Annotated in this window: 37 protein-coding genes, 2 tRNA genes and 3 rRNA genes (2 of these 42 running past the window's edge); 25 read left to right on the forward strand and 17 right to left on the reverse strand. The window is 37.7% G+C overall.

Going from position 1 to position 57,671, the window contains the following annotated elements; genetic code table 11:
- The 6 genes from GS03_RS07745 to rrf form a co-directional block, all read left to right on the forward strand.
- On the forward strand, positions 1 to 1,525 hold the 3' portion of the coding sequence (locus GS03_RS07745) for a T9SS type A sorting domain-containing protein (protein WP_136151971.1). Its footprint begins 962 nt before the window's first position; the window shows 1,525 of its 2,487 coding nt (coding positions 963-2,487); its start codon lies beyond the left edge, outside the window; it ends in the stop codon at positions 1,523 to 1,525.
- 745 nt (positions 1,526 to 2,270) lie between these two features.
- Positions 2,271 to 3,782: ribosomal RNA gene (locus tag GS03_RS07750) — 16S ribosomal RNA — on the forward strand.
- A gap of 88 nt (positions 3,783 to 3,870) precedes the next feature.
- Positions 3,871 to 3,944 (forward strand) — tRNA-Ile (locus GS03_RS07755).
- 89 nt (positions 3,945 to 4,033) lie between these two features.
- Positions 4,034 to 4,107, forward strand: a tRNA-Ala gene (locus GS03_RS07760).
- 130 nt (positions 4,108 to 4,237) lie between these two features.
- Positions 4,238 to 7,120 (forward strand): 23S ribosomal RNA (locus GS03_RS07765).
- A 117-nt stretch (positions 7,121 to 7,237) separates the two neighbouring features.
- Positions 7,238 to 7,347: ribosomal RNA gene (rrf, locus tag GS03_RS07770) — 5S ribosomal RNA — on the forward strand.
- Together the 16S, 23S and 5S rRNA genes with 2 tRNA genes alongside form the textbook arrangement of a ribosomal RNA operon.
- A gap of 135 nt (positions 7,348 to 7,482) precedes the next feature.
- Here the strand turns inward: rrf and GS03_RS07775 are convergent.
- The 3 genes from GS03_RS07775 to GS03_RS07785 form a co-directional block, all read right to left on the reverse strand.
- Complete coding sequence (locus GS03_RS07775) at positions 7,483 to 8,007, reverse strand: 2'-5' RNA ligase family protein (protein WP_136151972.1); 525 nt, start codon at positions 8,005 to 8,007, stop codon at positions 7,483 to 7,485.
- Between the two features lie 117 nt (positions 8,008 to 8,124).
- Positions 8,125 to 8,769: an endonuclease III domain-containing protein gene (locus GS03_RS07780; RefSeq protein ID WP_136151973.1), complete on the reverse strand. Its 645-nt coding sequence runs from the start codon at positions 8,767 to 8,769 to the stop codon at positions 8,125 to 8,127.
- A gap of 6 nt (positions 8,770 to 8,775) precedes the next feature.
- Complete coding sequence (locus GS03_RS07785; protein ID WP_136151974.1) at positions 8,776 to 9,639, reverse strand: alpha/beta fold hydrolase; 864 nt, start codon at positions 9,637 to 9,639, stop codon at positions 8,776 to 8,778.
- A gap of 76 nt (positions 9,640 to 9,715) precedes the next feature.
- On the opposite strand from GS03_RS07785, the gene GS03_RS07790 reads away from it, so the two are divergent.
- The 12 genes from GS03_RS07790 (at position 9,716) to GS03_RS07845 (ending at position 28,996) form a co-directional block, all read left to right on the forward strand.
- Positions 9,716 to 11,656, forward strand: coding sequence for an alpha-1,4-glucan--maltose-1-phosphate maltosyltransferase (locus GS03_RS07790; protein WP_136151975.1), 1,941 nt, complete (start codon positions 9,716 to 9,718; stop codon positions 11,654 to 11,656).
- 21 nt (positions 11,657 to 11,677) lie between these two features.
- Complete coding sequence (locus tag GS03_RS07795) at positions 11,678 to 13,300, forward strand: trehalose synthase (RefSeq protein WP_136151976.1); 1,623 nt, start codon at positions 11,678 to 11,680, stop codon at positions 13,298 to 13,300.
- A gap of 32 nt (positions 13,301 to 13,332) precedes the next feature.
- Complete coding sequence (gene glgB / locus GS03_RS07800) at positions 13,333 to 15,237, forward strand: 1,4-alpha-glucan branching protein GlgB (RefSeq protein WP_136151977.1); 1,905 nt, start codon at positions 13,333 to 13,335, stop codon at positions 15,235 to 15,237.
- Between the two features lie 152 nt (positions 15,238 to 15,389).
- Positions 15,390 to 17,789 (forward strand): glycoside hydrolase family 31 protein, encoded by a 2,400-nt coding sequence (locus tag GS03_RS07805; protein WP_136151978.1) that lies wholly within the window; start codon positions 15,390 to 15,392, stop codon positions 17,787 to 17,789.
- Between the two features lie 38 nt (positions 17,790 to 17,827).
- The gene (locus GS03_RS07810; RefSeq protein WP_136151979.1) at positions 17,828 to 18,646 is read left to right on the forward strand and encodes a M48 family metallopeptidase; all 819 of its coding nucleotides are present in this window, start codon (positions 17,828 to 17,830) and stop codon (positions 18,644 to 18,646) included.
- Between the two features lie 82 nt (positions 18,647 to 18,728).
- A complete protein-coding gene (locus GS03_RS07815; RefSeq protein ID WP_136151980.1) occupies positions 18,729 to 20,051 on the forward strand; it encodes an MFS transporter in 1,323 nt (440 codons plus the stop codon).
- 42 nt (positions 20,052 to 20,093) lie between these two features.
- Complete coding sequence (locus tag GS03_RS07820) at positions 20,094 to 20,882, forward strand: hypothetical protein (RefSeq protein WP_136151981.1); 789 nt, start codon at positions 20,094 to 20,096, stop codon at positions 20,880 to 20,882.
- A gap of 228 nt (positions 20,883 to 21,110) precedes the next feature.
- The gene (gene lon / locus GS03_RS07825; protein WP_136151982.1) at positions 21,111 to 23,561 is read left to right on the forward strand and encodes an endopeptidase La; all 2,451 of its coding nucleotides are present in this window, start codon (positions 21,111 to 21,113) and stop codon (positions 23,559 to 23,561) included.
- Positions 23,562 to 23,693: 132 nt separating this feature from the next.
- On the forward strand, positions 23,694 to 24,725 hold the full coding sequence (gene porQ / locus GS03_RS07830) for a type IX secretion system protein PorQ (RefSeq protein ID WP_136151983.1): 1,032 nt from the start codon (positions 23,694 to 23,696) through the stop codon (positions 24,723 to 24,725).
- Between the two features lie 17 nt (positions 24,726 to 24,742).
- Positions 24,743 to 25,435, forward strand: a complete 693-nt coding sequence (cmk, locus tag GS03_RS07835) for a (d)CMP kinase (protein WP_136151984.1) — start codon at positions 24,743 to 24,745, stop codon at positions 25,433 to 25,435.
- A gap of 66 nt (positions 25,436 to 25,501) precedes the next feature.
- Positions 25,502 to 26,755, forward strand: coding sequence for a nucleoside permease (locus GS03_RS07840; protein WP_136151985.1), 1,254 nt, complete (start codon positions 25,502 to 25,504; stop codon positions 26,753 to 26,755).
- A 78-nt stretch (positions 26,756 to 26,833) separates the two neighbouring features.
- Positions 26,834 to 28,996, forward strand: a complete 2,163-nt coding sequence (locus GS03_RS07845; RefSeq protein WP_136151986.1) for a DUF7619 domain-containing protein — start codon at positions 26,834 to 26,836, stop codon at positions 28,994 to 28,996.
- A 6-nt stretch (positions 28,997 to 29,002) separates the two neighbouring features.
- Here the strand turns inward: GS03_RS07845 and GS03_RS07850 are convergent, their stop codons facing one another.
- Entirely contained in the window at positions 29,003 to 30,223 is a 1,221-nt protein-coding gene (locus tag GS03_RS07850; RefSeq protein WP_136151987.1) for a cation:dicarboxylate symporter family transporter, read from the reverse strand.
- A 473-nt stretch (positions 30,224 to 30,696) separates the two neighbouring features.
- Here GS03_RS07850 and rpsA point away from each other — a divergent pair, with 473 nt between their 5' ends.
- The gene (gene rpsA, locus GS03_RS07855) at positions 30,697 to 32,472 is read left to right on the forward strand and encodes a 30S ribosomal protein S1 (RefSeq protein WP_136151988.1); all 1,776 of its coding nucleotides are present in this window, start codon (positions 30,697 to 30,699) and stop codon (positions 32,470 to 32,472) included.
- 52 nt (positions 32,473 to 32,524) lie between these two features.
- Here rpsA and GS03_RS07860 read toward each other — a convergent pair whose 3' ends face one another.
- A complete protein-coding gene (locus GS03_RS07860) occupies positions 32,525 to 33,241 on the reverse strand; it encodes a hypothetical protein (protein WP_136151989.1) in 717 nt (238 codons plus the stop codon).
- A gap of 197 nt (positions 33,242 to 33,438) precedes the next feature.
- Here GS03_RS07860 and GS03_RS07865 point away from each other — a divergent pair, with 197 nt between their 5' ends.
- Positions 33,439 to 34,005: a fasciclin domain-containing protein gene (locus GS03_RS07865; protein ID WP_136151990.1), complete on the forward strand. Its 567-nt coding sequence runs from the start codon at positions 33,439 to 33,441 to the stop codon at positions 34,003 to 34,005.
- Between the two features lie 109 nt (positions 34,006 to 34,114).
- Here the strand turns inward: GS03_RS07865 and GS03_RS07870 are convergent, their stop codons facing one another.
- Positions 34,115 to 34,705, reverse strand: a complete 591-nt coding sequence (locus tag GS03_RS07870; RefSeq protein ID WP_136151991.1) for an acetate uptake transporter — start codon at positions 34,703 to 34,705, stop codon at positions 34,115 to 34,117.
- A 313-nt stretch (positions 34,706 to 35,018) separates the two neighbouring features.
- Between GS03_RS07870 and GS03_RS07875 the strand changes: the two genes are divergently transcribed.
- Positions 35,019 to 37,574: a T9SS sorting signal type C domain-containing protein gene (locus GS03_RS07875; RefSeq protein ID WP_136151992.1), complete on the forward strand. Its 2,556-nt coding sequence runs from the start codon at positions 35,019 to 35,021 to the stop codon at positions 37,572 to 37,574.
- 127 nt (positions 37,575 to 37,701) lie between these two features.
- Entirely contained in the window at positions 37,702 to 38,154 is a 453-nt protein-coding gene (locus tag GS03_RS07880) for a hypothetical protein (protein WP_136151993.1), read from the forward strand.
- A 55-nt stretch (positions 38,155 to 38,209) separates the two neighbouring features.
- Here the strand turns inward: GS03_RS07880 and pheT are convergent, their stop codons facing one another.
- From pheT to recG, 6 genes are all read right to left on the reverse strand, one after another.
- Complete coding sequence (pheT, locus tag GS03_RS07885) at positions 38,210 to 40,633, reverse strand: phenylalanine--tRNA ligase subunit beta (RefSeq protein WP_136151994.1); 2,424 nt, start codon at positions 40,631 to 40,633, stop codon at positions 38,210 to 38,212.
- 101 nt (positions 40,634 to 40,734) lie between these two features.
- Positions 40,735 to 41,598 (reverse strand): bestrophin family protein, encoded by an 864-nt coding sequence (locus GS03_RS07890; RefSeq protein ID WP_136151995.1) that lies wholly within the window; start codon positions 41,596 to 41,598, stop codon positions 40,735 to 40,737.
- 29 nt (positions 41,599 to 41,627) lie between these two features.
- Entirely contained in the window at positions 41,628 to 42,935 is a 1,308-nt protein-coding gene (locus tag GS03_RS07895) for a TolC family protein (protein WP_136151996.1), read from the reverse strand.
- Position 42,936: 1 nt separating this feature from the next.
- A complete protein-coding gene (locus GS03_RS07900; protein WP_136151997.1) occupies positions 42,937 to 46,023 on the reverse strand; it encodes an efflux RND transporter permease subunit in 3,087 nt (1,028 codons plus the stop codon).
- Positions 46,024 to 46,025: 2 nt separating this feature from the next.
- The gene (locus GS03_RS07905; RefSeq protein ID WP_136151998.1) at positions 46,026 to 47,084 is read right to left on the reverse strand and encodes an efflux RND transporter periplasmic adaptor subunit; all 1,059 of its coding nucleotides are present in this window, start codon (positions 47,082 to 47,084) and stop codon (positions 46,026 to 46,028) included.
- 112 nt (positions 47,085 to 47,196) lie between these two features.
- The gene (recG, locus tag GS03_RS07910; RefSeq protein WP_136151999.1) at positions 47,197 to 49,305 is read right to left on the reverse strand and encodes an ATP-dependent DNA helicase RecG; all 2,109 of its coding nucleotides are present in this window, start codon (positions 49,303 to 49,305) and stop codon (positions 47,197 to 47,199) included.
- 185 nt (positions 49,306 to 49,490) lie between these two features.
- On the opposite strand from recG, the gene GS03_RS07915 reads away from it, so the two are divergent.
- Positions 49,491 to 51,563 (forward strand): M1 family metallopeptidase, encoded by a 2,073-nt coding sequence (locus GS03_RS07915; protein WP_136152000.1) that lies wholly within the window; start codon positions 49,491 to 49,493, stop codon positions 51,561 to 51,563.
- Positions 51,560 to 52,462, forward strand: coding sequence for a patatin-like phospholipase family protein (locus GS03_RS07920; protein ID WP_136152001.1), 903 nt, complete (start codon positions 51,560 to 51,562; stop codon positions 52,460 to 52,462). Before GS03_RS07915 ends, GS03_RS07920 begins: the two co-directional genes overlap by 4 nt.
- A 3-nt stretch (positions 52,463 to 52,465) precedes the next feature.
- Here the strand turns inward: GS03_RS07920 and GS03_RS07925 are convergent, their stop codons facing one another.
- From GS03_RS07925 to GS03_RS07935, 3 genes are all read right to left on the reverse strand, one after another.
- A complete protein-coding gene (locus GS03_RS07925) occupies positions 52,466 to 53,662 on the reverse strand; it encodes a sensor histidine kinase (RefSeq protein ID WP_136152002.1) in 1,197 nt (398 codons plus the stop codon).
- Between the two features lie 85 nt (positions 53,663 to 53,747).
- Positions 53,748 to 53,948, reverse strand: coding sequence for a helix-turn-helix transcriptional regulator (locus GS03_RS07930; protein WP_136152003.1), 201 nt, complete (start codon positions 53,946 to 53,948; stop codon positions 53,748 to 53,750).
- Positions 53,938 to 54,417 (reverse strand): hypothetical protein, encoded by a 480-nt coding sequence (locus GS03_RS07935; protein WP_136152004.1) that lies wholly within the window; start codon positions 54,415 to 54,417, stop codon positions 53,938 to 53,940. The genes GS03_RS07930 and GS03_RS07935 overlap by 11 nt, the downstream gene beginning before the upstream one ends.
- Positions 54,418 to 54,580: 163 nt before the next feature.
- Between GS03_RS07935 and GS03_RS07940 the strand changes: the two genes are divergently transcribed.
- Entirely contained in the window at positions 54,581 to 56,116 is a 1,536-nt protein-coding gene (locus tag GS03_RS07940) for a YifB family Mg chelatase-like AAA ATPase (RefSeq protein WP_136152005.1), read from the forward strand.
- On the opposite strand, the gene GS03_RS07945 is transcribed toward GS03_RS07940, so the two are convergent.
- On the reverse strand, positions 56,113 to 57,465 hold the full coding sequence (locus GS03_RS07945; protein ID WP_136152006.1) for a hydroxymethylglutaryl-CoA synthase family protein: 1,353 nt from the start codon (positions 57,463 to 57,465) through the stop codon (positions 56,113 to 56,115). The two genes, GS03_RS07940 and GS03_RS07945, sit on opposite strands and share 4 nt — an antisense overlap.
- A 157-nt stretch (positions 57,466 to 57,622) precedes the next feature.
- A protein-coding gene (gene ypfJ, locus GS03_RS07950) for a KPN_02809 family neutral zinc metallopeptidase (protein ID WP_136152007.1) crosses the window boundary here: on the reverse strand, positions 57,623 to 57,671 show its 3' end. It continues 806 nt past the right edge of the window; 49 of the gene's 855 nt are visible here — the last part of the coding sequence; the start codon falls outside the window, past its right edge — the gene reads right to left on this strand; it ends in the stop codon at positions 57,623 to 57,625.

Here is a 57,671-nt window from a genome sequence, read left to right on the forward strand (position 1 = left end):
AAAATTGGTGCGTCTGAATTCTGACGGTTCTTCAGACAATTCTTTTTATATTGGGTCGGGTACAACAACTTACGATTTGGATAAATATGCAGTGCAGTCCGACGGTCGCTTATTAGTGAGTGGTTTCTTTGTTAATTACAATGACAAGATAGTGAAGGGCGTAATGAGGTTGAATACTGACGGCACCTACGATCCTAGTTTTAATGGTGGTACAAATGGGTCAAATGGCGAAGTGACGGATATCATGATGCTGCCCAATGGTAAGATGATCATACAAGGACCTTTTTCCGAATACAATGACGTCCGTACAAGGGTGGCGAAGTTAAACACAGATGGTACCGTAGATACTTCTTTTACGTGCAATATTTCTACTAATGATACACCACAACCCATAAATGCCATAGCCCTGCAGGCTGATGGAAAAATCCTTGTAGGAGGAATTTTTACTTTTAGAGGGAGTACCGTCAGTAATATCTTTAAGAGGCTTAATAGTGACGGAAGTATTGATTCTTCCTTTAATTATACCATCATAACAGAAACCATTAATGCCATTGCGGTTCAGCCAGACGGCAAAATTCTTATTTCAGGAAAGTTTCCAACCTTCTTTCCGTTTCCATCAGCATATAGAGTATTCCGATTGAATGCCGATGGTACGGTTGATTCTACGTTTGATGCCAATTCAAAAGGGAATTCATCAATTAACAATATTACGATACAGCCTGACGGAAAGATTGTGTTGTCGGGCGAATTTACGACTTATAACGATACAGCCGCAGTCCGCATGGTCCGGCTTGAGGCAAATGGTGCAATTGATGCCTCTTTTAATGTTGGTTTAGGTTTTAACAGCACACCTAATTCAATCGTATTGCAGACAGATGGTAAAATTGTAGCAAGTGGTTTTTTTTCAAGTTTTAATAATACGTCAGTCAATCAATTGGTTCGGTTAAATTCAAATGGAACGATTGATACGACTTTTAACATTGGGTCAGGCCCTTCATCCAGTATCTATACTTTAGCGTTACAACCAGATGGAAAGATATTAGTAGGAGGCCTCTTTACAACCTTTAACGCACAAACCAAATATTTTATTGTCCGACTCAATGGTAATGGCTCGATAGACAATTCGTTCAATACAGTTGGTGGTGGACCTAATTACAGTGTTCGTAAAATTGCATTGCAGGCCGATGGTAAACCTGTTATTGGTGGTTTGTTTGTCAATTACAATGGAATTGGACGAAACCGATTAGCCAGACTCAATCCAGTAGTTTTAGGTATTGAAGAATTTCCTGAATCAAGTAAAAAAGTTAGTGTTTATCCAAATCCTGTAAAGAATATACTCCATATAGAATATCATACCTCAATCCAAAGTATAGCGGTATTTGATTTTCTTGGGAAAATGGTAATAAATAAAAGTGTCAATGCAAATCAATTAGAACTTGACATGTCAGGACTTGACAGTGCACTTTATTTTATAAAAGTAATAACTTCCGATGGAATCCAAAATTTTAAGATTTTTAAGGAATAATGTTTTGCTGGTAATATTTAAAAAATCCGCATTTAGCGGATTTTTTTATGTTGTACATGGTCTCAGAGTTTTGACGGGTAAGCAGTCTCACACGAACGTAGTGGCTACTATAGGAAAGGAGATGCACTTGAAGCACAACATTTGCTTTTCTTCAGGATGTGTTGTCCCGCTGTCCGCACTACACGGTAGTTTGCTTCCATCGGGGCTAAAAAGAACATTTTGCTTCTTAAACATAAATAAAAAAAAACATCTATAAGAATCGTAGAACCAACAGCTTACAAAAAACTTCCAAAAAAGAGTTGTAAAAGGTTTGCAAAAGCAAAAATCTATACTATTTTTGCACCCGCAATTAAGCAACGTTCTTTTTTATAGTTTTTCTTTAAACTTTATTTGAAAAATATTTGGCGGTTTAGATAAAACCTTTTAAATTTATTGTCCCGAATTTTTCCCCTGAAAGTTTAAAATCAAGCAAATAAAAAATAATCTAAAATTATTTTATAAAAAGTTTGTTGGTTAAAAAAGAATAGTTACTTTTGCACCCGCTAAACGAGAGAATAGCGATTTAATCTGAACTAGTTTCAGATTCTAAATACAAGAATACGTTCATAGACATATTGAATTGACAGCCGTTTTAGACAGTGATGTTTAAAACAACAAAAAGAGAGTAAGAGAATCGAAAGATTTGAAAAAAGACTAGCCTTTGTCTAAATTACGAATGCAGAACGCGAGTTCAGCATAACAATATACGATGAAGAGTTTGATCCTGGCTCAGGATGAACGCTAGCGGCAGGCTTAACACATGCAAGTCGAGGGGTAGGGTAGCAATACCTGAGACCGGCGCACGGGTGCGTAACGCGTATGCAATCTACCTTTTACAGAGGGATAGCCCAGAGAAATTTGGATTAATACCTCATAGCATTGCGAAATGGCATCATTTTGCAATTAAAGTTCCAACGGTAAAAGATGAGCATGCGTCCCATTAGCTAGATGGTAAGGTAACGGCTTACCATGGCTACGATGGGTAGGGGTCCTGAGAGGGAGATCCCCCACACTGGTACTGAGACACGGACCAGACTCCTACGGGAGGCAGCAGTGAGGAATATTGGACAATGGGCGCAAGCCTGATCCAGCCATGCCGCGTGCAGGAAGACGGTCCTATGGATTGTAAACTGCTTTTGTACGGGAAGAAACACTCCCTCGTGAGGGAGCTTGACGGTACCGTAAGAATAAGGATCGGCTAACTCCGTGCCAGCAGCCGCGGTAATACGGAGGATCCAAGCGTTATCCGGAATCATTGGGTTTAAAGGGTCCGTAGGCGGTTTGGTAAGTCAGTGGTGAAAGCCCTTCGCTCAACGGAGGAACGGCCATTGATACTGCCAGACTTGAATTACTGGGAAGTAACTAGAATATGTAGTGTAGCGGTGAAATGCTTAGATATTACATGGAATACCAATTGCGAAGGCAGGTTACTACCAGTGGATTGACGCTGATGGACGAAAGCGTGGGGAGCGAACAGGATTAGATACCCTGGTAGTCCACGCCGTAAACGATGGATACTAGCTGTTGGGATTTATCTCAGTGGCTAAGCGAAAGTGATAAGTATCCCACCTGGGGAGTACGTTCGCAAGAATGAAACTCAAAGGAATTGACGGGGGCCCGCACAAGCGGTGGAGCATGTGGTTTAATTCGATGATACGCGAGGAACCTTACCAAGGCTTAAATGTAGTTTGACAGGTTTGGAAACAGATCTTTCTTCGGACAAATTACAAGGTGCTGCATGGTTGTCGTCAGCTCGTGCCGTGAGGTGTCAGGTTAAGTCCTATAACGAGCGCAACCCCTGTTGTTAGTTGCCAGCGAGTCAAGTCGGGAACTCTAACAAGACTGCCAGTGTAAACTGTGAGGAAGGTGGGGATGACGTCAAATCATCACGGCCCTTACGCCTTGGGCTACACACGTGCTACAATGGACGGTACAGAGAGCAGCCACTACGCGAGTAGGAGCGAATCTATAAAACCGTTCTCAGTTCGGATCGGAGTCTGCAACTCGACTCCGTGAAGCTGGAATCGCTAGTAATCGGATATCAGCCATGATCCGGTGAATACGTTCCCGGGCCTTGTACACACCGCCCGTCAAGCCATGGAAGCTGGGGGTACCTGAAGTCGGTGACCGTAAGGAGCTGCCTAGGGTAAAACTGGTAACTAGGGCTAAGTCGTAACAAGGTAGCCGTACCGGAAGGTGCGGCTGGAACACCTCCTTTCTAGAGACGATAAAAAGGACTAGACCTTAAATCATTTAATTCAATTACTCTCGCTGTTAGTTCAAATATTATAATAAGCAAAAAACAGAGTCTCGTAGCTCAGCTGGTTAGAGTACTACACTGATAATGTAGGGGTCCCCAGTTCGAGTCTGGGCGGGACTACTTTGTTTTGTTTATAAAGGAAATTCTGGAGGTTGAGTAACCGTTTGAAGTACTGTTAACTTAGAACTGTTAACTGACCACTAAGAAACGGGGGATTAGCTCAGCTGGCTAGAGCGCCTGCCTTGCACGCAGGAGGTCATCGGTTCGACTCCGATATTCTCCACAGCTTCGAAAGAAGAAAAGTTCATTGACATATTGAGATAAGAAAAAATTTAAAAAGTAGAAAGCGTTTGTTGCTATTTATAGTAATGAACAAAAAAAAACGGTCTCGTTGTTTACAACGAGATTGGGTACAATAAGCAAAATAAGGGCGTATGGGGGATGCCTAGGCTCTCAGAGGCGAAGAAGGACGTGATAAGCTGCGAAAAGCTACGGGGATTGGCACACACGAATTGATCCGTAGATATCCGAATGGGGCAACCCGGCATGTTGAAGACATGTCACACCGATAGGTGGGCAAACCCGCTGAACTGAAACATCTAAGTAGGCGGAGGAGAAGAAAACAAAAGTGATTCCGTAAGTAGTGGCGAGCGAACGCGGATTAGCCCAAACCAGTGTTGTTACGGCAATGCTGGGGTTGTAGGACCACGACATTCTATGCGGATTGAACTGGAATTACCTGGAAAGGTAAGCGATACAGGGTGATAGCCCCGTACAGGTAAGAGAAGATATAGATAGTGGTATCCTGAGTAGGGCGGGGCACGTGAAACCCTGTCTGAATTTGGCGGGACCATCCGCTAAGGCTAAATACTCCTGAGAGACCGATAGTGAACCAGTACCGTGAGGGAAAGGTGAAAAGAACCGTGAATAACGGAGTGAAATAGATCCTGAAACCATACGCTTACAAGCGGTCGGAGCCCTTTCGTGGGGTGACGGCGTGCCTTTTGCATAATGAGCCTACGAGTTAACGTTGCTGGCGAGGTTAAGTATTTAAGATACGGATCCGTAGCGAAAGCGAGTCTGAATAGGGCGCTTTAGTCAGTAGTGTTAGACGCGAAACCGTGTGATCTACCCATGGGCAGGATGAAGCTGTGGTAACACATAGTGGAGGTCCGAACCGGTTGACGTTGAAAAGTCTTCGGATGACCTGTGGGTAGGGGTGAAAGGCCAATCAAACTCGGAAATAGCTCGTACTCCCCGAAATGCATTTAGGTGCAGCGTTAGTTATAAAGTTATATAGAGGTAGAGCTACTGATTGGATGCGGGGGCTTCACCGCCTACCAATTCCTGACAAACTCCGAATGCTATATAATGTTCACTAACAGTGAGGGCTTGGGTGCTAAGGTCCAAGTCCGAGAGGGAAAGAACCCAGACCATCAGCTAAGGTCCCAAAATCTATACTAAGTTGAAATAACGAGGTTTGTCTGCCCAGACAGCTAGGATGTTGGCTTGGAAGCAGCCATTCATTTAAAGAGTGCGTAACAGCTCACTAGTCGAGCGGACGAGCATGGATAATAATCGGGCATAAGTATAGTACCGAAGCTATGGATTTACAGTAATGTAAGTGGTAGGGGAGCATTCTGACATCAGCGAAGGTGTATCGTAAGGTATGCTGGAGAGGTCAGAAAAGAAAATGTAGGCATAAGTAACGATAATGCGGGCGAGAAACCCGCACACCGAAAGACTAAGGTTTCCTCAGCTATGCTAATCAGCTGAGGGTTAGTCGGGTCCTAAGGCGAACCCGAAAGGGACAGTCGATGGCCAACGGGTTAATATTCCCGTACTACTGTTAATTGTGATGGAGTGACGGAGTGATGAAAGTACCGCGAACTGACGGAATAGTTCGTTAAAGCACCTACCTATAGGTCTTGTAGTTAAATGCGCAGGAACTGGGGAAATGCGATAGTACTCGGAGTCTTCGGACAAAGAGATAGTGTACCTAAGGGCTTCCAAGAAAAACTTCTAAACTTAGATTAACAGTACCCGTACCGTAAACCGACACAGGTAGTCGAGGAGAGAATCCTAAGGTGCTCGAGAGATTCATGGCTAAGGAATTAGGCAAAATAGACCTGTAACTTCGGGAGAAAGGTCGCCCCCAGCAATGGGGGCCGCAGTGAAGAGGTCCAGGCGACTGTTTATCAAAAACACAGGGCTCTGCAAAATCGTAAGATGAAGTATAGGGCCTGACACCTGCCCGGTGCTGGAAGGTTAAGAGGAGATGTTATGAGTAATCAGAAGCATTGAATTGAAGCCCCAGTAAACGGCGGCCGTAACTATAACGGTCCTAAGGTAGCGAAATTCCTTGTCGGGTAAGTTCCGACCTGCACGAATGGTGTAACGATCTGGACACTGTCTCAGCCATGAGCTCGGTGAAATTGTAGTAGCGGTGAAGATGCCGCTTACCCGCAGTGGGACGAAAAGACCCTGTGCACCTTTACTATAGCTTAGTATTGGTCTTGGATAAGTGATGTGTAGGATAGGTGGGAGACTATGAAGTGGCGTCGCCAGGCGTTGTGGAGTCATTGTTGAAATACCACCCTTTGCTTATCTGAGGTCTAACCCCGTATTTCGGGGGACATTGCTTGGTGGGTAGTTTGACTGGGGTGGTCGCCTCCAAAAGAGTAACGGAGGCTTCTAAAGGTTCCCTCAGCACGCTTGGTAACCGTGCGTAGAGTGCAATGGCATAAGGGAGCTTGACTGAGAGACATACAGGTCGATCAGGTACGAAAGTAGAGCATAGTGATCCGGTGGTTCCGCATGGAAGGGCCATCGCTCAAAGGATAAAAGGTACGCCGGGGATAACAGGCTGATCTCCCCCAAGAGCTCATATCGACGGGGGGGTTTGGCACCTCGATGTCGGCTCGTCACATCCTGGGGCTGGAGAAGGTCCCAAGGGTTGGGCTGTTCGCCCATTAAAGTGGCACGCGAGCTGGGTTCAGAACGTCGTGAGACAGTTCGGTCTCTATCTACTGTGGGCGCAAGAAATTTGAGTGGATCTGATTCTAGTACGAGAGGACCGAATTGGACAAACCTCTGGTGTATCTGTTGTTCCGCCAGGAGCACCGCAGAGTAGCTACGTTTGGAAGGGATAAGCGCTGAAAGCATATAAGCGCGAAACCCACCACAAGATGAGATTTCTTTTAAGGGTCGTGGAAGATGACCACGTTGATAGGCTATAGATGTAAAGGCAGTAATGTCATAGTCGAGTAGTACTAATAACCCGTAAGCTTATGTACACCTTTTCCTCCGCCGCAAGGCGGAGGAAGAAACTTTCTTTAATTTTTCTTTATCTCAGTATGTTAAGATATTATGTATTGTTCTCGTTTTCAGAACGAGACCCTTGCAAAACCTCTTAAGGTGGTTATTGCGTCGGGGCTCACCTCTTCCCATTCCGAACAGAGAAGTTAAGCCCGACTGCGCAGATGGTACTGCAGTTATGTGGGAGAGTATGTCGCTGCCTTTTTTTTAGAAAGCCCTGTTTCAAAAGAAACAGGGCTTTCCTTTTTTAGTGGCAGCGTGTTCGCAAGCTCGGTTCGCTGCCTTTTTTTTAGAAAGTCCTATTCATTTATTTGATGGGGATTTTTTGTTTAATAAAATTTCAAATTGCAAAGCGAATTTTTTCTGTAATTTCCGAATATTGCTGCCCATCGAATTTTCGAACAAAGATTGCGTCACAGTCAAATTGTAAATTAATTTCTGTGTTTTGGAATAAGTCGTATGCTTTTTTCATTCTTTCAGGATCAAGTTTGCGTGCGATGCTCATGTGGGCGTTGACATTATTGATTTTAAATCCTAAATATTCGTGCAGGTTTGTTATCAATTTGTTGAGATATCGCTTGGAAGATTCGTCAGGCGCAATAAAGAAGGTGTGTGGATCAAAGCTATCCCATTTATTTAAAACCACCTTTTGCGAAACAGCTGTCTTACAAAATTCCCGAACCTTTTCAATATAAAGTAACAGCATCATTTCGTTGTCGAATTGGATTATCGTTATATGAGCATTTGCATCGACACTGCCAAACCAACCAATTTTATTTTTTAGCAATTGTTTATAGGATTTGACCAATTCAATTTGTTCTTGAGTTGGAAAAATGACTAATGAATAAAGCGGTATTTGTTTCATGACTATAAGATTGCGTGAGGGATAGGAGCTAGTCTCGTCTTTGTGACGAGACGTGGACAGCCCGACCGTAAGGGACCGCTCACCCGAGGCTTAGCCGAACTGAGCGTAACTAAATCTTTAAATTGTTTTTAAAGGATATTGACAATTATTTTGAATTGGACAGTCTGGGCATTTTGGGTTAGTTGGACGACAAGTTTCTCTTCCTAAAAAAGAAACTGCCATACCGATTTCACCCCAAATGTCTTTTGGTAAAGCCTGCATTAATAACTTTTCAACTTTGTTTCCATCATTGGCTTCGGGGATGACTCCGATTCGCGGTGCCACACGAATAACATGTAAATCGGCAATAATTCCTTCAGCGGGAGAATTTGTTTCCCGCATGATTACATTGGCTGATTTTCTTCCGATACCTTTTAGAGCAACCAATTCATCCATTGTTGTTGGAATGTTGCTATCGGTTTTGAGTGTTTGTGCAATTTCGATGAGCCAACTTGCTTTTGTTCCGAAGTTTCTAACTTTTGAAATATGAGGTATTAATGCTTCTATATTGGAAACCGCCAGACTTTCTAGATTTGGATAAACTTCAAATAAAGCTGGTGCAATTTTGTTAATATTGGCATCAGAATCCTGCGCCGACAAAATTACCATTACCAGAAGTTGATAGGTATTTTGATAATCTAAAGGATGTTTCTTGCCTTTGTATTTTTTTATTAATGGTTTCAGATTTTCTGCCCAGTTTGGTGTTTCATTAAATAGTTCCATAATACTTTAATTTGAAATAAAGTTAAGCATAGTTTCGATTACTTTTTTATCACCTAAAATTTTTCGGTGTCCCAATTTCTCTGTAATGACAATTTCACCTTTCTTTAAATTGCGATGAATGTTATGAGCAGCTTTGACTTCAATTTCATCATCATGTTTATCGTGAATAATGAGCAAAGGAATTTCTACCGATTTGGCTGCAAAACTTGCGGAATAACTTTCCATTTCTACTCCAAATTTTTTCTCAAAATGGGTTTTCATCATTGAAGCCGTTTCTGGTTTTAACTCCAGTTTTGAAACAAAATCATCCAAAATATCCTGAATAATATCGCCACTACCAATAATCACCGCTTTTTTAACCGACAATCCTTCTTTTATTGCATTCAAAATTGACATGCCACCAAGCGAATGTCCGATGGCAAATTCAAATGGTCCGAACTGTTTCTCAATTTCTAAAATAGAAGCAATAAACTCAGGCATTAGCGTAGTTTTGCTACCCGATTTTCCATGAGCCGGAGCATCAAAACTGATGGTAGAAAATCCTTTTTGAATTAGCTCATCAGCAATTTTAACCAACTGTGTTCCTCTTCCGGACCAACCGTGAACCAGCAGTATTTTATTTTTACTTTCACCATAGTGATACACATTAATGGCTTTATTTATTTTAGGAACCCGTAATTTTTGCTGTCTACTATTTTGTTCCATATGTAATTCCCGCTTCGGAATTCTATGTTTTAGAGGCGTTGTAAAGAGTTTTGCAGCAAATAGTGTAGCTAATTTTGGAGAAATTGCTTGTAATAATTTAGCCGTACGCGTAATTACTTTCGGAATTTGCAATGATTGATTGGGTATCTCGCCTTTTTTTGTCATTTTAATAAAATTATACTGCAATTTATAACTTATTGTATTTTTTTCTAAATTACAACTTCATAAAATTACAATTAAAATGCAAAATCAAACCCGAATAATAATTGAAAATGTTTCTCCACAACTTGACGCTGGAGCTTTTTTTATAAAACGAATTGTAGGTCAAAAAGTTGTTGTTACTGCTAATGTTTTTTCTGATGGTCACGATGTTGTAGCTTGTAGTGTGAAATTCAAACATGAATCGGCCAAAAAATGGCAGGAAGTTAGAATGTTCGAAACCGGAAATGATGAATGGATTGCCGAATTTAAAGTAGAAAAGCAAGGTTTTTATACTTATTTGGTAGAAGGTTGGGTTGATTATGCGCTGAACTGGCAACACGGAACACAGCGAAAAATAGAAGACAATCAGCATGTAAAATCAGAATTGCTCGAAGGTGCCGAATATTGTCAGGCAATTTTAAAAGAAGTTTCGGCAGCCGAGAAAACCTATTTGACTTCAGCCATAAAAGCATTCCAGGATGCAAAGCAATATGATAAAGCAATTGCGATTGCATTATCACCTGAATTGCATCATATTTTCAGACATTATCCAACCCGAACTTTGGCAAATGCTTCGGCAGAATTAAAAGTTTATGTAGACAGAAAGAAAGCTTTATTCAGCACGTGGTATGAATTTTTTCCACGTTCGGCATCACAGGAAAAAGGAAAGCACGGAACGTTTAAAGATTGTGAAAAACTCTTGCCAAGAGTTGCCGCAATGGGATTTGATACCTTATATTTTCCACCGATTCATCCTATTGGAGAAGTCAATAGAAAAGGAAAAAACAATGCTACTAACGCTCAAAAAGGAGATGTCGGTTCACCTTGGGGAATTGGTTCCAAACATGGTGGACATAAAGCGATACATCCTGAATTAGGTTCGTTAGCTGATTTCAAATCATTAGTCAAAGCCGCAAAATCTCTTGGAATTGAAGTCGCCATGGATTATGCGTTGCAGGCAGCACCAGATCATCCTTATGTAAAAGATTTTCCACAATGGTTCAAATGGCGTCCTGACGGAACGGTGCAATATGCCGAGAATCCACCAAAGAAATACCAAGACATTCAGCCAATATATTTTGAAAGCGGCGATTGGAAAAACCTTTGGAAAGAGTTGCTTGACGTAGCTTTGTTCTGGGTGGAAGAATGTGATATCAAAGTATTCAGAGTTGATAATCCACATACAAAACCATTTTATTTTTGGGGTTGGCTGATTGCCGAAATCAAGAAGAAACATCCTGATGTATTGTTTTTGGCGGAAGCTTTTACACGTCCAAAGATTATGCACGAACTTGCGAAACAAGGGTTCACACAATCCTATACTTATTACACTTGGAGAAATACCAAAGCCGAATTGATTGAATATGTAGAAGAATTAACCAAAACAGAACAGAAAGAATTTTTCCGTCCGAATTTCTGGCCGAATACGCCGGATATTTTACCATACGCATTACAAAGCGGACACGAAAGTGTTTATCTTCACAAATACTTTTTGGCAGCAACCTTGAGTTCCAGCATTGGAATTTACGGACCAGTTTATGAATATATGGTTTCGGAAGCAATGCCGGGAAAAGAAGAATATCACAATTCTGAGAAGTATGAATTTTTCAATTGGGATTGGACAGTTCAAAACAAACTAATCACCGTTATTTCGAGATTAAACCGAATCAGACACGAGCAACCTTCGTTACAGCAAACCAATAACATACAGTTTTGCGCTACCGATAACGACCAGGTTTTGGCGTATTACAAATATGACGATGATAAATTGGATGAAACCTTGATGATTTGCAGCATCGATCCATATTATGCCAAACAAGCTTGGGTTCAATTGCCATTACAGGCATTGGGAATTCATCCGGGACAACCAATTAAGGTTGTAGAATTAATTACTGGTAACAGTTACATTTGGGATAAAGAATGGAATTTTGTGGAGCTAAATCCGGCATTGCCATTTCATTTATTTAAAATATTGAAATAAGCCTGTTTAAAAATAGTAACCATGGAAAATTCTAACCAAGATACTTTTTCGACACCATTTGTTTTTAAGGCCGATTGGAAAAATGCTTTTGAAGACGAGGAATTTATCAAAGTTTTTTCTTCGGATATATTAGAAAACTATATCATAAACAAACGTTGGTATGGTGGAAAAGCCAGCACTTTGAAGTATATAGAAGTGGTTGATCATTTCAAAATTACTTCCAAAAAAAACACCTACTATGGCGTGCTTTTAGAAGTAAATTTTAAAGAAGCATTTTACCAGCACTATTTTATGCCACTTGCATTTATGACTTCTGATGAGTTAGATACCAGTACCATTATTTCACCTGCAAAGTTTGGTGCCATCGAAGGTTATCTGGTAGATGCGCTGCATCAGGAAGACTTCAGAAAATTGCTGTTTGATAACATCGTCCAATCTAAAAATAATCCGGAACTTAAACTGATTTTTCATAAAGGAACCGTGTTTGAAGACAAAGAATATAAGTCGTCAAAATTCATGGGAGTGGAGCAAAGCAATACGTCTATTATTTATAACGATGCTTTTGTACTGAAGATTTTCAGACGGATTTATGTCAGCACCAATCCTGATTATGAAATCAGTCGTTTCCTTACTGAAACCATGCATTTCAAAAGCTCTCCGGCTTATACAGGAAGTATTAATCTGGCGTTGTCAGAAGGAAATATTACGCTTGGTTTGATGCAGGAATTGGTTCCAAATCAAGGTGATGCGTGGAAGTTTATGCTCGAAGAAATTGACGGTGTGTTTAGCAATTTGAAAACCAAAAAAATCAAGATTGACAAACTACCGGATATTCCTTTATTCAAACGCGTAAAGATTAATGAAATTCCACCCGAAATTATTGACTGGGTTGGATTGAGTTTATTTCTTCGTTTGCAAACACTGGCAAAACGTACAGCAGAAATGCATATTGCACTTGGCGGAGACATACACGATACGGCTTTTACACCAACAACGTATAACGGAGATTACACCGTTTGGTTAAAAAACAGAATGTTGTATCAGTTCCAAAACCGATTAAACATCATTGAAAATAGTTTGCATAAATTAGATGGTTTAGCCTTGGATTTGGCGCATCAGTTTATGGAAAATAAAAAGTTGGTGCGTAAACATTTTGTCGATTTTGATTGGACAAAAATGAAGTCGGAACGCATCCGAATTCATGGCGATTATCATTTGGGTCAAATTCTGGTAAACGGTGATGATTTCTATTTATTGGATTTTGAAGGCGAACCCGAAAGTACGATTCGTGACCGAAAAGTAAAACAACCGCCATTGAAAGATGTGGCTGGCTTGTTCCGTTCGTTTCACTACGCCATTTACGCTACGATTTTCAATAACAAAGACAAATATCCATACGACCAGGAACAGCTTTTTCACGCCGCCGAAGTTTTGTTTAACTACTTTGTAGGTTGCTTTTTGGAAACTTATGTTGAGAAAGCGCAATCGGGTAATCTGAACATTGGTTACAACCATGAAATCGATTTTCTGTTAAAGTATTGCCTGATTGAAAAAGCAGTTTACGAATTAGGTTATGAGTTAAACTCACGCCCACGCTGGGCTGTGATTCCGTTGCGTGGAATTCAGAGCATCATGGGATATTAAGAAAACAACACAACACTTATATAAAAACAAAAATGAACCAAGTACAAGTACATTCCCTTTTTACCGATTTTGATATCGATTTATTTAAAGCAGGAAAACATTTTAGGTTATACGAAAAAATGGGTGCGCATCTAACGGAAGTCAACGGCGTGAAAGGCGTTTACTTTGCGGTTTGGGCTCCATCGGCACGCTCGGTTTCTGTCGTGGGTGATTTCAATTATTGGATACAGGGCGAGCACCAACTAAATGTTCGTTGGGATGCTTCCGGTATTTGGGAAGGATTTATTCCGGGTGTTGAAAAAGGCACAACTTATAAATATAAAATCCAGTCAAATAATAACGGAATTATCACTGAGAAAGCCGATCCGTTTGCGTTGTACTGCGAACATCCACCACAAACGGCTTCCATAATTTGGGACTTAGATTATAAGTGGAAAGACAAAAAATGGATGGATACGCGAAAAGATAAGAATGGTTTGGACAAACCGTTTTCGGTATATGAAGTGCATTTGGGTTCGTGGCGAAGAAATAACGAAGGTAAGTTTTTAACGTATCTCGAATTGGCTGACCAATTGGTTGATTACGTGAAAGAAACTGGCTTTACTCATGTTGAGTTCATGCCAATAATGGAATATCCTTATGATCCTTCTTGGGGTTATCAGTTGGTAGGCTATTTTGCGCCAACATCCCGTTTTGGAAAGCCACAGGATTTTATGGTTTTAGTAGATAAATTACATCAGGCCGGAATTGGAGTAATCCTCGATTGGGTTCCATCTCACTTTCCAGATGATGCACATGGTTTAGGATTTTTTGATGGTTCGAATTTATATGAACATCCGGACAGAAGAAAAGGATATCATCCCGATTGGAAGAGTTTGGTGTTCAACTATGGAAGAAATGAAGTACGTTCGTTCTTAATTAGCAATGCTATATTTTGGCTGCACCAGTATCATGCTGACGGATTGCGCGTAGATGCAGTGGCATCAATGTTATATTTGGATTATTCCAGAAAAGATGGCGAATGGGAACCAAATATTTATGGCGGAAGAGAAAACCTCGATACGATTAGTTTCCTAAAAGATTTCAATGAAGCGGTTTATGCAGATTTCCCAGACACACAAACTATAGCAGAAGAAAGCACGAGTTTTCCAATGGTTTCGCGACCAACATTCATTGGTGGTTTAGGTTTCGGAATGAAATGGATGATGGGTTGGATGCACGATACCTTGCAATATTTCAAAAAAGAACCGATATACAGACGTTTTCACCAAAATGATTTGACCTTCTCAATGACGTATGCGTTTACCGAGAATTTCATGTTGCCGTTGTCACACGATGAAGTAGTTTATGGCAAGCAATCAATCTTAGGCAGAATGACTGGTGACGAATGGCAGAAATTTGCGAATCTACGTTTGTTGTATGGTTATATGTTTACGCATCCGGGAGCGAATTTATTGTTCATGGGTGCCGAATTCGGACAAAGCTCTGAGTGGAATTTTGAAGGAAGTTTGGATTGGCATTTGCTGCAGTTTGGTTATCATGACGGAATCAAAAAATGCATCACCGATTTGAATGCGTTATATAAAAACAATCCGGCTTTGTATGAAAAACAATTCCACGTAGATGGTTTTGAATGGATTAATTATTCCGATAGCGAAAATGCTGTTTTGAGTTACATCCGAAAAGGAAATAACGAAAAAGAAAACTTGATTATAGTGGCTAATTTCACGCCGGTTGTAAGAGATAATTATAGAATTGGTATACCAACTAAAGGTAAACTAACACAGATATTCAACTCTGACAGCACAGAATATGGCGGAAGCGGAGTCGTAATGACCAAACCAATCAAGATTGATAAAACGCCGTGGAATTATAAAGAGTTTTCAGCGGAATTAGTCTTGCCACCATTAGGCGTTACGGTTTATAAAATTTCATAAAACACACTAAAACCTGTCAGATTTCAAACCTTGACAGGTTCTTTTTTATTTATCACCATTCGCAAACGTTATAGTTAAAAACTACTATAATAAGTTGCTCTGTTTTAGATTTCATCTTTGTAAATTTGGCAACACGACATTAAAAAATCATTATGATTACTAATCAAGAACTTGAACATAAAGGCGATCAATTCCCTTCCAAAATTGTTAGTTTTAATCAGGATGTTGACAGCATTTATTTCAATACTGACAACAATGTAATTCTAAAAATCACCATACTTCGCGATAGTTTAATACGCTTTCGCTATACTACCAAAGGCTACTTCAGCAACGACTTTTCGTATGCAATTGACAAAACACAATCACACGGTTACAATCAACTAGAAGTTATAGAAGAGAGTACTTTTTATCTGATAAAAACCAGCAAAGTATTTTGTAAAGTCAACAAGAAAAACCTAAAAATATCGATTCATGATATTGATGGGTTTACGATTTTAGAAGACGAAATTGGGTTTCACTGGGAAGAAAGTTATGAACATGGTGGGAATATCGTAAAAATGAGTAAAATGTCGAAAGACGGTGAAAGTTTTTACGGAATGGGAGACAAGCCAACGCATTTAAACCTTAAAGGAAAACGCGTTGAAAATTGGGCTACCGACCAATACGCTTTTCATAAAGACCAGGAACCTTTATACAAAGTTGTTCCGTTTTATATTGGTTTACATCATAACAAAGCTTACGGCGTTTTCTTTGACAATACCTTCAGAACCTTTTTTGATTTTTGCCATGAGCGACGAAATATCACGAGTTTTTGGGCAGAAGGTGGCGAAATGAATTACTACTTTGTGTATGGTCCGAAAATGGCAGACGTAGTTACAACCTATACCCATTTGACAGGAAAACCGGAATTACCGCCAATGTGGACTTTGGGATATCACCAATGTAAATGGAGTTATTATCCGGAAAGCAAAGTCAAAGAAGTTACAGCAAGATTTAGAGAATTAAAAATTCCTTGCGATGCTATTTATTTAGACATCGATTATATGGAAGGTTTCCGTTGCTTTACGTGGAGCAAAGAATATTTCCCTGAACCAAAACGAATGGTTGCCGAATTAGCGAAAGACGGTTTCAAAACAGTTGTCATCATCGATCCGGGAATAAAAATCGATAAAGATTATTGGGTTTACCAAGAAGCATTAGCCAAAGGATATTTCTGCAGACGTGCTGATGGACCGTTTATGAAAGGAAAAGTTTGGCCGGGCGAATGTAATTTCCCCGATTATACAAATCCTGAAGTTCGCGAATGGTGGGCAGGATTATTCAAAGAATTGATTTCGGAAATAGGAGTGAAAGGTGTTTGGAATGATATGAACGAACCAGCAGTTATGGACGTTCCCGGAAAAACTTTTCCGTATGATGTACGTCATGATTACGATGGAAATCCGTGTAGTCACCGAAAAGCACATAATATTTATGGAACCCAAATGGCGAGAGCAACCTATGAAGGTGTGAAGCGATTTGCGTATCCAAAAAGGCCATTTATCATCACGCGTTCGGCTTATTCCGGGGCGCAAAGATATACTTCATCATGGACTGGCGATAATGTCGCAAGTTGGGAACATTTGTGGATTGCCAATATCCAAATGCAGCGAATGTCGATTTCGGGAATGGGTTTCACGGGTTCTGATATTGGTGGATTTGCTGAACAACCTTCGGGCGAATTATACGCAAGATGGATACAGTTAGGCGTTTTCCATCCATTCTGCAGAACGCATTCATCGGGTGATCATGGCGAACAGGAACCTTGGTCATTTGGTCAGGAAGTAATTGATATTACCAGAAAGTTTGTTGAATTACGATACGAATTGTTACCTTATTTATACACGATGTTCTGGCAGTATGTCAACGAAGGAACACCAATGTTAAAGCCGTTGGTTTATTTTGACCAGGAAGATTTCCATACTCATTATAGAACTGATGAATTTATTTTTGGTAACCAAATATTGGTTTGCCCAATATTGGAGCCAAACGCTTTAGGCAGAAGAATGTATTTGCCAAAAGGAAATTGGTACAACTACTGGACAAACGAATTAACAGAAGGAAAAAAAGAACTTTGGATAAAAACCGATTTTGACCAAATTCCGATTTTTATCAAAGAAGGTGCTATTATTCCGAAATATCCGGTGCAGCAATATGTGGGTGAATTGCAGTTTGACGAATTGACTTTAGATGTGTATTACAAATTAGGAAAAGAGAAATCTACTGTTTACGAAGATGCTCAGGATGGTTATGATTATAACAAAGGAAGATTCTCGTTGCGAACATTTACCCTAAACGGAAAAGAGAAAGAACTTATCATTCAGCAACATAAAGAAGGAACTTTTGAAACAGGTTATTCCAACTTTAAGATTAATCTAAAAGCACTGCCTTTCAAAGTGAAGAAAGTTGAAGTTGATAATGAAAAAATCTCATTGGATTCTCTAAAATTAAACGGAGAGAACACATTGGTATTATATAAAGATTTCACAGAATTACATATCATAGGCGCATAAAAAATTCATAAATTTGTTACTCAATAAATAGAAACATTATGAAAAATAGAATTTTACTTTGTGGTGTCTTGGTGATAGCACTTATAGTATCCTGTGCCAAAAATCCGTTTACTGGAAAACAAACACTTGCTTTAGTTCCGAATAGCGAAATTTTGCCTTCGGCATTTGCTCAATACGGAACATTCTTAAAGGAAAATAAGGTTATCAAAGGAACTGCCGATGCCAATAAAGTAGTAAGTGTTGGTACAAAAATAAAAAATGCCGCTGAGAAATGGCTGAATGCAAATGGGTATCAAGGCTATTTGAAAGATTATCAATGGGAATATAACTTAGTTGAAAACAAAGAAGTTAATGCCTGGTGTATGCCTGGTGGAAAAATTGTAGTGTATTCGGGAATTCTTCCAATTACAAAAGATGATGCCGGTTTGGCTACTGTATTAGGTCATGAGGTTTCACATGCTTTGGCGAATCATGGTCAGCAAAGAATGAGCGCAGGTATGCTTCAACAACTTGGAGCCGTTGGTGTTGCTGCTGCTACAGGTACTAAAAGTGCCGAGACGCAACAAATCGCAATGACTGCATACGGAGCAACAACAGAAATTGGAGGAATGTTGCCATTTAGCAGAAGTCACGAAACTGAAGCTGATCAAATTGGGCTAACCCTAATGGCAATTGCAGGATATAATCCGGAACAAGCAGTGGTTTTCTGGTCAAGAATGGCTTCGGCTTCGGGAGGAAACAAACCACCGGAATTTATGAGTACGCATCCATCTGACGAAACAAGGATTGCCAATCTGAAAAAACTGGTTCCTATAGCAAAAGCAGAAGCGTTGAAGTATGGCGTAACGTTTAAATAACCTATCGATTCCAAAAAAAGAGTATATTTGAATTCCGTCTCGTTTGTTAATGAGACGGGATTTTTTTATTTAAAAACATTTTATGCCAATACTTCCTAAAGGTCATCCAAAATTACTCAACGCCTGGGCTTTCTATGATTGGGCCAATTCGGTTTATAGTTTGGTAATTGCTTCGGCAGTTTTTCCTATTTTTTACAACAAGCTTTTTGAAATCAGGGATAACCTCTACATTGAAGTTCTTGGATGCAATTTCAAGAATTCGGCACTGATTAGTTTTGTGACAGCTGCAGCCTTCCTTTGTGTAGCACTTTTTTCCCCGTTGCTTTCCGGTATTGCCGATTATATGGGAAATAAAAAGATTTTCATGCGCATCTTCAATTATATTGGCGCTTTATCATGCATTGGATTGTATTTGTTTGATTTAAATAATATTGGACTTGGTCTGATGTTTTACTTTTTTGGATTGATTGGTTTTTGGGGAAGTTTGGTCTTTTACAATTCCTATTTGCCCGATATTGCTTTCCCGGAACAACAGGATAAAGTCAGTGCCAAAGGCTATTCTTTAGGTTATATCGGCAGCGTATTGTTATTGATTATCAATTTGGCGATGATAATGAAACCAACACTTTTTAATATTTCAGGAACACCAGGCGAAGCTTCCATGAAAGCGATGCGTTATTCGTTTATGACAGTTGGTGTTTGGTGGATTGTCTTTAGTAAGTACACTTATTTTTATTTACCAAAAGGAAATTCCAATAAAGAGAAAGTAAATTTTTCAGTGATATTCAATGGTTTCAGAGAATTGAAAAAAGTATGGAAATTGCTTCAATCCGAAATTCCGCTAAAAAGATATCTGTTGAGTTTCTTTGTCTTTAGTATGGCAGTCCAAACTGTTATGCTTATTGCAACTTATTTTGGAGCACAGGAAATTCAATGGAGCAGTCCGCAAGAAAGCCAAATCGGATTAATAACCTGTATACTTTTAATACAACTAATTGCCATTGCCGGCGCAATTTTAACATCAAAAGCTTCTGCAAAATTCGGAAACATAAATGTACTGATTGCCCTAAATGCTTTTTGGGTTTTATTGTGTGGATTTGCCTATTTCATAACAACTCCGATGCATTTTTACATTATGGCAACTTTGGTTGGATTGGTCATGGGTGGAATTCAGGCATTGGGAAGATCAACCTATTCTAAGCTTTTACCCAAAACCGAAGACACCGCTTCCTTTTTTAGTTTTTATGATGTTTCCGAAAAAATCGGAATTGTCATCGGAATGATGGTTTATGGGTTAATAGACCAAATTACGGGAAGTCCAAGATTTGCAATCGTGTTTTTGGGCGTATTTTTCTTAGCCGGATTGTTATTATTGTTGAGAATTCCCAAAAAAGTATTGTCATAAATCTAAAAAAAATTATATTTGGTCTTTATTAATAAAACGACTATGAAAAACATAAAATTAATCGCAGGTATTTTTCTGCTTGTTTTTTCTTTCTCTATTACATCTTGTGATGTTGAACCTATTGATAGTTCTATCGATTTGGGCGACGGAGGCACTGGCGGTGGCGGTGGCGGAACCGGCGGAGGCGGAACCGGTGGAGGAGGCGGAGGAACTTCAACAGGAGACTATTGGCCAACAGCTTTAAACAATCAATGGGTGTTTAAGAATAATGGTGTGCTTCAGGAACCTATGAAAATGATTTCTATCAACAGCATTGGCGGTAATACTTATTATACGTTTGATCAATTATTTGGCGCTTCAAGTAGCGGAACTTCAGCTGGAGTTGTAGCCCGATTGAGAAAAAATTCAGGAGATTACTACCTTAAGATTGAAGACTTTACTTTCGATACTGGATTGGGAATTACAGGTAATCTTACAGGATACCAAATGTTGATACTGAAAGATTACCTAAACGCAGGTCAAACCTGGACGGGAAATTTTACACAAACCGCAACTTTTACAGGTTTACCATCCACAACCCAAGCTACAACTTATACAGGACAAATTCTTGAAAGAGATGCCACTGTTACAGTTAACGGAGTTAGCTATACTAATGTAATCAAGATGAAAATAACGCAGGTTGTTACTGTTATGGGTGCTCCGGCCAACAATGTGGTAACCGAATATTGGTTCTCGAAAAATATTGGCCCGGTAAAATCGGTTACTGTTTCTACAGATGATGTGGGGTCAGAAACGACAACAAGTGAACTGGATTCTTATATTTTAAATTAAATAGGTAATCGCAATTAAAAAAAACTGTCTCGTTCTTTATGACGAGACAGTTTTTTTGTGGCATAATACTTGACTAATTACCGCACTAATCGATAATAGTAGTTCTTATATCGATTTTAACCAAATTCAACTGTCGTACATCGATTTTAATTTAATACTTGAAAAAGTTGTCCTACATTTGTTTAGCATTGAATAATTTCTAATGTCATTTTGACTTAAATACACACCATGTCAAACCGTAATATCATATCTTTTGACAATCTGTCACTACAAGAATTCGATACCGAAACCGATTTAATTCCACTTTTAACACCCGAAGACGAAGAAGAAATGAATAACGAAGAATTACCCAATTCTTTGCCAATTTTGCCGTTGCGTAATACCGTTCTTTTTCCGGGCGTTGTGATTCCGATTTCAGCAGGAAGGGATAAATCTATCAAACTTATAAACGATGCCAATGCCGGAAATAAAATCATTGGTGTTGTTGCCCAAAAAAATGAAGAAGACGAAGATCCAACTAAGAATGATATTTATACCGTTGGAACTGTAGCACGGATTCTCCGTGTTTTAAAAATGCCTGACGGAAATATCACTGTAATTCTACAAGGAAAAAAGCGTTTTGCCATTGATGCTGTTACTACTGAAAAACCGTATCTAAAAGCTACTATTAAAGAAGTGGAAGAAAAGCGTCCTGGAAAACACGATACCGAATTTCAGGCGATAATCGATTCAACAAGAGAGTTAGCTATTGAAATTATAAAGGAAAGTCCAAACATTCCGACCGAAGCTACTTTTGCCATAAAGAATATAGAAAGTCAATCTTTCTTAGTCAATTTTGTTTCTTCTAACATGAATCTTACAGTTAAAGAAAAGCAAGATTTATTGATGACTAACGCTTTAAAGGAAAGAGCTTTAGAAACGTTACGTTACATGAACGTTGAGTTGCAAAAACTTGAATTGAAAAACGATATTCAATCTAAAGTTCGTTTCGATTTAGACCAACAACAACGTGAATATTTTTTGCACCAACAAATGAAAACCATTCAGGAAGAGTTGGGTGGCGTTTCAAATGAACAGGAAATTGAGGAAATGCGCATGAAAGCCAAAACCAAAACATGGGATGATAAAACGGCTAAACATTTTGAGAAAGAAATTTCCAAAATGCAACGTATGAATCCACAAGCTCCCGATTTTGGAATACAAAGGAACTATTTAGAGTTGTTTTTAGAATTGCCTTGGAATGAGTATTCTAAAGATAATTTTGATTTGAAACGAGCTCAAAAAATTATTGACCGCGATCATTTTGGTTTAGAAGATGTCAAGAAAAGAATCATAGAACATTTGGCAGTATTGAAATTGCGAAATGACATGAAGTCACCAATAATTTGCTTAACCGGTCCTCCGGGAGTAGGAAAAACGTCTATCGGAAAATCAATTGCAGAATCTTTGGGAAGAGAATATGTTCGAATTTCGCTTGGTGGTTTGCGTGACGAAGCTGAGATACGCGGACACCGAAAAACCTATATCGGTGCTATGCCGGGAAGAATTATCCAAAGCCTGAAAAAAGCAGGAACCTCCAATCCGGTTTTTGTTTTGGATGAAATTGATAAATTATCAAATTCGCACCAAGGCGATCCATCATCAGCATTGCTCGAAGTTTTAGATCCGGAACAAAATAGCGATTTCTACGATAACTTTTTGGAAATGGGTTATGATTTATCCAAAGTTATGTTCATTGCAACTTCCAATAATATGGGAAGCATTCAGCCTGCCTTGAAAGACAGAATGGAAGTCATCAAAATGGCAGGATATACCACCGAAGAAAAAGTTGAAATTGCGCGTCAGCATTTGTTCCCAAAACAATTGAAAGAACACGGTTTAAAGACAAAAGATTTAACTATCGGCAAAAAACAATTAGAAAAAATTGTGGAGGGTTATACTCGTGAATCCGGTGTTAGAAGTCTGGAGCAAAAGTTAGCTCAGGTTATCCGAAATGCTGCAAAATCAGTAGCGATGGAAGAAGCGTATAACACAAAAGTGACAGATGAAGATATTGTCAAAATTTTGGGCGCACCCAAATTAGAGCGCGATAAATCAGAAAGCAATGATGTGGCCGGAGTCGTTACAGGCTTGGCATGGACATCGGTTGGTGGCGATATTTTATTTATTGAATCGTTGATTTCAGCAGGAAAAGGAAATTTAACCTTGACCGGAAATTTAGGAACTGTCATGAAAGAATCGGCAACGATTGCTTTAGAATACATAAAAGCCAACGCAGAAGTTTTTGGATTAGAACCGGATTTGATTGGAAAATATAACATTCACTTACACGTTCCGGAAGGTGCAACGCCAAAAGACGGACCAAGTGCCGGAATTGCCATGTTGACATCACTAGTTTCACTTTTGACACAACGAAAAATAAAGAAAAACTTAGCCATGACCGGTGAAATCACTTTACGAGGAAAGGTATTGCCTGTTGGCGGAATTAAGGAAAAAATCCTGGCTGCCAAAAGAGCTAATATCAAGGAAATTATCTTGTGTCATGAAAACAAAAGCGACATAGATGAAATCAAAGCAGAATATATTGAAGGCTTGACGTTTCATTACGTAAAAGAAATGAGCGAAGTTATTGATGTTGCGTTGACAAATCAGAAAGTAAAAAACGCTAAAAAATTGTAACTGTTTTTTGGAAATAAAAGGCAAAGGCATAGGTAAAATAACGCTTATGCCTTTTTCTTTTAACTTTTTTTCATACCATATAAAATAATATCTTCGCATTTCCGTTATAGTATATAGCATAAGTAATTTTTGATGTTTAAAAAAGCAATTTGTATTGGATTTTGTCTCGCTAATTTGGTCAGTTTTGGTCAAATTGGAGGAAAGTCAATATACCAATTTCTGAACTTAGTGACTTCACCCAGGCAAGCGGCTTTAGGCGGAAAAGTGATTACCTTTTATGATGCCGATGTCAACCAGGGACACTTTAATCCGGCAAATATAAATCCCGAAATGGATAACAAACTGTCGTTAAATTACGGAAGTTTATTTGGGGAAGTAACTTATGGAACAGCTTCTTATGCTTACACTTATGACCGACATGTGCAAACATTTTTTGGTGGCGTGAATTATGTGAATTACGGAAAATTTGATGGCTATGACGAAAACGGTCAGCAAACATCGAGTTTTACAGGAAGTGAAATGGCATTGACTTTTGGTTATGCTTATAATATTCCGGGTTCTGATTTTTATATTGGTGGTAATGCCAAATTGATTTCTTCCACTTTAGAAAGTTATAATTCATTTGGTGCTGCTGTTGACATTGGCGCTTTGTTTATTGACACACGCAACGATGTAAATTGGGCAATTTCTATTAGAAATATTGGAACACAAATCACAACATATGCAGATACACGTGAAAAATTACCTTTAGAAGTAATGATTGGCGTTTCTCAATTGATGGAAAATGTGCCTATTCGTTGGCATTTGACATTAGAAAATATGCAGCAATGGCAATTGGCATTTTCCAATCCGAACAGGGCAGAAGGCTCTTTAGATGGTGGTTCAACTCCGGAGAAAGTGTCCGTTTTTGGAAATGCGTTGCGTCACGTAATTGTTGGCGCCGAATTGTTTCCGGATAAAGGTTTTAATTTACGGGTAGGTTATAATTTTAGAAGAGGCGAAGAATTGCGTATCCTAGAGCAACGAAATTTCTCCGGAATTTCCGTAGGTTTGGGATTGAAAATGGGGAATATAAAATTCAATTATTCTTATTCACGATATACATTAGCAGCTAATACGAGCTTGTTTGGATTAACCATTGATTTTTCGGGTAACCAATATTAAAATAAAAATTTAAAATTTTGAAGAAGATTACGATAGCCATCGACGGATTTTCCTCCACAGGGAAAAGTACATTAGCCAAACAATTAGCCAAACATTTGGGCTATGTATATGTTGATACCGGAGCGATGTATCGTGCGGTGACTTTTTTCGCCATGAAAAATGGGTATATCACTGCTGATTTCTTTGACAAACAAACCTTAATTAATAGTTTGCCTTCCATCAAATTGCATTTCGAATTCAATCCGGAATTGGGTTTTGCCGAAATGTATCTGAATGATGTCAATATCGAAACCGAAATCAGAACACTTGAAGTTTCTAATTTTGTGAGTTTGGTGGCAGAGGTTTCTGAAGTGCGCGCTAAATTGGTAGAACAACAACAGGAAATGGGAAAAGGGAAAGGCATCGTGATGGATGGTCGCGATATTGGCACCGTAGTTTTTCCAAAAGCCGAACTCAAAGTTTTTATGACAGCCAGTTCAGAAACGCGTGCGCAAAGACGTTTTGAAGAGTTACAGCAAAAAGGACAAACGGTTTCTTTTGATGAAGTCTTAAAAAATGTTGAGCAGCGCGATTATATTGATACGCATCGTGATGATTCTCCTTTACGAAAAGCCGATGATGCTATCGAAATTGACAACTCTTATCTTACCCGGGAAGAACAATTCAACGCTGTTTTGGAAATGGTGGAAGATGTGACGAAATCGTTGTAAATATTTGTTTATCTCGATATAAATAGTAGATTTACGTTCTATTTTAACTAAATCAAAAACTATTTTATGAGTATAAAATTCAGATTGACTATAATGAGTTTTCTCCAATTCTTCGTTTGGGGAGCGTGGTTGATAACAATAGGAACTTATTGTATTAATGCTAAAGGATGGACTTTTTCAGAATTCGGTTCAATTTTTTCGACTTTAGCTATTTCTTCTATATTTATGCCTGCCATTACAGGTATTATTGCAGATAAATACATTAATGCAGAAAAGCTTTATGGAGTGCTTCATATTTTGTATGGCTTAGTTTTACTATATGTTCCGTCGGTTGATGACCCAAACATGTTGTTTTATGTTATTTTGTCGGCAATGATATTTTACATGCCAACAATTTCTCTGTCTAATTCAATAGCCTATAATGTCTTAAAGAACAATAATTTTGATGTTCTCAAATCATTTCCACCCATTAGGGTTTGGGGAACCATCGGTTTTATTATAGCTATGTGGGCGACAAACCTTTCCGGAAGTAAAGACAATGCCAATCAATTTTATATTGCTTCAGTATTTGCGATAATATTAGGTATCTACTCTTTTAGTTTGCCTAAATGTCCGCCACAAAAGTTAATAGCAAAGGATGCTACTTTAATCCAAAAGCTTGGTTTGGATGCTTTCAAGTTATTTGGAACCTATAAAATGGCTTTATTTTTTATATTCTCAATGTTTTTGGGTGCTGCCTTGCAATTGACCAATATGTATGGAGATTCATTTTTGTCCAATTTTGAGAATATTCCAAAGTATGCAGATTCTTTCGGGGTTAAATATTCTACAGTTATATTATCTATTTCGCAGATTTCAGAAACCTTGTTTATTCTGGCAATTCCGTTTTTCTTAAAACGTTTTGGAATCAAACAAGTAATGTTGATTTCAATGTTTGCTTGGGTATTACGTTTTGCTTTGTTTGCTTATGGCGACCCAGGTGATGGATTGTGGATGATTATTATGTCGTGTATCGTTTACGGAATGGCATTTGATTTTTTCAATATTTCTGGGTCATTGTTTATTGAAACTACCACAGATTCTAAAATTCGTTCTTCTGCACAAGGACTATTTATGATGATGACTAATGGGTTCGGAGCTTACAGCGGAAGTAAATTAAGCGGAATTATTATTGATGCTTATTTTGTTCAAGATGGAGTAAAAGATTGGCATAACATCTGGCTTTCGTTTGCCGGATATGCTTTAGTAATTGCTATTGCTTTTGCAATTCTGTTTAAACACAAGCACAACCCGAATGATGTCGCCAATGTGAGTCATTAAAATAAAAAAACCTTTCAAATTTGAAAGGTTTTTTTTATGACAATAAATTAATATATTTGATAATCAAATTGCTGCGCTATGAAAAAACTATACTTTTCCCTGTGTTTTCTTTTTATTGTTCTCGGTTTAAATGCACAAACAGTAAGCATTCCTGATCCTGTTTTTAAGCAGTTATTGGTAACTTCAAATAGTAGTAGTAATATATGTGCTTTTGATCTTACCAACAATGCTTTTTCGGTAGATGCTAATGGTGATGGTGAAATTCAGGTTTCTGAAGCACTTCAGGTGGGTTCTCTTGATATTGATAATGGTTTTGGAACTAGCTCTATTAGTAATTTAGAAGGAATTCAGTCATTTACAAATCTTATGGATTTAAATTGTGCCAATAATGAGCTTACTTCTTTGAATGTAAGTGGTCTTAGCCAGTTGGTGAGTCTTGATTGCAGAAGTAACCAGCTGACGTCATTAACTTTAAACGGTTGTGTCGAATTGATGACTATCTATGCCTTCCAGAATCAATTTACCAGCGTGAATTTGGTTGATTTACCGAGAGCACATATTGTGAACTTTAGTTTTAATCCGCTAACTTCTTTAAATATAAGCGGATGCCCACGTATTACACAAGTGGCTTGTGATTATACGCAGCTTATTACGCTTGATGTAAGCAATTTACCAATACTAAGTTATATTTATGTAACCCATTGCCCACAGCTGACTTCAATATTTGCTAAAAACGGAAGTAATGAAAGTAATGCTTTTGATTTTAGTAACTCTCCAAATGTAAGTTACATATGTGCCGATGAAAGTCAGTTAACTACTGTACAAAATCTGGCAACAACATATGGCAATACTGGTTGTACTGTAAACTCCTATTGCAGCTTTACTCCGGGAGGAAACTATTATACTATGCAGGGAACTAGCACTTATGATGGTGATAATAACGGTTGTGGCGGAAGCGATGCTGCTTATCAGGGATTAAGAATGGCAATTAGCGGATCGGCAGTAGGAAGTGTGGTAACGAATGCTTCCGGAAGCTATGTTTTTGATGTTCCGGCAGGAACTTACACAGTTACTCCTTCTTTAGAAAATCCAACCTATTTTCTGGTTTCTCCAACCAATTTTGCGGTTGCTTTTCCGGGTTCGGGCAGTCCGTATGTTCAAAACTTCTGCGTACGACCAAATGGAACACATCGTGATTTAGATGTAACGATATTGCCGCTAACTGTTGCAAGACCGGGTTTTGATGCACGCTATAAAATAATTTATAAAAATAAAGGAACACATCCACAAACAGGTACCGTTGCTTTGACATTTCAGGATGATATGATGGATTATGTTTCTTCTGTTCCTTCTTATAACAGCCAATCTGCAAATTTATTTACTTGGGATTATTCGAATTTACTTCCTTTTGAAACAAGGGAAATCCTTATAACTTTTAATATTAATTCGCCTTTAGAAACTGCACCGGTTAATATTGGTGACCAGTTGAGTTTTTCAGCAGTAATTAATCCGGTTTCAGGAGATGATACCATTGCGGACAATACCAATCCAATCAAGCAAACTGTTGTAGGTTCTTTAGATCCGAATGATAAAATTTGTGTGGAAGGAACGATTGTAACCACAAGTGTTATTGGTGAATATGTTCACTATTTGATTCGTTTTGAAAACACTGGAAACTATGCTGCAGAAAATGTAGTGGTTAAAGATATTATTGACACAGGCAAATTTACAGCAGCTACGCTCTTGCCAATATCATCAAGCCATCCCATGGTAACCAAATTTTCGTCACCAAATAAAGTAGAATTTATTTTTGAGAATATTAACCTGCCTTTTGATGATGCTAACAATGATGGTTATGTTGCTTTTAAAATAAGAACCAGAACAAATCTTGTAGTTGGTAGTACATTTAGCAACACCGCCAGTATTTATTTTGATTACAATGCGCCGATAATTACAAATACGTTTACTTCAACGATTCAGGCGCTGGGGGATCAGGATTTTGAATTTTCGGATTATGTTAGTTTGTATCCTAATCCGGTTCATGGGATATTGAATATTCAAACTAAAAATGATATTCAGATTTCTTCTGTAAACATTTACAATACTTTAGGGCAATTGGTTTTAGTCCTTCCGGAAGTGAGAGATGCCGGTATTGATGTTTCCGATTTAGTGACAGGAACTTATTTCATAAAAATCAATTCTGATAAAGGCACTGCAAGCACAAAGTTTATAAAAGACTAATAGAACTTAATCCAATTCCATTGGGTTTTCAGGGTCAACGAATTCATTTTCGTTTTTAGAGATGACAATGGCAGCAACTCCGTTTCCTATGAAGTTGGTGATTGCTCTGGCTTCGCTCATGAATTTGTCAACGCCTAAAAGAAAAGCCAAACCTTCAACAGGAATTTTATGTATGGCTGTCAAGGTGGAAGCCAAAACAATAAAACCACTTCCGGTTACTCCGGCAGCACCTTTTGAGGTAATCATTAATAACCCGATTATGGTTAGGATTTCCCCAAATGAAAGCGGAACATTATACAATTGCGCAAGGAAAATAACCGCCATCGAAAGATAAATGGATGTTCCGTCAAGGTTGAAGGAATAACCGGTTGGAACCACCAATCCAACTACCGATTTGCTGCAACCCATGCTCTCCAGTTTGTTCATTAAGTTGGGCAAGGCAGGTTCTGAAGAAGAAGTGCCAAGTACAATCAGCAATTCGGCTTTCAGGGATTTGATAAAATCCAGTATGCTTATTTTGTAATAACGAAGAATACTCCCAAGAACTACGAATATGAAAATGGCCATCGTGATATAAACCGTAATCATTAATTTCCCCAGCGGAATGAGCGTTTCAAATCCAAATTTCCCAACGGTATATGCCATAGCACCAAATGCACCAAGTGGCGCCAAATACATGACAAATTTCAAAGCCCTGAAAACTATTTTAGACCAGTTGTATAAAACCGCTATTACAGTTTCTCTTTTCTTGTGATAGTTGAGTACAAGACCGAAGATGATGGCGACAACCAGAACCTGTAGTGTAAAATTGCTCATAAAGAAGTCGAGCCAACTAAAAGCTGTTTTGGCAGAGGAAGTATATTTACTGGCATCTTCAATGGTTAATCCCGATTTGTCAATTTTACCAGGTTGAATAATATACGCGGCAGCAACACCAATTGCTAAGGCAAATGTGGTTACGATTTCAAAATAGATAAGTGATTTGATTCCGATTCGCCCCACTTTTTTTAAGTCGCCCATACCTGCGATTCCTAAAACAATGGTTAAGAAGATGATTGGTCCGATAAAAATTTTGACCAATTGGATGAATGAATCGCCAACGATTTTCATTTTCTGTCCGTTTTCCGGATGGAAATGTCCAAGAAGAACACCACAGATAATGGCAATCAACACCCAAAAGGTTAGGTTTGTTGTGGCTTTGAATAAAATGGATTCTGTATTCTTCATTTTGATTTTATTGGATTACAATGTACTATTTATTTTTTAGACCTGACAGGTTTTCAAAACCTGTCAGGTCTGCAATACAAATCCTAACTAGCCCTGATAGAAGCGGTCTCGTCTTTTGGGACGAGATAGAGCGGATAGCAGGAATATGGTTTCCTAAAATGCCCTAACCATTCGCTTCTAAATTTTCAATGCCGCTGCTTTAATTTTCCTTTGCGACTTCGCGTCTTTGCGTGAAAAATAATTGCTCGCAAAGACGCGAAGGCGCAAAGAAAAGTAAATGTTTATTTTTTGCTTTTATGGATGTTAAATTTCTCTTTGTAAATATTTTGTAATTAAGAAATTATGCTTACTTTTGCCAACCTTTTGGCGAAGAAGAGTTTCCTTTAGGTATCAAACATTTATATATAAACACTGTTGTGTTTTTATCGCATCAAGAAACTCGAAGAACATAACATACAAATTATTTTATCAGCATGGCTGTATTAAACAAAGAACAAGAAGCGTTTTTAAATGAATTCAACTGGCATAATTATGCAGAAGGAATTGACGCAGTAGATGAGAAAAACTTGCAAGAGTTTGAAAACTTAGTTACAAAAACTTTCATTTCAACTGATCAGGAAGAAGTTGTAGAAGGTGTTGTAGTTAGAATTACTGACAGAGACGCAATTGTTGACATCAACGCGAAATCAGAAGGAGTTATCTCTTTAAATGAATTCCGTTACAACCCAAACTTAAAAGTGGGTGACAAAGTAGAAGTATTAATTGACATCCGTGAGGACAAAACAGGTCAGTTAGTATTATCTCACAGAAAAGCAAGAACAATCAAATCTTGGGATAGAGTTATTTCTGCAAACGAAACTGGAGAAATCGTTCAAGGTTTTGTTAAATGCAGAACTAAAGGTGGTATGATTGTAGATGTTTTCGGAATTGAAGCATTCTTACCAGGTTCACAAATTGATGTGAAACCAATCCGTGATTATGATGTATACGTAAACAAAATGATGGAATTCAAAGTGGTAAAAATTAACCACGAATTCAAAAACGTTGTTGTTTCTCACAAAGCGCTTATCGAAGCGGATATCGAAGTTCAGAAAAAAGAAATCATTGGTCAATTAGAAAAAGGACAAGTATTAGAAGGTGTTGTTAAAAACATTACTTCTTATGGTGTGTTTATTGACTTAGGTGGTGTTGATGGATTAATCCACATTACTGACCTTTCTTGGTCAAGAATCAACCACCCAAGTGAAGTTCTTGAATTAGATCAAAAATTAAACGTTGTAATCCTTGATTTCGATGATGAGAAAACAAGAATTCAATTAGGTTTAAAACAATTAAACGCTCATCCATGGGATGCTCTTGATTCTAAATTAGCAATCGGAGACAAAGTGAAAGGTAAAGTAGTTGTAATCGCTGATTACGGTGCATTTATCGAAGTAGCTGAAGGTGTTGAAGGTTTAATCCACGTTTCTGAAATGTCTTGGTCTACTCACTTGAGAAGTGCACAGGATTTCGTAAAAGTTGGAGATACTGTTGAAGCAGTTATCCTTACACTTGACAGAGATGACAGAAAAATGTCTTTAGGTATTAAGCAATTAACGCAAGATCCATGGACAGACATCACTGCTAAATATCCTGTAGGTTCTAAACACACAGGTATCGTTAGAAACTTTACAAACTTTGGTATTTTTGTTGAATTAGAAGAAGGTATTGATGGATTAGTTTACATCTCTGATTTATCTTGGACTAAGAAAATCAAACACCCATCAGAATTTGTAAACGTTGGAGACAAATTAGATGTAGTAGTATTAGAGTTAGATGTTGAAGGACGTAAATTATCTTTAGGTCACAAACAAACAACTGAAAATCCTTGGGACAAACATGAAGATGCTTACGCTGTTGGAACTATCCACAACGGAACTATCGCTGAGATTGTTGACAAAGGTGCTACTGTAGATTTCGGTGACGATGTAGTTGCGTTTATTCCAACGCGTCACTTAGAAAAAGAAGATGGTAAGAAATTGAAAAAAGGTGAAGCAGCTGACTTTAAAGTTATTGAATTCAACAAAGAATTCAAAAGAGTTGTAGCTTCTCACACGGCTATCTTTAGAGAAGAAGAAGAGAAAAATGTTAAAGCGGTTGCAGAAGCAGTAAGCTCTAACAATAATGCTCCGGCTTCAACTCTTGGAGATAACAATGATATCCTTGCCGGATTAAAAGCAAAAATGGAAAAAACAGAGAAAAAGAAATAATTCTCTGATTCCTATAAATAGAAAGTCCCGAGCAATCGGGACTTTTTTGTTTTTAATTATTATAATATTTTCGCTGCCAAATTTCCTCATTGAAATTTTTCCCCATCATAAAAAAGTAATAGGCAAACACCGCAAAGATGGATTTAAATGCAAAAAGAAAGATAATAAAAGAAGCCAAAGGAACCGATTTACTCAAATTATTTTCAGGAACTAATAATGCTACAACAATACTCAATACTATACTGGTTATTGTAAAGGTTCCTAAATTTTTGATTGGCAAAACCATTAATTTTCTTAACGGGTTAATTTCTGTTCCCCATTGGTGAATCAAATAATAATAATCGTTTCCAATCGGAACAAACAATAAAGGGTCATCGTAGTTCAACAAGTGAAAAGCTTTGCTTGATGCGATAATTTTAAAACCGTCCAGCGAAGTGTTGTGTAGTTTTTCCATCATTCGAATTTTGGAAATGGCTTCTTCCGGAATTTCATTTTTAAAGATATTGCTCTCCAAAAACCGTAATCGATAGTCGATACAAATAGTTTTGATTTGTTCTAAATGAAAAATCTTATCTGTTTCTAACAAGTCAAATTTCAATCGGTTTATTTTTGTTGAGCTTTGCTCTTTTAGTTTGTGTATGATTTGCTTTCTGCGAATATCATTTTCTTCAAAAATCGCTTTTACTTCTGCCATAATTGCAGCTTCAGATTTAAACTTTCTTCTTTTATGAAGCAATTCTTTTTGGAAATTTATACTATTTACTATCATTTTCTATGTTTTTTTAAAAGCTTGACACAATGTAAATTATACCAACTAATTTATAAAATAAATTCTCATTTCAACTTTAGTAACACAATAAATTGTGTGTTGACATTTGTTAAAGTTTTTAGAAAAAATAGCATTAGTAAAACCAGAGAAAAGGTATTGGCGTAAATGGCTATATAACTTTAAAAAAAATAATTATCATGAAAACTAAGAATCTAGTATCGATTGCCTTTTTTGCCTTGACAATTTTTACAACCACATCCATTTTTGCCCAAAAAGAAAAAACAGTAACCGTTGGTGGCGCACCAATGTATCCATCAAAAAACATTGTAGAAAATGCTGTGAATTCAAAAGATCACACAACTTTAGTTGCGGCAGTAAAAGCGGCCGAATTAGTTGAAACATTACAATCAAAAGGACCTTTTACCGTGTTTGCCCCAACAAATGCAGCCTTCGACAAATTGCCAAAAGGAACCGTAGAAACATTATTAAAACAGGAAAACCTGAAATTATTACAAACCATTTTGACTTACCATGTTGTAGCCGGAAAAATGAATTCATCTGATATTGCTAAAGCGATAAAAGCCGGAAACGGAAAAGCAACTTTGAAAACAGTAAGCGGTGGGACCTTAACAGCCTGGATGAAAGGTTCAGACCTTTATCTGACAGACGAAAATGGGAATAGTGCCAAAGTTACAATTGCTGATGTTAATCAATCTAATGGTGTAATCCATGTTATTGATGCTGTAGTTACACCTAAATCATAATTTTATACTTGTACTTCGAAATACTGTTGTATAAAAGAAAAGTCTCCCTTTTAGGTTTGGGAGACTTTTTTGTTACAAATGGTTTTGTCAGTTTTTTAATCTTTGTCAATTATTTTTTAGTAACAGCACCAACCGGCATAATGGTTTTTCCATATACTTCGTTCAATAAGGTTGCCATGCCGGTATAGATTGCAGAAGCACCACATATAATCCCTTCATAGCCTGTAAATGTTTTAATCGCAGCACTTTCGGTTATATCGCCTAACGCCAATAAAAAAAACAATAATGTTAAGCTGGCAAAAACAAATTGCAAGGCCTTGCTAATTTTTAAGGTACCAATAAATAAAAGACCGGTAAATATTCCCCACATTATTAGGTAAGCAACTATCCCATTAACTGATGGAGCAGGCATTAAGTTCCATTTTGGTAAAAGCAGCAATGCCACAAGTGTAAGCCAGAAAAAACCATAGGAAACAAAGGCAGTCATTCCGAATGTATTGTTCTTTTTTGATTCTAAAATTCCGGCTACGATTTGCGCTAAACCACCGTAAAAAAGCCCCATAGCAATAATCATCGAATTCATTTCAAAAAAACCTGCATTGTGCAGATTTAATAAAATAGTTGTCATACCAAAAGCCAAAAGCCCTAATGGTGCCGGATTAGCGGAATTATCTTGGATGATTGTTGTTGATTGTTGCATAATAGTCAATGTATAAAATGATTTAATTTATAAATATCTGTTATTTCTGTGACTTTTCATTAACTTGACTACTATTTTTTAAGCCATATTGTAATTTCTATTATTGATTGAAGTTTGCTTACTTTTCTGCCATTTAATTCTTTTCCAATTTGGAGTTCTAATAATCGGTTTATCTTCTTGTGCAGTTAAAAGGTTTTTTTTTGCACTTCACCGACTATTCTTTTTTAAGATAATGGTTGTACATAATATTTTCTTATATTTATAGTACCATACTTCTACACGGTATTCGAGGCCTACTCAAAAAAGATATATCATGAAACCATCTTTACTATCATTAGTAACGGTTTTGGTATTCTCATTAGACTTAAATGCCCAATGTACTATCACCGGGACCGTAAATGCCAGCTCTTTAACTTGTAGTTCGTTTAATGGCTGTAGCATTATTTATGTTGGGGACGGAACCTCAGCAACCAGCATTTATATGGATGCTAATTTAGACCTGAGTTGTCTGGGGACAATTCAGCTTGTAGTCACAAACAATGCTTCCCTTGATTTTACGCCAGGCAATAACAGGCTTACTCTTGGAGATGGTTCATCGATGATTATCAACCCGGGAGGTTCCCTCATTGGAGGTTCTTGTAATGCATCAGAACGTATTTACATCGGCACCAATTTGCTGGCTAGCTGTAACGGAGGGGCAGGGGCAGATTTTAGTTTTTATGACCTTATGACCTTTGGTGGGACAGGTAGCTTAACTTCAAATTCACCTATTTGTACCGGTAACACTTTAAATCTTTTGGCTATACCACCGCCAAACGGCACTTATACATATTCATTTTTTGGAAACGGACTTCCTGGTGGAGGAACGACTTATTCGTCAAGTCCAAGTTATAGCTTAGCCGCACCTGCAACTGCGGGTTCCTATGTGTATCAGGTAAAAATGAAATCGTCCTTTCCAGGAAATCCAATAGCAGTTGCCGAAATAACCGTAGTTGTCAACACAGGTCTAGCAACCGCGACACCGGTGACTATACTTACACAGACTACCTGTACTGTAGCAACGGGAACAATTACAATTACTTCACCAACAGGCAGCGGAATGACATACAGTATCAATGGTTTGACCTATACCAATACCACAGGTATTTTCAGTGGCGTTGCCATTGGTACCTATAGTGTAACTGCCAAAAATTCATCGGGTTGTATTTCGCCTGCAGCGAGCGTAACCATTAATGGGCAGCCAACCAATACCTGGAATGGAACCTCATGGTCAGCAGGTTCTCCTCCGACAAGTAGCCAGATAGCGGTTTTTGCTGGAGCTTATTCTTCAACAGGAGATATAACTGCCTGTTCGCTACAGATTAATTCAGGGGTTGCGGTTACGATGAACGCAGGACATACCTTAACGATAGTCAACGCTGTTACAGTAACCGGCGGTGGCTCATTAACTTTTGAAGATACAGCCAGCCTGTTGCAGACAAATGATGCCTCAGTAAATACAGGGAACATTACCTATAAACGAAAAACTACTGACTTAAAACAATACGACTATACCTATTGGTCATCTCCTGTGACAGCGGCTACTTTGAGCCAATTGGCAACCAATTCATTGTTCTACAGTTACAATTCATCATCAAATGGTTGGACATATCAAACCGGATCCACTGTTATGACCCCAGGGGTTGGTTACATCGGAAGAGCTCCAAGTAACCTGACCTATAATCCAACCCAAATTGTAGAAACCACTTTTACAGGCGTTCCAAATAATGGTGTAATTAACGTACCGGTAATTAAAACATCTGTACCAAGCTATAACCTGATTGGAAATCCCTATCCGTCAGCTATAGATCTTGATGTGTTTATTGCAGCAAACTTATCAGTGATGACAGGAACAGTTTACCTATGGACACATACTACGCCTATTACATATTATCAATATACCATTAACGATTATGCCAAATACAATTTTACCGGATCGGTAGGAACGGGTATAGCAGCACCTTCAGGAGGACCTGTGCCAACAGGTAAAGTAGCAGCAGCTCAGGGATTTTTTATTGAAGCCGATATCAATTTAGCCAGCGGAACCTATTCAGCAACGTTTACTAATGCAGCCCGTCTCGCAGGAAACAATAACCAGTTTTTCAAATCCGGGCGCGCTTCTGCTCATACAGCCACTATTTCAGAGCGTTTGGAAAGACATCGTATCTGGCTGTCATTAAGCGAAGCTGATGGCGCTCGTGACCAAATGCTGCTAGGTTATGTAGAAGGAGCAACGGATGATTTTGATGCTGTATTCGACAGTAGAGTGGTGGCAATGGGTAGTCCTGTAACTATGTATACAAAGGTTGGTACTCGTGATTTATCAATTCAGGGAAAAAGTTTGCCTTTTTCAGATACCGATAGTATTCCAATTGCATACACTACGACAGTTAATGGGGAACTGAGTATTAACCTGGATAATTTCGATGGCATTTTCGACTATCAGGATATATATTTATTGGATAAAGCTACTAATACATTACATGACTTAAAAACAGGAACCTATACTTTTGTAACCACAGCAGGTACTTTTGAAAATCGTTTTGAATTGCGTTTTACTTATGAGAAGTTTAGCGCACCGACTTCATCGCTTAACCCGAATGATGTAAAAATTATAAGTTCAGGTCATCAGCTACAGGTAGTCTCTTCGGCTATGCCAATGGCACAAGTGGAAGTGTTTGATATTTTAGGGAAATTGTTGTTTAGCCAAAAAGGTTTAAATACCAATCTATTCCAAACCACTTCATTAAAAACCACAACTCAGGTTGTTTTGGTGAAAATAAGATTGGAAAATCAAGATAGCATTACGAAAAAAATAGTCATTCAGTAAGTAAAGCTAAACCAAACCAACCATTGCCGGACAATACCACAATTTACATCAGGCAATATGAAATACTAAAAAAATCTTATTTTAGCGAATGAGATTTTTTTTTACTTTTATCAAAACTTACAAAATTATGAAAAAGCTATTGTCATTATCGTTTCTATTTATTGTCTTTGCAGCCAATGCCCAAATCAAGGTTGCTAAGGCAGAAGCAAAACCGATTATTATTGGAAAAACGGGAACTACCTCACTGAATACAGTGGAAGTAACGAAGACAGGTGACCTGGTAACCTTCAAATACCAAAACGACAATAAACCGCAGGTAGCGGAATTTAAAACGTTCTCATTCAGAGACATTGATGGTGCATTGGAAGGGTTTTATGGCCTAATCATTGAGGGTTTTACCAACTTACCGAAAGAAGATATCAAGATTGAACTTCCCAAAGAAACCGTTAACCTTCAATACACGAAGTCTATGAACATCGCAAGAGTTAAGATGAAGATATCATACAATAATGGAGATGAAGGCGGCGTAACCGTTTGGTTAACCAAAAAGCAAATTGATGCGATCTTTGGCAAATCATAAATTTACGTCCAATTTCCTGCAATAAAAAAAAGCCTCACATTAGTGAGGCTTTTTTTTACTGTCTTAAACTCGCACCAACTTCAGTCTCTAAATTCTTCTGCAGTTTGTTCATGATTTTATCAATCTGTTCGTCTGTCAAGGTTTTGGTGTTGTCCTGCAAGGTGAAACTCACAGCATAAGATTTCTTGCCTTCCGGAAGATTCTTGCCTTGGTAAACATCAAATAAATTCACTTCTTTTAATAACGATTTCTCAGTCTGACGCGCAATAGCATAAATTGCATCAAAAGCTACTGAATCATCTACCAAAAGCGCTAAATCTCTTCTTACTTCAGGATATTTTGGAATATCAATAAACTTGATTTTATTGTTAATCAGTTTCAGAATCAGATTCCAATTGAAATCAGCAAAGAAAACTTCCTGTTTGATGTCGAAATGCTTTAGAATTGATTTTTTAACGGTTCCAAATTCAACCAAAGTATCGTTACCGTTAGCAATCGCTATTCCTTCTGCAAACACATCAGAAGCCACAGGTTTGTTTTCTATTTTGCAAATTCCCAAACGATTTAGAACCGAATCCACAAATCCTTTAAACAAAAAGAAATCAGATGGTTTTTCAGTCGTTGTCCAACTTTCCGCAACTCTGTTTCCGGATACAAAAAGTGTTAAGTGTTTTGGTTCGTTATAACCCGAAGGTAATTTGTGATATGTTTTTCCGAATTCGAATAATTTCAAATCACCATTTCTTCTGTTGATATTATAAGATACCGCTTCTAATCCAGAGAACAACAACGATTGGCGCATTGCCGACAAATCATTGCTCAACGGGTTTAACATCATCACGTTGTATTCTTCTTTCAACATTTCGGATAATTTTACATAATCCGGCGATGTTAATGAGTTGGCCATCATTTCGTGAAATCCAAGCGAATTCAACTGAGTCGCCACAATGTTTTGCACTTTATAATCTTCTGTTCTGGCCGAATTGGCAACAGTAGCATTTAATTTTTTGGTGAAATTGATGTTGTTATAACCATAAACCCGAAGGATTTCTTCGATAACATCTACTTCGCGTTGCACATCTACACGATAAGAAGGAATGATTAAACCCAAACCGGCATCGGTAACGCTGTTTACTTTAATATCTAACGAAGCCAAAATTTTCTTGATGGTTTCTTTTGGTAATTCCTGCCCAATCAATTTGGCAGTTTTATCAAAATTTAAGAAAACAGGAAAGTCTTCAATCTTTTTTGGATAAATATCAACGATGTCAGAAGTGATTTCGCCACCGGCAACTTCTTTGATTAAAAGCGCGGCACGTTTCAATGCAAATTCTGTAATGTTTGGATCAATTCCTCTCTCGAAACGGAAAGATGCATCCGTATTCAAAGCATGTCTTTTTGCCGATTTTCTAACAGAAACTGGATTGAAATAAGCACTTTCAAGGAAGATTGAATTAGTTGATTCGGTTACTCCGGATCCTTTTCCGCCAAAAACACCAGCGATGCAAAGCGGTCCTTTTTCGTCGCAAATCATCAAATCTTCTTCATGTAAAGTTCTTTCCACATCGTCTAAAGTGACAAATTTTGTTCCGGCTGCTACAGTTTTTACGATAATTTTTCCACTGATTTTGGAAGCATCAAAAGCGTGTAATGGCTGCCCTAAATCGTGAAGAATATAATTAGTGATGTCAACAATATTATTTTTTGGAGTTAAACCAATAGCTTTTAAACGGTTTTGCAACCAAGCCGGTGACGATTTTACAGTAACTCCAGAAATGGTTACACCGCAATATCTTGGTGCTAACTTACTGTCTTTAACATCAACATCAATTTTGAGTGTTCGTTTGTCAATTCGGAATGTACTTACCGTTGGAGTTATTAACTCGATGCTGCTGTTTTTTTGTAATAAACTGGCACGTAAATCTCTTGCAACACCATAATGCGACATAGCATCGGCGCGATTTGGCGTTAAACCAATTTCGAAAACTTCGTCGTTTTCAACATTAAAAACTTTAGCTGCAGGAGTTCCCAGTTTTAGATTTGCATCCAAAATCATAATTCCGTCATGACTTGTTCCAAGCCCAAGTTCGTCTTCAGCGCAAATCATTCCGTGACTTTCCTGTCCGCGGATTTTTCCTTTTTTGATTTCAAACTCAACACCATCCTTGTCAAACAATTTGGTTCCGATAGTAGCTACAGGAACTTTTTGTCCTTTGGCAACATTACTCGCACCGCAAACAATTTGCACTGGAGTTCCATCTCCTAAATCAACAGTCGTAATGCTTAATCTATCGGCATCAGGATGTTTTTCACAAGTCAGAACATGACCTACGACAACACCTTCCAAACCACCACGAACCGATTGGTATTTTTCAACAACTTCTACTTCCAAACCTAAATCGGTCAGTAAGGTTGCTGTTTCTTCTGATTTTAAATCTATTTTAATGAATTGTTTTAACCAATTGTATGAAATCTTCATATATCTACTTTAAGTCAGCAAATATAAGTATTGCTGATGAGAGATAAAACAAAATAGTGTCGTTTATCGATGATTATTTTTAAAAAAAAGTGGAAAAAGGGTTACAATATTTCTCCAACGTGTTTTTTGATGTTTTCAGCCATTTTGTGAGTTGGTAAATCGTTCTCATCACCGCCAAACGGATCTTCAATTTCTTCGGCAATCAATTCTAAACTTGCCAAAACATAAAAGATAAAAACAATCACCGGTGCAGTGTAATACCCCAAACTAAAGGAATAGCCAAAAGGCAAAGTCATCACATAAAAGAAAATAAATTTCTTGATAAATGCGCTGTAAGAGTAGGGAATTGGGGTGTTTTTGATTCTTTCACAGGCGCCACAGATTTCAGTAAAAGACTGAATTTCGGCATTGAGAATGATTAGTTGATCACCTGTAATTTTCTTTTCCAGATACAACTCATTTATTTTATGGAACAGTTTTTTTGCAACCTGATTTGGTTTGTGTTTGTGATGGTCAATTTCTAAATCGACATCATCAAAAAGTTGCTTGCTCGTATCCGAATTATTCAAATGCTCATGAAGTATGGCAGCATAGTTCGGAATCATTTTCCTAAAATAACTTCTGTCTTTTTCCTCTTGTAAAATTCCGGACAATTTTATCGAAAAGTTACGGCTGTTGTTGACCAGACTTCCCCAAAGTTTTCGCCCTTCCCACCAACGGTCATAGGCTGTATTGGTTCTGAATACCAACAATAACGAGATCACGAAACCTAACATTCCGTGCATAATCGTGATGTTTTTCACATAGCTGTTTTCGGCTAATTTCCAATATTCCACTTCGAGATAACCAATGGTTGCCGAATAAATGCCAATGGCAATCATGATGGGAAAAAGTGTTCGGAAAGTATCTGCTTTGTGAAAGCGAAAAATAAAGGTAAACCAGTCTTTGGTGTTGTAGGATATCATTTTGATTTTGAATTTAAATCAAAAATAAACTAAAAACTCAAATTTCCAGCTAACTCTTTTAGTGTAATTTCAGAAAGTTTTGCCTGATACTGCATATTCGTATTTCGGGCTTTTGCATTGATATAATTCAACTGAGCTGTTCTGAATTCAATAGGAGTGATGGTGCCAATTTTAAATTTCGCCATAGTAATATCCATATTTTGTCTGGCGATGGCTTCATTTTTTTCTTCCAGTTGCATCAAATCTAAATTAGTCAAATACGTTTGATACGAGCTTTCCAATTCTGATTTCAATGCCGCAGTTTGTTGATCAATGGCAATTTTGGAATTCTCAAGTTCTATTTTAGCAATCTTCTCATTGCGATGTTGGGCAAAACCGTCAAAAATATTCAGGCTGGCGCTAAAACCATAATTCAATCCTCTGGAGTACGATTCAGAAGTGAAGCCTAAACTCGACTGACTTTCGGCAAAATTATAACCTGTATTTACTTTAACTGTTGGATAGCGATTGGCTTTAACCTGTTTCAACTGAAGTTCCGCTATTTTTTTATTGATGATTTGAGCTTCCAATACCGGGTTTTGTTTGATTGCTAAGTCACTAATCTCAGGAAGTAATAAGGTTTTATCAACGTCAATTTGGTTTACGACAGTATAATCAATTTTTACATCTCTTGCTAAAAGCTGGTTCAGTAGAATCTTCGTATTTTTCAATGATTCCTTTTGTTTTAAAATAACTGTCTGGTCGGTATTTAAATCGACTTTAGCGTTCAAAACCTCCAATTTAGAAGCTTTTCCAATACTGTATCTATTTTGTGCCAAGGTAAGTCGCTGATTTGAAATCACCATCGAACTGTCTAAAGCAGCCAATTGCTGCTGCTGTTGTACCAAATCAAAATACGTAATGGTAACATCACTGATTTTGGTGATGATGGTAAGCTTTAATTTGGAATCGCCCAGTTTTTTCAATTCGTCTAACTGACTTTTTTTGGCAAACATTTTAAAACCATCAAAAACTGTCCAATCCAAACTTGCACCATAAGTAAGACTGTTGTTTTTGGCATTATTTAATTCGTTTCTAGTTCCGTCCTGACGGGTTTGTGTACTATATTGAACGCTGTTGTTATCAACAACATTCGCGGTTACTTTCGGTAGCATACCAGCGTTTCCGGCTGTTGCATTAGCTTCGTCAATCTTTAAATAGTTTTTGGAAAGTTTGATGTCATAGTTATTTTCCAGAGCAATTTTCACCGCATCTTCCAGTTTCAATAGTTCCTGCGCTTGGATTTTTGACACAAAAACCAACAGAATTAGACTGATATATAATGATTTGATTTTCATACTATTTCTCTAAAGCTTCAATGTTATCAAATTCAGGTCGGTGCTTCTTAGCTCGCGACCACATTAAGTAAAACGATGGAATCACAAAAAGAGTAAGTATCAACGAGAAAGTTGTTCCGCCAACAATCACAACTCCCATTCCGATTCTGCTGGTAGAAGCAGCTCCGAGTGACAAGGCAATCGGTAAAGCTCCCAAAGCAATTGCTAAACTCGTCATCAATATTGGACGAAGTCTGGCTTCCGAAGCCTGAACAATAGCATCATATTTTGATAAGCCCTGCTCTCGTAATTGATTTGCAAATTCGACTATCAGAATTCCGTTCTTCGTGACGAGACCAATAAGCATTACCGTTCCAATTTGGCTGAAAATATTCCAGGTTTGACCAAATAACCAAAGCGAAAATAACGCTCCGGCTACTGCCATTGGTACTGTTAAAATAATAATAAACGGATCGATGAAACTTTCAAATTGTGCTGATAATATCAGATAAATCAACAGCAACGCCAAACCAAAAGCAAACATCGTATTCGAACTACTTTCCACAAAATCTCGTGATTCGCCACCCAAATCGGTAGTAAAACTATCGTCGAGCACTTTGGCTTTGATTTCGTCCATGGCGTCAATTCCGTCACTGATACTTTTTCCGGGAGCCAAACCTGCAGAAACGGTAGCCGACATATACCTGTTATTGTGATACAATTGCGGCGGATTACTTTGTTCGTCTACTCTGACAACATTGTCTAACTGAATTAATTCACCTTTGTTATTTTTGACAAACATCGAAGTCAAATCTAATGGCGCGTCACGATCTTTTTTATCGAATTGTCCGATGACCTGATATTGTTTTCCGTTTCGCATGAAATAGCCAAAACGCTGTCCGCTCAAGGATAACTGAAGTGTTTGTGCTACATCCAAAACCGAAATGCCGAGACTTTCTGCTTTATCTCTATCGATAGTCACATTGATTTCCGGTTTGTTGAATTTCAGATTCACATCCACATTGGAAAACGTTTCATTCTGATTCGCCTCGTCAATAAACTGGGGAATCTTTTCGCGTAATTTTTCAAAATTTGGAGCCTGAATAATATACTGAATTGGCAAACCACCACGTTTGTTTACGGCAATAGTCGGTTGTTCGGAAACGGTGACTTTGGCTTGCGAATATTTTTTGGTCCATTTGGTAAAAGCATCGGCAACTTCTTTTTGAGAGCGCTCTCTATCTTCCGGATTTTTCAAGGCCATACGAATTCTTCCGCTATTGACCGAAGAGGAGAAAAATCCCGGAGAGGTAATCACCAATGCTATTTTTTTCTCCGGAATAGAATCATCAACCAACTGTGACAACTCCTGCATAAATCTATCGGTGTAATCATAAGTTGCACCTTCGGGAGTCGTGACACCAACAACGACCAAACTTCGGTCATCATAAGGAGCTGTTTCTTTTGGAATGATTTTAAAAAATAAAATTATCAGCCCAATACATGCAATCACTATGGGAAAACTTAACCATTTTTTTTGCATAAAACGCTCCAAAGAACTTGCATAACCTTTGTTTAAGTTTACAAAAAATGGTTCAGTGAAGGTGTAGAACTTTGTTCTTTTTTGTTCGCCGCCTTTCATTAAATAAGCATTTAACATCGGCGTAAGCGTTAAAGATACAAATGCCGATATTAAAACAGCAGCACCAATGACGACGCCAAATTCCCTAAATAATCTTCCAACAAATCCTTCCAAAAAGATGATTGGTAAAAACACGGCTGCCAATGTGATGGAAATGGAAATTACCGCAAAGAAAATTTCGTTCGAACCTTTGATAGCTGCTTCAATAGGTGTCATGCCTTCTTCGACTTTTTTGAAGATGTTTTCGGTAACTACAATTCCGTCATCGACCACTAATCCTGTTGCCAAAACAATGGCTAAAAGTGTCAATACATTTACGGAGAAACCACACAAATACATGATGAAAAACGTGGCGATAAGTGAAACCGGAATATCAATCAGTGGGCGGAAAGCAATGGCCCAATTCCTAAAAAATAAGTAAATTATCAGGATTACCAATATAATGGATATCAATAAGGTCTCAGCTACTTCAACTACCGATTTTTTGATAAAAAGCGTGTTGTCCAAAGCGACATTCAGTTTGATGTCTTTGGGTAAATCTTTTTGAAATGCGTCGTATTGTTTGTAAAACTGTTCGGCAATATCGAGGTAATTCGTTCCCGGCTGTGGAATGATTCCCAAACCTACCATCGGTTGTCCGTTTGATTTTAATTGGGTTTCCAGATTTTCGGGACCTAATTCGGCTTTACCGATATCGCTCAGGCGGACAATTTTATCAGCTTCAGCAACGATAATGATATTGTTGAATTCCTTTTCATCGGAAAGATTCCCCATGGTTTTCACCGTCAATTCTGTATTGGCACCGGTTAGCTTTCCCGAAGGTAATTCTACGTTTTGTTTTTCAAGTGCTGTTCTAACATCTGAAACGGTCACACCATAAGAAGATAATTTTACTGGATCAATCCAAATGCGCATTGAGTAGCGTTTCTGTCCCCAAATTTGCACGCTGCTCACACCCGGAATGGTTTGTAAACGCTCGGCTATTACATTTTCGGCATAATCACTCAGTTCTAAAGTATTTTTGGTATCGCTCTGAATTGTCATTGTAATAATCGCATCAGAATCGGCATCAGCTTTTGAAACTACTGGTGGTGCATCAATATCCTGTGGCAAATTTCTAACGGCTTGTGATACTTTATCACGAACATCATTGGCAGCTTCTTCCAGATTTTTTTCGAGCTTGAATTCGATGGTAATATTACTCGAACCTTGATTACTGGAGGAAGTTATATTCCGAATTCCATCAATGGAATTAATTGCTTTTTCTAAGGGTTCGGTGATTTGTGATTCAATAATATCAGCATTAGCACCGGTATAATTTGTTTTCACCGAAATTTGAGCCGGATCAATCGAAGGAAATTCTCTTACGCCCAAATAACTGTAACCAATGATTCCAAAAAGAATAATCGTCAAATTGATGACAATCGTAAAAACGGGTCGTTTGATGCTTAAAGTGGATAAACTCATAATTATTTAGTTTTTACTTTAATATCGTCTTCATCCTTTAACGACATCACTCCTGAAGTCAAAACCGTATCGCCAATTTTTAATCCGGAAGTAATAACAACGTCTTTATCGGTTCTGGTTAAGGTTTCTACTTTTACTTCTTTGGCTTTACCATTGTTGGCAATAAATACTTTTTTCCCGTCCTGAATAGGTACAATCGCTTCGGTTGGAATAATGATAGCATCTTTGATGTTTTTCAAGGGCAATTCTATGTTAGCAAAAGTTCCCGGAAGTAGTTTTCCGTTTTTGTTATCCGTTAACGCTCTTATTTGTAATGTTCTTGTAGTAGCTTCAATCGCCGGTTCTAAAGCGTAGATTTTGGCTGTGAATTTATCAGCTACGTTTGGAACTGTAAAAGTGATTTCGCTGTTTTTGTTGATTTCGGTAGCGTATTTTTCAGGTATGGAGAAAGTAATTTTTAATGGATTAGTGCTGACTAATTTGGCAATCAATGTGGTTGGAGTTACATAAGTTCCGGGAGAAATGCTTCGCAAACCAATCTTTCCCGAGAATGGAGCTCTGACCGTAGTTTTGCCAATTTGTGCCTGAATGAGTTGGGTTTGTGCTTTTGTAGTTCTGTAATCAGCACTTGCAATATCATATTCTTCCTGACTGATGGCTTCTTTTTGTAATAACAGTTTGGCTCTTCTTTCGTTTTCAGAAGCTAAACTTTCTTTTGTTTTGGCTTGTACTAATTGTGCTCGGAGTTCAATATCATTGACTTTGAATAAGATTTGTCCTTTACTGACATTGCTGCCTTCAGTAAAAGAAATCGTTTCAACTATACCTGAAACCTCACTTCTGATTTCAATCTGTTCATTGGCATCAATAGAACCCGAAAGTGAAATGGTATTCGAAAATTCCTGAGGTTCAACCACAACAGCACTAACACCAATCGGAGGTTTCTTTCCGTTTTTATCGTTGCCTTTTTCGTTTTCGGCTTTGTTTTTTGTGATTCTGTATACAATCATCCCACCAAGGGCAATGACTAAAATAGCGATAACAATATTTTTTACTTTCATTGAAATTCGATTGAATTTAATTTGTTGGAGTTGAGTACACAAAACTAATTCTTACCAATGAAAGCAGCAGTACAGTTAATTTTTATTTAACACTTGTAGATACAAATATCTTTTAACTGATGTAATTCCAGATATTTTTCTTTTTGGAAAGTTCAATAAATACAGTTCTAAGCGTCTGATGTTCGGGCAAAGTCATTGATGGATCTTTTTTCAAAAGTTTCAAAGCTTCATTTCGGGCAACCATCAAAATATCTCTGTCTTTTACCAAATCAGCAATTTGAAGTTGCAAAACGCCGCTTTGCTGTTTGCCCATAATATCGCCAGGACCACGAAGTTTCAAATCAACTTCTGCAATTTCGAAACCGTCATTCGTTTGACACATGGTTTCCAATCGGACTTTACTATCACTCGACAATTTAAAGGATGTCATCAATATGCAATAGCTCTGTTCGGCACCACGACCAACACGGCCGCGCAATTGGTGTAATTGTGACAAGCCAAAACGTTCGGCACTTTCAATAATCATTACACTCGCATTTGGGATATTTACACCAACTTCAATCACGGTTGTCGCTACCATTATATTGGTTTTTCCTTCGGCAAATCGTTTCATTTCGGCATCTTTATCGGCGGGTTTCATTTTACCGTGAACGATAGAAATGCTGTATTGAGGTAACGGAAAATCTCTCGAGATACTCTCGTAACCATCCATCAAATCCTTGTAATCCATGGTTTCACTTTCCTGAATCAGCGGGTAAACAATATAGATTTGTCTGCCTTTGGCAATTTCATCTTTGATAAATTTCCAAACTTTTAATCGGTTGCTGTCGTAACGATGAACCGTTTGAATTGGTTTTCTTCCCGGCGGCAATTCGTCAATCACAGAAATATCTAAATCGCCATACAAACTCATCGCCAAAGTTCGTGGAATAGGCGTAGCAGTCATCACCAAAATATGTGGCGGAATATCATTTTTTTGCCAAAGTTTGGAACGTTGCTCTACACCAAATCGATGTTGCTCGTCAATGATGGCTAAACCCAAATTATGAAACTGCACTTTGTCTTCGAGCAAAGCGTGTGTGCCAATAAGAATGTGCAGACTTCCATTTTCTAACTCTTCATGGATGATTTTTCTATCGGCAGTTTTTGTTGAGCCAGTCAGTATTTTTATATTGATATTTAATCCTTTAGCCAATTCGGTTAAACCATTAAAATGCTGATTTGCCAGAATTTCTGTTGGTGCCATTAGGCAACTTTGAAAGCCATTGTCTAATGCAATAAGCATCGCCATCAACGCCACAATTGTTTTTCCCGAACCAACATCGCCTTGCAAAAGTCGATTCATTTGGGCATTGGTGCCCATATCGTTTCGGATTTCCTTGAGTACTTTTTTTTGCGCATTCGTCAGTTCGAAAGGCAAATGATTTTGGAAGAAATTATTAAAATTTTCACCGACAACAGTAAACGGATGCCCCTTGATTTTATGCTTCCGAACCAGATTTTTGGTAATCAGTTGCAATTGAATAAAAAATAACTCTTCAAACTTCAAGCGGAATTGCGCTTTGGACAATAGTTCCTGGCTTTTTGGAAAATGGATGTTAAACAGCGCCGCATTTTTCGGAATCAATTTTAATTCATCCAAAAGATAAGCAGGTAAAGTTTCAATAAACTTGGCTTGTGTTTCCACAAATAATTGCTGCATCATTTTATTGACAACCCGATTGGAAATACCACGATTAGTAAGGGTTTCCGTTGATGGATACACTGGCTGCATAGCCGAACGCAGGCTTTGTTCGTGTTCGGCAAGCAATTCCATTTCGGGATGCGCCATATTGAAAGTGTTTCCAAACGAAGCTACTTTTCCAAAAATAACATACGGAACATTGAGTTTCAAACTGTCGCGAATCCATTTATGGCCTTGAAACCAGGTGAGTTCAATTTCACCGGTTTCATCCACGAAAGTGGCAACCAATCGCTTTTTGGCTTTACCAAATTCAACTGTTTTTATGTGAATGATTTTGCCAATGATTTGAACTTCGCTATCGTTTTTTTGGAGTTCATTAATCTTATAATAACGTGTTCTGTCAATGTAGCGGTTTGGATAAAAATTGACCAAATCCTCATAACGATGAATGCCCAATTCCTTACGCAGCAACTCACCACGTTGAGGTCCAACGCCTTTAAGGTATTCGATAGGAGTTTGCAGAAGCGAGTTTGACATTTGTTTTTATTAGAGCAAAGAAGAAAGAGTAAAGAAAAAAGAGAAGTGTATTAAGGTCAAATTTTGTCTTTCTTCTTTCTTCTTTTTTCTATTTTCTTTCTTAAGCGAAGATAGTTTTTTAATTTGAAAATTTGAAAAGCAGTCAATCCGAAAATGATTATATTCGTATCAGATATTGTATTTCAATGCGACATTTATTTTTTCTTCTTTTTACCGTTTTCACTTTTGCACAACAAACCCAAAAAGTAGATTTTAAAACTGCTTATGGGAATATTTCGATTAACCCAATTGAGAAGAAAGTTTCGGGTTCAGTCCGTTATGTTTTTGAAGTAAAACATGCTATCGACACCATTAAAATTGATGCGCAGAAAATGGTTATAACCAATGTTAGAATTAACAATAAAGCTGTAAAATTCACCAATACAGGAAAAACTCTAAATCTTTTTGAAGGCTTTAAAACAGGCAAAAACACAGTTGCTTTTAGCTACGAAGCCACTCCAAGACAAACCCTATATTTTAATGGCGATTTTACTTGTGAAAGCTGTAGCAATCAGCAAGTGTGGACACAAGGTCAGGGGAAATATACCAGTCATTGGTTTCCGAGTTTTGATGATGTGAATGAAAAAGTGATTTTTAATCTGAACATTAGTTTTGATAAAAAATATCAGGTTTTATCGAATGGCGTTTTGCTCGATGAATTGCCAAATAAAAATGAAATGATTTGGAAGTATGAAATGAAAAGCCCAATGAGTTCTTATTTATTGGCTGTTGCCATTGGCGATTTTAGGCATCAGGTTATCGCTTCTAAATCGGGAATTCCGTTGCAAATGTTTATCCAGCCTAAAGACACAGCCAAATTTGAAGCAACGTATCGCCATTCAAAACAAATCTTTGATTATCTGGAAACTGAAATAGGAGTGAAGTATCCTTGGCAAATCTACAAGCAGATTCCGGTGGAAGATTTCCTTTATGCCGGAATGGAAAATACGTCGGCGACTATTTTCGCGCAGGATTATGTGGTGGACGCTGTTGGTTTTAACGATAGAAATTATGTCAATGTCAATGCGCATGAATTGGCGCATCAATGGTTTGGCGATTTGGTTACCGCAAAATCAGGTAAGCATCATTGGTTGCAGGAAGGTTTTGCAACCTATTATGCTTTGTTGGCGGAGCGACAGGTTTTTGGTGATGATTATTTTTACCATCAATTATACAGAACCTCGTTGCAACTCCGAAATGCCGCAAGAACTGATACGATTCCGGTGATGAATGAAAAAGCGAGTTCCTTTTCATTTTATCAAAAAGGAGCTTGGGCATTGCACTTAATACGAGAAACTATCGGGCCAAAATTGTTTCAGAAAGCGGTAATCAATTATTTGAAAAAGTACCAATATCAAAGTGCTGAGACTGATGATTTCCTTGCAGAAGTTAGAAAAGTATCCGATTTTGATACGGAAACATTTAAGAAAGTCTGGCTAGAAGATTATCGTTTTCGAAGTGATGAAGCCAATGCATTGCTGAAGAAAAACGAATTCATACGGACACTTTTTGAAACCCAAAAAATGCGTTTAAGACCATTTGTTGAGAATAAAGAAAGATTTGCGGCATTGCTGCAATCGAATGTTTTTTATCCTGTAAAAACGGAGATTTTATATCAGCTAAAAGACCTCCCGTTTGAAGATAAAAAAGAATTACTGCTTTTGGCATTGCAGACAAATGATGTCAAAGTGCGGCAATCTGTGGCTGAGTTTACCGATGAAATTCCGTTAGAGTTCAAAGCTAATTATGAAAGCTTGTTGAATGATGCTTCTTATGACACCAGGGAAATTGCGTTTATGAATCTGTGGAAAAATTTTCCGGAAAACCGAACCATTTATTTGGCGAAAGCCCAAAATTGGATTGGCGGAAATGATAAAAGTCTGCGCTCCTTATTTTTGACTTTTTCCATCGAAAATCAAAGTCCGGAAAAAGAAAAGTATTACAATGAGTTGGTTGATTATACTTCGCCAAAGTATGAAAGTTCCGTTCGCCAAAATGCGATTATCAATGCGTTGGCCATAAATGAAAATGATCCTGTGGTTTTGAAAAATTTGGTTAATGCAACGACACATTACAAATGGCAGTTCACAAAATTTGCCCGTGATAAAATCCGAGATTTGTTGGTTGGTGGCGCTAAGCCTCAATTTCAAATGATATATCATACGCTAACTGAAAAGGAAAAAGCACAATTGGACAAACTTTTAGAAGAAAAGAAATGAGAGCATTAGTAATTTCCGGTGGTGGCAGTAAAGGCGCTTTTGGAGGCGGCGTTGCGCAGTATTTGCTTCAGGAAAAAGGTTGCAAATATGATATTCTTATCGGAAGTTCAACCGGAAGTTTGCTGATTCCACATTTGGCTTTGGGCGAAGTTGACAAGATTCATCGGATTTACACTAATGTTGACATGGGCAAAATTTTTGATATTAATCCTTTTGTTGTTAAGCATAAGAATGATGTTGATGTGGTTACGATAAACCATTTTAATGTGCTGTTGCAATTTTTGAAAAGGAAAAGGACTTTTGGCGAAAGCTATAAACTGCGAAAATATATCAGAAGGAGTTTCACTTTAAAGGAGTTTACCCAGCTAAAAGCTTCGGGTTGTGATATAGTGGTTACGGTTACCAATTTGTCTAAAAACGAGGTCGAATATAAGTCGATTAAAGATTTTGAATACAGTGAATTTTGCGACTGGATTTGGATTTCCTGCAATTATATTCCGTTTATGAGTTTGGCTAAAAAGGACAATTACGAATATGGAGATGGTGGATTTTCGAGTTTGGTGCCCATAAGGGAAGCTATTAATCGTGGTGCTTCTGAGATTGATGTAGTGATATTAGAAACCGAAGTGCAGATTTCTCCCAAAAACATTGGCAAAAATCCATTTTCATTGATGATTGATTTATTTCAGATACTCTTAAATCAGGTGGAAAAGCATGATATTACGATTGGGAAATTGGCCGCAAACAACAAAGATGTCAAACTCAATTTATACTATACACCAACGACGCTGACCGATAATGCTTTGATTTTTGATAAACGTAAAATGAAGCAATGGTGGAAACAAGGCTTTGAATATGCTAAAAACAAAAGCGAATTAATGAGTGATAATTTGCAGTGATTTTTAGGCTTTAAATTTCAAGATAAACTTAGTTCCCACGTCAACAGTAGATTTTACGGTAATTTTTCCATCGGCACGTTCTACTAAACTTTTGACTGTCGAAAGCCCAATACCGGTTCCTTTGTTATTGAATCTATCAATTTTATCTAATATCACAAACATTCCAAAAATATTTTCCAGTTGGTCTTCTTCAATGCCAATCCCATTGTCTTTTACAATAATGGTGTAATAACCTTCTTCGGTTAAAACGCTGATGTCAATAATTACTTTTGGTTTATCATTGTATTTTATGGAGTTGCTGATTAGGTTTAAAAAAATTTGTTCAAAAATCCCTTTGTAATTAAAAATCTCAAGGTTCTCAGGAAGATTAATTTCAAATTCGTTTAGCGGGTTCAACAATTGGATGCAGCCTTTCAAAACAGTATTCAAATGGAAAAATTCCTTTTCATCCGATAACAAGGTTTTGTTTTTATAGGCTCTAAGCGTTGCATCTATATAATCTTTCAGTTTTTCTGAAGATTCCTTTACTAGATCAATATACAATTTTGCCTCAGGATTCTTTATTTGACAATGTTCATCCTTTAGCAAATCGGTAAGCCCTAAAATATTATTTAATGGCGATTTTATATCATGCGAAACTACCTGGGCAAAGCGTTCTAATTCGGTATAGCTTTCCTTTAAAAGATTGTTTTTGGTAGTTAATTTAAAATTAGCTTTTTTAAGTTCAATCAGTTTTAGCACCTGATGGCTAAGTGTTCTTAATGCTTTTTCCTGAAACGCATTTAGTTTTTTGGTTTTACTATCAATTACACAAAGTGTCCCTAAAGCATAACCGTCTTTATCAATCAGTGGAACTCCGGCATAAAATACAATATTTGGATCTCCGGTTACTAGTGGTGAATCATGAAAACGAATGTCTTTTCGGGCATCTTCTACGACAAACATATCAACGTCGTTTATGGCATGGGCACAAAAGGACAAAGCTCTTGGTGTTTCAGTATCCGATAAACCATGTGCCGATTTAAACCATTGTCGGTTTGTATCTATAAGGGAAATGGTAGATATTGGACTTTCACATATTTCGGAAGCCAACTTTGTAATGTCATCATATTCGTCTTCCTGTCCGCTATCTAAAATTTGATATTCTTCTAATATTCTTAAACGACGTGCCTCGTTGAGTGGTATTTTTGGCTCTATCATAGTGGTATTTGTTTAACAAAGCAAAAATAAAAATATGCAATTATTAAAATAACTTTTTAGCTTAAGGTTTGTTTAAGATTATCCCCTAATCTTCAGTTTCCAGACTAAAAATTTCCTCCACCGGTTTTTCAAAATACCGCGCCAACTTTAAAGCCAATACGGTTGAGGGAACATATTTTCCTTTTTCCATAGCGTTTATGGTTTGTCGGCTGACGCTGATTTGTTTGGCTAATTCTTCCTGAGAAATATTTTTAATAGCTCTCAAAACTTTAAGATTATTCGTCATCGTTTGAAGTTTTATTGAGTTTATAAATCAAATAGTGAAAGCGTATGATGAAGAAAAGTAATAAGGTAAAAGTATTGAAAAACAATACGTTGAGATAAGAAAACCCGTATACGAATATCGTAAAAAACAAAATCAATCCATAGTTTAAATAGGTTGCCCAAACCAAACTTTCATATCTTATTTTGGACGTGAATTCGTCTTCAATTTTTAATTTGGAAAATCCTACCAAAATACCGCCAATAATTAAACTAAACAGCAATACTTCATCAACAATGCTATTCTGAATCACAGAAAAATAATTATCCTGACTCATAATCCCGGTTTCTGTAAAGGCAAAAACTTTCACAACCCAATATTTCTCAATATTGAGATTTGCAATAGAAATGATAAGCGAAGCAATAAACGATGGAACGAATAATAACCAGCCTAACTTCTTGAATTTGTTCGGAAATAAAAAATGTGTTTTCATGTTATAGTTTTTAAATTCATTTCAAAAGTAAAATATATTTTACTAATAGACAAATAAACTTTACAAAAAGTTTGTTTTATTTTACATTATATTGAAAAATGTACACTTTTAGCCTACTTTTTGTTTACAGCTTTACGCTATTTTTAGTTTCTAAATAGTAGAAATGTTAGTAAAAGTTTTTGGAAGTGCCGTTTTTGGAGTGGAAGCAACGACAATTACTGTAGAAGTAAATATCGATAAAGGGGTTGGTTATCATCTGGTTGGCTTGCCCGACAATGCTATTAAGGAAAGTAGTTACCGAATTGCGGCCGCGTTGAAAAATAATGGTTACTATTTACCGGGAAAGAAAATCACAATAAACATGGCGCCGGCCGATTTGCGTAAAGAAGGTTCAGCTTATGATTTGACTTTAGCAATCGGAATTTTGGCAGCTTCAGGACAAATAAAAACCGATGAAGTTGACAAGTATTTAATCATGGGCGAATTGTCGCTCGATGGTGGTTTGCAACCTATAAAAGGCTCACTTTCCATAGCTATCAAAGCCAAAGCTGAAGGTTTTAAAGGGTTTTTTCTTCCGATTCAAAATGTAAAAGAAGCTGCGATAGTTGCAGGTTTGGATGTTTATGGTGTTGAAAATGTATTGCAGGTCATTGATTTCTTTGAAGGAAATGGAACATTAGAGCCTACGATAATAGATACAAGCGAAGAGTTTAATAAAACGTTAGATTTTCCGGAATTCGATTTTTCGGATGTGAAAGGTCAGGAAAGTATTAAACGCTGCATGGAAATTGCCGCTGCAGGTGGGCATAATATAATTTTGATTGGTCCACCAGGTTCCGGAAAAACGATGTTAGCCAAACGATTGCCGAGTATTTTGCCACCAATGACAATGCACGAAGCTTTAGAAACTACCAAAATTCACAGCGTTGCCGGAAAAGTAAAAGACACTGGATTGCTGAATCAGCGACCTTTTAGAAGTCCGCATCACACGGCTTCTTCCGTTTCCTTAGTTGGCGGCGGAAGCTATCCGCAACCAGGAGAAATTTCATTGGCACACAATGGCGTTTTGTTTTTGGATGAATTACCCGAGTTTAAACGGGAAGTTCTCGAGGTAATGCGCCAACCTTTAGAAGACAGAGAAGTGACAATTTCGAGAGCCAAATTCACAATTACGTATCCATCATCTTTTATGTTGGTGGCGAGTATGAATCCGAGTCCGAGTGGTTATTTTAATGATAGCGATTCGCCAGTCAGTTCTTCGGCAGCTGAAATGCAACGCTATTTAAGCAAAATTTCCGGACCATTGTTAGACCGAATTGACATTCATATCGAAGTTACACCGGTTCCTTTTGACAAACTTACCGAAACCCGAAAAGGTGAAAGCAGCTTTGAGATAAGAAAGCGGGTAACAGCCGCTAGGGAAATACAGTCAAAACGTTTTGATGTATTTGAAAACATCCATTACAATGCGCAAATGGGTACCAAGCAAATTCGCGAGTTTTGTGTTTTGGATGAAAATTCATTACAACTTTTAAAAACCGCAATGGAGCGTTTAAATCTTTCAGCAAGAGCTTTTGACAGAATCCTGAAAGTGTCGAGAACAATTGCCGATTTGGAAGATTCAGAAATTGTAAATTCCAATCACATTGCAGAAGCTATTCAGTATCGAAGTTTGGATAGAGATGGTTGGCTGGGTTAAGCGAATTTATAATACCTCGCACCAACCAACATCGGATTTTCTTTTTCAATGCTATCCAAATAAAACTCATTTTTCGGACTAATGACCGCTTGCTTTAATTCCTTTTTATGAAGTTTTTCATAAGTTGTAAAATCAATGGCAGTGCAGTTTTCCAATGTTTCAAACAAAGTTGCTTTTGCGATTTGCTTTTGCCATTCCGATACAACTTCGGCTTCAAACACTTTCGATTTGGAACCGCTTCCATAAGCAACGAAACCAAATTTAGCATTGGTTAAATCTGATTTTTGTTGGAAATGATAACATAAAGTCGATAATAATCCTAAGAAAATAGAACCGGTATAAATGTTCCCAACTTGTCCCGAAGCGATTTCAGAAGGAAGAATTTTTTCATTCACAAGCGCTAAATATTCAGGGCTTTTGGCTAACGCTTTGAGTTTGTCTTTGCTAGTTTCACCAATTTGTGCTTCTAAAAGTTCCGGGTTTTCTTTGGCAAAAATCTCTATAAAAGTTCGTCGACCCTGAAAGCAATAGGGAAGATGCATTAGTATGTTTGCCCAGTTTTCATAGGCTTTCCCTGTTTGTTTGCTTTCTGATTTGTAATGTTCATATGCTTCGGTAATTCGGTTGATGTAACACTGATTGGAATACTGTCCGTCAAAAACAGGCTGCTCTTTGTAAATGGAAATTTCGTTTTCTAAAATGCCATTCCATTCCGGATTATTTTCGAGTTGTAAGGCTTCTTCTTTGGTGAAATAACGTCTTGGTTTGAAGAAATCAAAAACGCCTTGAGTTGAAACGCCAACTTCGTTTGAAAAACTTAGAATTCTTGGATTGGAAGTAATCAACATCGCAATAGAACCTGCACCTTGTGTGTATTCACCAGTCGAATTTAAATCGTATTTGGCGTTATCTGATGCAATTACAATGGCTTTTTTTGTTGGATTTAACTGAATATAATCCACACAATTTTGCAAGGCATCAATTGCACCAATGCAGGCAAAAGTCAAATCGACTACATCACAATTTCTGAAACTTGCTTCACCAAAAATCATTTCCAAATTGGACAAAACATAAGAACCAACAGGCTTAGAACTATCGACACCACTTTCTGTTCCCACATATATTCTGTTGATTTCAGCCGGATTTAAATTTTCCTGTTGGATAAGTTTCAGTGCCGCATTCGAAGCCATCGTCACCACATCCTGATGCACATCGGGGAAACTCATTTTGTGCAAACCCAAACCTTTGATAAGTTTGTCAGCTTCAATGTTACGGTTTTCTGCTAAAGTGGTTATGGGTAAATATAATTGTGGAATATCGAATGCGATACTATCAATTCCTGCTTTCATTTGGTTAATTTTTTGCTTTGCAAAATTAAAAAAGGCAACTTCAATTTGTATTGAAACTGCCTTTAAAATTACACTGTTGAACACGATTTATGATAAATTCAACAAAGTCGATATAATTTTTTTAAATTGTGATTTTAACTAAAAATAACTGCGATTTTTAATCCAAAAGAGCCGAAAACGTATCGCCTTGTCTGATGTCGCCAGAG

Origin of the sequence: Flavobacterium sangjuense, from assembly GCF_004797125.1 — a bacterium.
Taxonomy (GTDB): domain Bacteria; phylum Bacteroidota; class Bacteroidia; order Flavobacteriales; family Flavobacteriaceae; genus Flavobacterium; species Flavobacterium sangjuense.

Coding starts and splice junctions, on each gene's coding strand:
- GS03_RS07775 (WP_136151972.1), bottom strand. CDS start 8,007: ATGAAACAAATACCGCTTTATTCATTAGTCATTTTTCCAACTCAAGAA.
- GS03_RS07845 (WP_136151986.1), top strand. CDS start 26,834: ATGAAAAAACTATACTTTTCCCTGTGTTTTCTTTTTATTGTTCTCGGT.
- glgB (WP_136151977.1), top strand. CDS start 13,333: ATGAACCAAGTACAAGTACATTCCCTTTTTACCGATTTTGATATCGAT.
- GS03_RS07810 (WP_136151979.1), top strand. CDS start 17,828: ATGAAAAATAGAATTTTACTTTGTGGTGTCTTGGTGATAGCACTTATA.
- rpsA (WP_136151988.1), top strand. CDS start 30,697: ATGGCTGTATTAAACAAAGAACAAGAAGCGTTTTTAAATGAATTCAAC.
- porQ (WP_136151983.1), top strand. CDS start 23,694: ATGTTTAAAAAAGCAATTTGTATTGGATTTTGTCTCGCTAATTTGGTC.
- GS03_RS07785 (WP_136151974.1), bottom strand. CDS start 9,639: ATGACAAAAAAAGGCGAGATACCCAATCAATCATTGCAAATTCCGAAA.
- lon (WP_136151982.1), top strand. CDS start 21,111: ATGTCAAACCGTAATATCATATCTTTTGACAATCTGTCACTACAAGAA.
- GS03_RS07840 (WP_136151985.1), top strand. CDS start 25,502: ATGAGTATAAAATTCAGATTGACTATAATGAGTTTTCTCCAATTCTTC.
- GS03_RS07850 (WP_136151987.1), bottom strand. CDS start 30,223: ATGAAGAATACAGAATCCATTTTATTCAAAGCCACAACAAACCTAACC.
- GS03_RS07780 (WP_136151973.1), bottom strand. CDS start 8,769: ATGGAACTATTTAATGAAACACCAAACTGGGCAGAAAATCTGAAACCA.
- GS03_RS07920 (WP_136152001.1), top strand. CDS start 51,560: ATGAGAGCATTAGTAATTTCCGGTGGTGGCAGTAAAGGCGCTTTTGGA.
- GS03_RS07935 (WP_136152004.1), bottom strand. CDS start 54,417: ATGAAAACACATTTTTTATTTCCGAACAAATTCAAGAAGTTAGGCTGG.
- GS03_RS07940 (WP_136152005.1), top strand. CDS start 54,581: ATGTTAGTAAAAGTTTTTGGAAGTGCCGTTTTTGGAGTGGAAGCAACG.
- GS03_RS07805 (WP_136151978.1), top strand. CDS start 15,390: ATGATTACTAATCAAGAACTTGAACATAAAGGCGATCAATTCCCTTCC.
- GS03_RS07870 (WP_136151991.1), bottom strand. CDS start 34,705: ATGCAACAATCAACAACAATCATCCAAGATAATTCCGCTAATCCGGCA.
- GS03_RS07895 (WP_136151996.1), bottom strand. CDS start 42,935: ATGAAAATCAAATCATTATATATCAGTCTAATTCTGTTGGTTTTTGTG.
- GS03_RS07880 (WP_136151993.1), top strand. CDS start 37,702: ATGAAAAAGCTATTGTCATTATCGTTTCTATTTATTGTCTTTGCAGCC.
- GS03_RS07890 (WP_136151995.1), bottom strand. CDS start 41,598: ATGATATCCTACAACACCAAAGACTGGTTTACCTTTATTTTTCGCTTT.
- GS03_RS07915 (WP_136152000.1), top strand. CDS start 49,491: ATGCGACATTTATTTTTTCTTCTTTTTACCGTTTTCACTTTTGCACAA.
- GS03_RS07865 (WP_136151990.1), top strand. CDS start 33,439: ATGAAAACTAAGAATCTAGTATCGATTGCCTTTTTTGCCTTGACAATT.
- GS03_RS07945 (WP_136152006.1), bottom strand. CDS start 57,465: ATGAAAGCAGGAATTGATAGTATCGCATTCGATATTCCACAATTATAT.
- pheT (WP_136151994.1), bottom strand. CDS start 40,633: ATGAAGATTTCATACAATTGGTTAAAACAATTCATTAAAATAGATTTA.
- GS03_RS07875 (WP_136151992.1), top strand. CDS start 35,019: ATGAAACCATCTTTACTATCATTAGTAACGGTTTTGGTATTCTCATTA.
- GS03_RS07815 (WP_136151980.1), top strand. CDS start 18,729: ATGCCAATACTTCCTAAAGGTCATCCAAAATTACTCAACGCCTGGGCT.
- GS03_RS07795 (WP_136151976.1), top strand. CDS start 11,678: ATGGAAAATTCTAACCAAGATACTTTTTCGACACCATTTGTTTTTAAG.
- GS03_RS07790 (WP_136151975.1), top strand. CDS start 9,716: ATGCAAAATCAAACCCGAATAATAATTGAAAATGTTTCTCCACAACTT.
- GS03_RS07900 (WP_136151997.1), bottom strand. CDS start 46,023: ATGAGTTTATCCACTTTAAGCATCAAACGACCCGTTTTTACGATTGTC.
- GS03_RS07860 (WP_136151989.1), bottom strand. CDS start 33,241: ATGATAGTAAATAGTATAAATTTCCAAAAAGAATTGCTTCATAAAAGA.
- GS03_RS07925 (WP_136152002.1), bottom strand. CDS start 53,662: ATGATAGAGCCAAAAATACCACTCAACGAGGCACGTCGTTTAAGAATA.
- GS03_RS07905 (WP_136151998.1), bottom strand. CDS start 47,084: ATGAAAGTAAAAAATATTGTTATCGCTATTTTAGTCATTGCCCTTGGT.
- GS03_RS07930 (WP_136152003.1), bottom strand. CDS start 53,948: ATGACGAATAATCTTAAAGTTTTGAGAGCTATTAAAAATATTTCTCAG.
- GS03_RS07820 (WP_136151981.1), top strand. CDS start 20,094: ATGAAAAACATAAAATTAATCGCAGGTATTTTTCTGCTTGTTTTTTCT.
- recG (WP_136151999.1), bottom strand. CDS start 49,305: ATGTCAAACTCGCTTCTGCAAACTCCTATCGAATACCTTAAAGGCGTT.